The 47,136-nt window shown below is 66.0% G+C and carries 48 protein-coding genes; 23 read left to right on the forward strand and 25 right to left on the reverse strand.

What is annotated here, in order from left to right:
• The first annotated feature begins 117 nt into the window (after positions 1–117).
• Positions 118–1,860: an alpha/beta hydrolase domain-containing protein gene (locus ON40_RS29015; protein ID WP_040828066.1), complete on the forward strand. Its 1,743-nt coding sequence runs from the start codon at positions 118–120 to the stop codon at positions 1,858–1,860.
• Positions 1,861–2,087: 227 nt separating this feature from the next.
• On the opposite strand, the gene ON40_RS29020 is transcribed toward ON40_RS29015, so the two are convergent.
• The gene (locus ON40_RS29020; RefSeq protein ID WP_040828067.1) at positions 2,088–2,660 is read right to left on the reverse strand and encodes a TetR/AcrR family transcriptional regulator; all 573 of its coding nucleotides are present in this window, start codon (positions 2,658–2,660) and stop codon (positions 2,088–2,090) included.
• A 155-nt stretch (positions 2,661–2,815) separates the two neighbouring features.
• Between ON40_RS29020 and ON40_RS48420 the strand changes: the two genes are divergently transcribed.
• The 4 genes from ON40_RS48420 to ON40_RS29040 all read left to right on the forward strand — a co-directional run bounded on the left by ON40_RS48420 (position 2,816) and on the right by ON40_RS29040 (position 7,092).
• On the forward strand, positions 2,816–5,308 hold the full coding sequence (locus ON40_RS48420) for a 2Fe-2S iron-sulfur cluster-binding protein (RefSeq protein ID WP_051193703.1): 2,493 nt from the start codon (positions 2,816–2,818) through the stop codon (positions 5,306–5,308).
• Positions 5,309–5,447: 139 nt separating this feature from the next.
• On the forward strand, positions 5,448–5,636 hold the full coding sequence (locus ON40_RS29030; RefSeq protein ID WP_040828068.1) for a hypothetical protein: 189 nt from the start codon (positions 5,448–5,450) through the stop codon (positions 5,634–5,636).
• 252 nt (positions 5,637–5,888) lie between these two features.
• Entirely contained in the window at positions 5,889–6,098 is a 210-nt protein-coding gene (locus tag ON40_RS29035) for a hypothetical protein (RefSeq protein ID WP_040828069.1), read from the forward strand.
• Positions 6,099–6,279: 181 nt separating this feature from the next.
• Entirely contained in the window at positions 6,280–7,092 is an 813-nt protein-coding gene (locus tag ON40_RS29040; protein ID WP_083896022.1) for an SAM-dependent methyltransferase, read from the forward strand.
• 13 nt (positions 7,093–7,105) lie between these two features.
• Here the strand turns inward: ON40_RS29040 and ON40_RS29045 are convergent, their stop codons facing one another.
• Complete coding sequence (locus tag ON40_RS29045; protein ID WP_040828071.1) at positions 7,106–7,897, reverse strand: hypothetical protein; 792 nt, start codon at positions 7,895–7,897, stop codon at positions 7,106–7,108.
• Between the two features lie 493 nt (positions 7,898–8,390).
• Here ON40_RS29045 and ON40_RS29050 point away from each other — a divergent pair, with 493 nt between their 5' ends.
• Together ON40_RS29050 and ON40_RS29055 are read left to right on the forward strand one after the other, a co-directional pair.
• Entirely contained in the window at positions 8,391–9,278 is an 888-nt protein-coding gene (locus ON40_RS29050) for an alpha/beta hydrolase (RefSeq protein WP_051193705.1), read from the forward strand.
• Positions 9,279–9,638: 360 nt separating this feature from the next.
• Entirely contained in the window at positions 9,639–10,529 is an 891-nt protein-coding gene (locus ON40_RS29055) for a Sco1979 family transcriptional regulator (protein ID WP_040828073.1), read from the forward strand.
• Between the two features lie 54 nt (positions 10,530–10,583).
• On the opposite strand, the gene fadD11 is transcribed toward ON40_RS29055, so the two are convergent.
• The 6 genes from fadD11 to ON40_RS29085 all read right to left on the reverse strand — a co-directional run bounded on the left by fadD11 (position 10,584) and on the right by ON40_RS29085 (position 17,429).
• Entirely contained in the window at positions 10,584–12,407 is a 1,824-nt protein-coding gene (fadD11, locus tag ON40_RS29060) for a fatty acid--CoA ligase FadD11 (RefSeq protein ID WP_040828074.1), read from the reverse strand.
• 218 nt (positions 12,408–12,625) lie between these two features.
• The gene (locus ON40_RS29065; RefSeq protein WP_040828075.1) at positions 12,626–13,513 is read right to left on the reverse strand and encodes a short-chain dehydrogenase/reductase; all 888 of its coding nucleotides are present in this window, start codon (positions 13,511–13,513) and stop codon (positions 12,626–12,628) included.
• Positions 13,513–14,967: a flavin-containing monooxygenase gene (locus ON40_RS29070; protein ID WP_040828076.1), complete on the reverse strand. Its 1,455-nt coding sequence runs from the start codon at positions 14,965–14,967 to the stop codon at positions 13,513–13,515. The genes ON40_RS29065 and ON40_RS29070 overlap by 1 nt, the downstream gene beginning before the upstream one ends.
• Entirely contained in the window at positions 14,964–15,464 is a 501-nt protein-coding gene (locus ON40_RS29075) for an SRPBCC family protein (protein ID WP_040828077.1), read from the reverse strand. The genes ON40_RS29070 and ON40_RS29075 overlap by 4 nt, the downstream gene beginning before the upstream one ends.
• Before the next feature lie 22 nt (positions 15,465–15,486).
• A complete protein-coding gene (locus ON40_RS29080; RefSeq protein ID WP_040828078.1) occupies positions 15,487–16,551 on the reverse strand; it encodes a PDR/VanB family oxidoreductase in 1,065 nt (354 codons plus the stop codon).
• Positions 16,548–17,429 (reverse strand): metal-dependent hydrolase, encoded by an 882-nt coding sequence (locus ON40_RS29085; RefSeq protein ID WP_040828101.1) that lies wholly within the window; start codon positions 17,427–17,429, stop codon positions 16,548–16,550. The genes ON40_RS29080 and ON40_RS29085 overlap by 4 nt, the downstream gene beginning before the upstream one ends.
• A gap of 97 nt (positions 17,430–17,526) precedes the next feature.
• Between ON40_RS29085 and ON40_RS29090 the strand changes: the two genes are divergently transcribed.
• Positions 17,527–18,138 (forward strand): TetR/AcrR family transcriptional regulator, encoded by a 612-nt coding sequence (locus ON40_RS29090; protein WP_040828079.1) that lies wholly within the window; start codon positions 17,527–17,529, stop codon positions 18,136–18,138.
• A gap of 34 nt (positions 18,139–18,172) precedes the next feature.
• On the opposite strand, the gene ON40_RS29095 is transcribed toward ON40_RS29090, so the two are convergent.
• On the reverse strand, positions 18,173–19,036 hold the full coding sequence (locus tag ON40_RS29095; protein WP_040828080.1) for a P1 family peptidase: 864 nt from the start codon (positions 19,034–19,036) through the stop codon (positions 18,173–18,175).
• A gap of 123 nt (positions 19,037–19,159) precedes the next feature.
• On the opposite strand from ON40_RS29095, the gene ON40_RS29100 reads away from it, so the two are divergent.
• Entirely contained in the window at positions 19,160–20,092 is a 933-nt protein-coding gene (locus ON40_RS29100) for an aldo/keto reductase (RefSeq protein ID WP_040828081.1), read from the forward strand.
• Between the two features lie 29 nt (positions 20,093–20,121).
• On the opposite strand, the gene ON40_RS29105 is transcribed toward ON40_RS29100, so the two are convergent.
• From ON40_RS29105 to ON40_RS29120, 4 genes are all read right to left on the reverse strand, one after another.
• Positions 20,122–22,029 (reverse strand): glycosyltransferase family 39 protein, encoded by a 1,908-nt coding sequence (locus ON40_RS29105; RefSeq protein WP_083896020.1) that lies wholly within the window; start codon positions 22,027–22,029, stop codon positions 20,122–20,124.
• A gap of 219 nt (positions 22,030–22,248) precedes the next feature.
• Positions 22,249–23,130: an IclR family transcriptional regulator gene (locus ON40_RS29110; RefSeq protein ID WP_063713110.1), complete on the reverse strand. Its 882-nt coding sequence runs from the start codon at positions 23,128–23,130 to the stop codon at positions 22,249–22,251.
• A gap of 239 nt (positions 23,131–23,369) precedes the next feature.
• Positions 23,370–24,065: an MspA family porin gene (locus ON40_RS29115; protein WP_040828082.1), complete on the reverse strand. Its 696-nt coding sequence runs from the start codon at positions 24,063–24,065 to the stop codon at positions 23,370–23,372.
• Positions 24,066–24,122: 57 nt separating this feature from the next.
• On the reverse strand, positions 24,123–24,782 hold the full coding sequence (locus ON40_RS29120) for an MspA family porin (protein ID WP_040828083.1): 660 nt from the start codon (positions 24,780–24,782) through the stop codon (positions 24,123–24,125).
• Positions 24,783–25,236: 454 nt separating this feature from the next.
• On the opposite strand from ON40_RS29120, the gene ON40_RS29125 reads away from it, so the two are divergent.
• The 3 genes from ON40_RS29125 (at position 25,237) to ON40_RS29130 (ending at position 26,796) form a co-directional block, all read left to right on the forward strand.
• Positions 25,237–25,737 carry a hypothetical protein gene (locus ON40_RS29125; protein ID WP_040828084.1) on the forward strand — a complete coding sequence of 167 codons (501 nt, stop codon included), beginning with the start codon at positions 25,237–25,239 and terminating at the stop codon, positions 25,735–25,737.
• 52 nt (positions 25,738–25,789) lie between these two features.
• Positions 25,790–25,948, forward strand: a complete 159-nt coding sequence (locus tag ON40_RS52160; protein ID WP_157186456.1) for a hypothetical protein — start codon at positions 25,790–25,792, stop codon at positions 25,946–25,948.
• Between the two features lie 95 nt (positions 25,949–26,043).
• Positions 26,044–26,796, forward strand: a complete 753-nt coding sequence (locus ON40_RS29130) for an isocitrate lyase/PEP mutase family protein (RefSeq protein ID WP_372460091.1) — start codon at positions 26,044–26,046, stop codon at positions 26,794–26,796.
• Positions 26,797–26,833: 37 nt separating this feature from the next.
• Here ON40_RS29130 and ON40_RS29135 read toward each other — a convergent pair whose 3' ends face one another.
• Positions 26,834–27,262 (reverse strand): DUF4254 domain-containing protein, encoded by a 429-nt coding sequence (locus tag ON40_RS29135; protein WP_040828086.1) that lies wholly within the window; start codon positions 27,260–27,262, stop codon positions 26,834–26,836.
• A gap of 791 nt (positions 27,263–28,053) precedes the next feature.
• Here ON40_RS29135 and ON40_RS29140 point away from each other — a divergent pair.
• Entirely contained in the window at positions 28,054–28,938 is an 885-nt protein-coding gene (locus ON40_RS29140; protein ID WP_040828087.1) for a helix-turn-helix domain-containing protein, read from the forward strand.
• Complete coding sequence (locus tag ON40_RS29145; RefSeq protein ID WP_040828088.1) at positions 28,935–29,141, forward strand: DUF397 domain-containing protein; 207 nt, start codon at positions 28,935–28,937, stop codon at positions 29,139–29,141. The genes ON40_RS29140 and ON40_RS29145 overlap by 4 nt, the downstream gene beginning before the upstream one ends.
• A 202-nt stretch (positions 29,142–29,343) precedes the next feature.
• Here ON40_RS29145 and ON40_RS29150 read toward each other — a convergent pair whose 3' ends face one another.
• The gene (locus ON40_RS29150) at positions 29,344–29,535 is read right to left on the reverse strand and encodes a hypothetical protein (RefSeq protein WP_040828104.1); all 192 of its coding nucleotides are present in this window, start codon (positions 29,533–29,535) and stop codon (positions 29,344–29,346) included.
• A 351-nt stretch (positions 29,536–29,886) separates the two neighbouring features.
• Here ON40_RS29150 and ON40_RS29155 point away from each other — a divergent pair, with 351 nt between their 5' ends.
• A complete protein-coding gene (locus ON40_RS29155; protein WP_040828105.1) occupies positions 29,887–30,150 on the forward strand; it encodes an RpnC/YadD family protein in 264 nt (87 codons plus the stop codon).
• Positions 30,151–30,231: 81 nt separating this feature from the next.
• Here the strand turns inward: ON40_RS29155 and zapE are convergent, their stop codons facing one another.
• Entirely contained in the window at positions 30,232–31,281 is a 1,050-nt protein-coding gene (gene zapE / locus ON40_RS29160) for a cell division protein ZapE (protein ID WP_051193707.1), read from the reverse strand.
• A 41-nt stretch (positions 31,282–31,322) separates the two neighbouring features.
• On the opposite strand from zapE, the gene ON40_RS29165 reads away from it, so the two are divergent.
• Positions 31,323–31,910: a TetR/AcrR family transcriptional regulator gene (locus ON40_RS29165; RefSeq protein WP_040828090.1), complete on the forward strand. Its 588-nt coding sequence runs from the start codon at positions 31,323–31,325 to the stop codon at positions 31,908–31,910.
• A 27-nt stretch (positions 31,911–31,937) separates the two neighbouring features.
• On the opposite strand, the gene ON40_RS29170 is transcribed toward ON40_RS29165, so the two are convergent.
• The 3 genes from ON40_RS29170 to ON40_RS29180 form a co-directional block, all read right to left on the reverse strand.
• Entirely contained in the window at positions 31,938–32,267 is a 330-nt protein-coding gene (locus ON40_RS29170; protein ID WP_040828091.1) for an NIPSNAP family protein, read from the reverse strand.
• Positions 32,268–32,397: 130 nt separating this feature from the next.
• Positions 32,398–33,744: an LpqN/LpqT family lipoprotein gene (locus tag ON40_RS48425; protein ID WP_051193708.1), complete on the reverse strand. Its 1,347-nt coding sequence runs from the start codon at positions 33,742–33,744 to the stop codon at positions 32,398–32,400.
• 81 nt (positions 33,745–33,825) lie between these two features.
• Entirely contained in the window at positions 33,826–34,260 is a 435-nt protein-coding gene (locus ON40_RS29180; protein WP_040828092.1) for a hypothetical protein, read from the reverse strand.
• 159 nt (positions 34,261–34,419) lie between these two features.
• Between ON40_RS29180 and ON40_RS29185 the strand changes: the two genes are divergently transcribed.
• Together ON40_RS29185 and ON40_RS29190 are read left to right on the forward strand one after the other, a co-directional pair.
• Positions 34,420–34,725 carry a hypothetical protein gene (locus tag ON40_RS29185; RefSeq protein ID WP_040828093.1) on the forward strand — a complete coding sequence of 102 codons (306 nt, stop codon included), beginning with the start codon at positions 34,420–34,422 and terminating at the stop codon, positions 34,723–34,725.
• 10 nt (positions 34,726–34,735) lie between these two features.
• Complete coding sequence (locus ON40_RS29190) at positions 34,736–35,479, forward strand: MBL fold metallo-hydrolase (protein WP_051193709.1); 744 nt, start codon at positions 34,736–34,738, stop codon at positions 35,477–35,479.
• Positions 35,480–35,494: 15 nt separating this feature from the next.
• Here the strand turns inward: ON40_RS29190 and ON40_RS29195 are convergent, their stop codons facing one another.
• Complete coding sequence (locus ON40_RS29195) at positions 35,495–36,280, reverse strand: dioxygenase family protein (RefSeq protein WP_051193710.1); 786 nt, start codon at positions 36,278–36,280, stop codon at positions 35,495–35,497.
• 10 nt (positions 36,281–36,290) lie between these two features.
• Complete coding sequence (locus tag ON40_RS29200) at positions 36,291–36,920, reverse strand: GTP cyclohydrolase II (RefSeq protein ID WP_040828094.1); 630 nt, start codon at positions 36,918–36,920, stop codon at positions 36,291–36,293.
• Between the two features lie 95 nt (positions 36,921–37,015).
• On the opposite strand from ON40_RS29200, the gene ON40_RS29205 reads away from it, so the two are divergent.
• Genes ON40_RS29205 through ON40_RS29220 form a run of 4 tightly spaced genes read left to right on the forward strand, consistent with a single transcriptional unit; the run spans position 37,016 to position 39,266 of the window.
• A complete protein-coding gene (locus ON40_RS29205) occupies positions 37,016–37,477 on the forward strand; it encodes a MarR family winged helix-turn-helix transcriptional regulator (protein ID WP_040828095.1) in 462 nt (153 codons plus the stop codon).
• Between the two features lie 29 nt (positions 37,478–37,506).
• Positions 37,507–37,983, forward strand: coding sequence for a carboxymuconolactone decarboxylase family protein (locus ON40_RS53325; protein ID WP_040828096.1), 477 nt, complete (start codon positions 37,507–37,509; stop codon positions 37,981–37,983).
• Complete coding sequence (locus ON40_RS53330; RefSeq protein ID WP_040828097.1) at positions 37,984–38,295, forward strand: GNAT family N-acetyltransferase; 312 nt, start codon at positions 37,984–37,986, stop codon at positions 38,293–38,295. It begins immediately after the preceding gene.
• On the forward strand, positions 38,292–39,266 hold the full coding sequence (locus tag ON40_RS29220; RefSeq protein WP_040828098.1) for a pirin family protein: 975 nt from the start codon (positions 38,292–38,294) through the stop codon (positions 39,264–39,266). The genes ON40_RS53330 and ON40_RS29220 overlap by 4 nt, the downstream gene beginning before the upstream one ends.
• 12 nt (positions 39,267–39,278) lie before the next feature.
• Here the strand turns inward: ON40_RS29220 and ON40_RS29225 are convergent, their stop codons facing one another.
• Positions 39,279–40,154, reverse strand: a complete 876-nt coding sequence (locus ON40_RS29225) for a helix-turn-helix transcriptional regulator (RefSeq protein WP_040828109.1) — start codon at positions 40,152–40,154, stop codon at positions 39,279–39,281.
• 102 nt (positions 40,155–40,256) lie between these two features.
• Between ON40_RS29225 and ON40_RS29230 the strand changes: the two genes are divergently transcribed.
• Positions 40,257–41,261, forward strand: coding sequence for an aldo/keto reductase (locus tag ON40_RS29230; RefSeq protein WP_040828110.1), 1,005 nt, complete (start codon positions 40,257–40,259; stop codon positions 41,259–41,261).
• A gap of 61 nt (positions 41,262–41,322) precedes the next feature.
• Here the strand turns inward: ON40_RS29230 and ON40_RS29235 are convergent, their stop codons facing one another.
• From ON40_RS29235 to ON40_RS29245, 3 genes are all read right to left on the reverse strand, one after another.
• Positions 41,323–41,790: a PaaI family thioesterase gene (locus ON40_RS29235; protein WP_040828111.1), complete on the reverse strand. Its 468-nt coding sequence runs from the start codon at positions 41,788–41,790 to the stop codon at positions 41,323–41,325.
• 104 nt (positions 41,791–41,894) lie between these two features.
• Positions 41,895–42,671: a Uma2 family endonuclease gene (locus tag ON40_RS29240; RefSeq protein ID WP_169541916.1), complete on the reverse strand. Its 777-nt coding sequence runs from the start codon at positions 42,669–42,671 to the stop codon at positions 41,895–41,897.
• A 224-nt stretch (positions 42,672–42,895) separates the two neighbouring features.
• Positions 42,896–46,858 carry a DNA-directed RNA polymerase subunit beta' gene (locus ON40_RS29245; RefSeq protein ID WP_040828099.1) on the reverse strand — a complete coding sequence of 1,321 codons (3,963 nt, stop codon included), beginning with the start codon at positions 46,856–46,858 and terminating at the stop codon, positions 42,896–42,898.
• Positions 46,859–47,136: the final 278 nt, after the last annotated feature.

Here is a 47,136-nt window from a genome sequence, read left to right on the forward strand (position 1 = left end):
AGCCTGCGAGCGCGACCGAGGTCGACAGGTTCCCCCGCCCGTGCCGAACTCGCGGTTGTCACGCCGAAACCGGCCCACCCGAGCGGATGCCACGACGACAGCCAACGAGGGAGCAGCGTGCTCGAAACCCTGACCGTCCACACGTCCGAGCCGTACGGGGACTTCCCGTACGAATGGGTAACGGCCACTGCGGAATTCGCCGTCGATCCGGCAGCGGCAGCCAACGCCCGGATCGTCGACCTCGACCGGGCCCCACGCGCCGACGACGGCCGCGTCCGGTTCGACGCGGACGTCCGGATACTGCGCCCGAAGACCGGCGGCAACGGCCGCGCCCTGCTCGCGGTGCCGAATCGCGGTATGGCCCTGGGGCTTCCGTGCAATGCACAACCCGCCCCGCTGTCCTTCGATCCGACCGCCGCACCGGCCGCGGGCGATGCTTTCCTGCTCCGGCGTGGCTGGACCATCGCGTGGTGTGGCTGGCAGTGGGACATCCGCCGGGAATGGGGTGCGGTGGGGCTGAACGCACCGGTCGCCGAGGTCGAGCCCGGCCGGCTGCGAGTCGAGTTCCGGCCCGATGCCGACCAGGCCGAACATCCCCTGAGCGACAACGTGGCGCTGCTGAGCTTCACCGAATATCCGACCGTCGACGTGCACGATCCGGACGCCGTGCTGACCGTCCGCACCTCGCCCATGGCCGCTCCGCAGACCGTGCCCCGGTCGGCATGGCGGTTCACCGGACCGACCACCTTCGCGGTCGACGGCGGTTTCCGCGCCTTCCACATCTACCGGCTGATCTACCGATCGGCGTTCGCGCCCGTCGCCGGGAGCGGACTGCTGGCCCTGCGCGACTTCGGCGCTCATCTGCACGGCGAGCACGAATTCGTTTTCGCGCACGGCGTTTCGCAATGTGGACGCCTGCTGCGCCAGATGCTGTTCGACGGTCTCAACGTCGACGAATCCGGTGCGCGGGTTTTCGACGGCATGTTCAGTCAGATCGCCAGCGCGCGGCGCGGCGAATTCAATCAGCGATTCGCACAACCGAGCCTGACCACACCCCTGACCCCCGCCTACGGCGCGCCCCTGGACACCGCGGCGCTGCTGACACGCCAACGCGCCATCGGCGGCACTCCGAAGATCATGTTCGTCAACAGCGCCTGGGAGTACTGGCGCGGGGATGCCGCACTGCTGCACCAGAACCCCGAAACCGGCGAGGACCTGCCCGAGGACCCCGACGCCCGCGCCCACCTGATCTCCGGCACCGACCACATCGGCCCGGCTCCCGAGATCAAAAAGTTCATGCCCCTTGCCAATCCGGCACACGCACTGGACCCCGCACTCGTCCTGCGCGCATTGTTCATCCAGCTCGAACAGTGGGTCTGCCAGGGCCGCGAGCCCGAACCGAGCCAGGTTCCCCGCCGTGCGGACGGCACCGCCACCACCCGCGAACGGGTCCTCGAGCAGATCCGCGCGAGGTTCCCCGCCGCCGCTCTCCCCGATCCGCAACACCTCCCCTGGACCCCGGTCATCGACTCCGACAGCACGGATCTACCTCTCGCACTGGGTGATCCACTCATCGCCCTCGTCTCGACTGTCGACGAGAACGGCAACGAGCTGGCCGGTATCCGCCTCCCCGACCTCTCCGCCGGAACAACCGCCTACACCGGCTGGAACCCCCGCGCCCACGTCGACGGCCTACCCGACGTCCTCTACGAAATGCTCGGCAGCCGCCTCACTTCCGAGCCTCCCGCCACCCCCGACATCGCCGCGATCCGAGCCGCCGCCCGATCCCTGATCGACCACCGCTTCCTGCTCCCGGAAGACCTCGACCAGGCCGTCGCCCAGGCGACCGACCTCACCTGACTCACACCGGAATCGCCCGCACCCCTTGACTATTACGGATTACAACGTGCGGTGTGTTCCCTACCATCACCCACCGCGCATCCCGACCGGAATACGCTTCGGTCGGCACGAGGTCCGGCCGCGATGGGCGCAACCTTGCTCGAGCCATATCTCCGACGCTGCGCCCGGCGACACTTTTCGGAGCCCGTTGGTGAAACGAAATAGTTGATCCGTATCAGTCGATACGGTCACTCCTCGACAGCGAGAACAACCGCCCGAGTGGCGGTGTCGGCGACCTGTTCGTCGGTCAGGTTGCTGTGCGCGAGCAGGACGTGGGACAGGACGATGCGGACCACGACCTCGGCGGCCTGGACGGGGGTCAGGGCCAGGGCGGCGTCGGCGCGGGCGGCGATCAAGGGGGCGGCCAGGGCGGCGACGGTCTCGACCAGATTGAGTTCGGATCTGCCGTGCGCGATGGCGACGTTGATCAGCCAGTCCGGCTCGTGATTGCGGATGTACCCGAACGCGGCGTGCTTGCGCAGGTAGCCGAGCGCGAAAAGCGTGACGGCGTGGACGATTCGGCCGGGCGGGGCGAACAGGTCCAGTTCGGTGTAGGCGGCGGTGATCATCTTGACCACCTCGCCGCGACCGATGGCAGCGATCAGGCCGTCTTTGTCGCCGAACTCGCGGTAGGCCGTGGCACGGGAAACTCCCGCGCGTTCCGCGACGCCGCCGATGGTCAGAGCGCCCAGACCGCTCTCGGCGATCAACTCGAGCGCCGCGTCGTGCAGCGCCTCCGAGGATCGAGTCGGTGAGGTCATGCCTATTTTTCTACCTGCACGCCGTGCCCGGCCGTGCGCGAACCGGCAGACAATGGTTGCGACAACCAACTAACTGAGACTATTCTCCGATTCAGTATCAGTAACCGGAGGTCTCGCACACTCCGGCTGCGCCACGACGACGCCGGAGGACACCGATGACCGCACGCGGACAGGCCGATCCGGCGAATACGCGACGCGGACATGCCGTGGTGCTGGGCGCGAGCATGGCCGGACTGCTCACCGCGCGGGTGTTGAGCGAGAGCTTCGCCTCGGTGACCGTGCTCGAGCGCGACGATCTCGCCGGGCCCGGCGACCGCCGTGGAGTGCCGCAGGGCCGGCATGTGCACGCCCTGCTCGCGCGCGGCGAACGCATTCTGGCCGAACTGTTTCCGGGCATCACCGCCGAGCTTCTCGCCGACGGCGCGGTGCAATGCCGCTCGCTGACCGAGATGCGGATGAGCATCGCCGGATACACGCTCTCGCAATCCGACGCCGGATACTCCCTGTTGCAGGCCAGCCGCCCGCTCTTGGAATGGCGTGTGCGACAACGTGTCCGAGCCCTACCCAATGTCGAGGTCCAGGACCGCTGCACCGCACTGAACCTGCTGACCGACCCCGCGCGAACCCGCGTCACCGGAGTTCTGGCGCAATCGGAGAACAGCGACGACCCGAACGAGATATTCGCCGATCTGGTGGTGGGCTGCCTGGGCAGACACGGCCCGATCATCGACTGGCTCACCGCAATCGACTATCCGCGGCCCGCCGAGGAGGGCGTACGCATCGACATGATGTACGCCAGCCGCTACATCCGGCTGCCGGATCATGCGGCCGCACACCTGCGCGGCGACAAGGAGATCGTCGTCGCGAACCAGGATCCCGCACGCGGCCTGGCCCTGTTCGCCGTCGAGGATGGTCGGCACATCCTGACCCTGATCGGCTATGGCGCGGACCATCCCCCGACCGACCAGGACGGGTTCTGGCGATTCGCCTCCTCGGTCGCACCGCCGGACGTCGCCCAGGCACTGCTGTCGGCCGAATCGCTGACCGGCATCAGCACCTACCGCTATCCGGCCAATCAGCGCCGTCGCTACGAACGCCTCTCCCGCTTCCCGGACGGACTGCTCGTGCTCGGTGACGCGGTGTGCAGCTTCAGTCCGGCGTTCGGACAAGGCATGTCGGTCTCGGCACTCCAGGCGATGCAGCTGCGCAATGTGCTCGCCGATGGCGATCACGATCTGGCACGCAGGTTCTTCCGCGCCGCGGCCCGGGTCATCGATGATCCCTGGCTGATCACCCGCCTGTTCGACCTCGCGATGCCGCACGTCGACGCCAAGGGCCAGATCCCGATCCAACTGCTGGGCCTGGGCGCGCGCACGGCGATGGCCATCGGCGCACGAGATGCGACTGTGGGACAACAGATCTCACGCATCGCGGGCCTGCTCGACCGTCCACTGGCGGTGGCCCAGCCTCCCCTGCTGACCCGGATCGCCGCGAACGCAGGCGTGGTCGGCCTGAATCTGCTGCGCGAGGTCGCGACATCCGGACGTCCGGTGCGCGCCACGGGATTCGGCCCGATCCCGCTGACTCCCGCACACGGATTCCACCCGCTCCCGGTCCGCGCGGTCGAACGCGACACCGGCGACAGCGTGCTGATCGAATTCGAGGTTCCCGATCGGCTCGCGGACCGGTTCGGGTACATCGCCGGACAGCACGTCGTCATTCGCGGCACCGCTGACGGGCAGCCGATCCGGCGCAGCTACTCGCTGTGCGACGCACCCGATGCGGGCCGGTTGCGCATCGCGGTGAAGCGGCAGGACGGCGGCCTGTTCTCCGAATACGCACTCGAACGCCTCACCGCGGGAACGGTTCTGCACGTCGGCGAACCGGGGGGCGCATTCACCGCGCACACCGCCCCGGCCGCGGCCGAGCACCATGCCGCCGTCGCGGCGGGCAGCGGGATCACCCCGATCGCCGCGATCGCCGCCGCCGTCCTGGCGAACGATCCACACAGCCGCTTCACCCTGTACTACGCCAGCCGCGACAGCACCGCGATCATGCTCGGCGACCTGCTCAGCACACTGACCGCCCGGTTTCCCGGACGATTACGGATCGTCCACCACCTGTCCCGCCAAACCGGTACACCGCTTCCGCCGACCACCCCCGGCATCGATTACCGCCACGGCCGCATGGACATTCGCGAACTGCCCGGCCTCGACGCGGACCACTGGTACCTGTGCGGACCCGACTCCCTGCTCTCGGCCGCTCGTACGGAACTCCTGGGAAGCGATATCGCTGCGTCGCGCATATATACGGAGCGTTTCCGGACCCGCGAGCCCGAACCGACCGCCCCGCAGCCGAATCGGCCGCCGTGCACGGTCACCCTCACCGGCCACGGCGAGGATCTGGTGTTCACCATGCCCCAGGGCGACCACATCCTCGACGCCGCGCTCACGCATCGCGAGGACCTGCCCTACTCCTGTCTCGGCGGATCGTGCGGAACCTGCATCGCCACAGTGCGATCCGGCACGGTACGGATGGACGAGGACCCGGATACGGCGCTCACCGCGGCCGAACTCGCCGACGGAGCGGTGCTGACCTGCCGAAGCGTGCCCGAATCCGCCGCGGTCACGCTGCGATTCGGTCGTTGAGCCCGGAGTGACCCGGACCGCATTCGGCCGCCTTTTGCGCGGGAGGTCTTGCATATGTACTTGCATCCGCTGTTACACTGTGGATCTTCAGTAAGTACGTGTCAGGTTGCGCCCCAAGGGATTCAGCGGTACCGGCGATATGGCGAAAAAGGTTCATCTGCAGTTGCGATTCCCACTCGGGGGAGCGGTGCTGGACTACCGTGCCGAGAGATCGGTGGCACACCGGGTGGCCGCCGAGTTGAGCCGACACGGCGTCGACGTATCCATCGACGACAATCTCCGCACCGGTCTGGCCGACCTGCCACACGAGGAACTCTGGGCGGTGTAACCCCCGGTCAGCAGGCTTTTCCCAGGGTCGGCAATATTCCGGCGCCACAATGGTTGTGCAGATGCGTTTTCGAATGTTCTTGCACGGGTACAATTTTCGCAAACCTCGCGGGAATGTGACACCATACCCAACAGCACGCTCATCGCCGGTGTTGACGCGAGCGTGCTCCGCGCCTCAACCGCACCCCGCGCATCTCTCCAGCCAGGAGTCACCTGCCACATGCAGCACGCCGCACCCGCCCCAGGCTCCCGAATGCCGAATACACAGCGCCTCGCCGATCTACTGTCCGTGATTCGCGCGGAGGAGAAACTCCTGCGTGAGCTCGGTAGCGAGGTAGCCGCCATCGCGATCGGCACCGCGCCGAATCTGCCCGGCGCCCGCCCGGCGTACCGCGGCTCGCGCCCCGATCTGCTCATCGGCCGACCCGACGATTTCCTCTGGGAATGGTACGGATTCCCCTGAGCATCCGTCGAGATCCGGTGCGCGCTCGACAGCGCCGAATTCTTGGGTTCTGCTGGAATTCGGCCGATTTCGTGCACTTTCAGGCGCTGGCCGGAACCCCATGACGACACAGACAGGTCTCTCGGTCCGGCAATGCTGGGGTAGACATATCGTTGATCTGGTCACGATGTCAGGAGGTGTGGTGTCAGGCGACAGGCCAGCACCCGAGGGGATCGACCCGGCGAAACCCAATGCCGCCCGTGTGTACGACTATCTGCTGGGGGGCAAGGACAACTACAGCGCGGACCGCGCCGTTGCGAAGCGGATGTTGGAGGTCGCTCCGGAGAATCGGACGCTGGCCTGGTTCAGCCGCAAATTCCTCACCGGCGCAGCGCGATTGGCAGCCGAGGGCGGTGTGCGGCAGTTCATCGATATCGGTGCGGGCATCCCGACCTCGCCCAGTGTGTACGAAACAGTCGCCGAGATCGACCCCGCAGTGCGCGTGGCCTCCGTCGATTATGATCCGGTCGTCTGTGTGCACGCCAACGCCATAACGGCGGGCCAGACCGGCGTGACGCCGATGCACGCGGACTTCCGCGAACCCTCGGATCTCATTGCGCGCCTGCGCACCGAGGCCGGCATCGATTTCGATCAGCCGGTTGCCCTGCTGATCGTCGGAGTCCTGCACTTCATCATGGACCATGAACGCCCGGCCGAAATCCTCGCGCGATTCTCCGAGGTGATGGCGCCGGGTAGTTACGTGGCCTTCACCCATGGATCCACCGAGACCGACGACACGTTCGTCAACCAGACTGCGAGCGATACCAAGGGCAGCACCGCGCAGTTCGTCTTCCGATCGAAATCCGAGGTGGCGAAGCTGTTCGACGGCTTCGACATACTCGATCCGGGGATCGTGACGGTACAGGAGTGGCTGGCCGACAACCTGCCGCCCACGCGGCTGGTAATTCTGGCCGGTGTCGGGCACAAGCCCGAGGGGCCGGGCGACCACGGGTAATTCGGAATCCGGATCACTCCGCTACGGCCAGCGCACAAGCACGCGCCATGTGCACCTCGGCCAGTTCGCGAGAATCGCGGCCCGAACCGCACGGGCTCGCTACTGCGTTCACCGGCCGTCCCAACGCCTGCTCGATCATGTGCAGCGTCCGCATCTGCTGGTCCTCGTCCGGACTCTCGTGCACGAACCCCGCGTAGAACGCGGTTCCCACGGGAAGGGCCAGATCGGCCAGAGGCGCATAGAATCCGGGATCATCCGAGGGTGGATGGCTCACCCCGGACAGCGGTCCGTGCACGAATTCCAGCGTGCGCCCTGAAGGCCAGTGCCGGGCGACGGCATTGGCGAGATCAACAAGCGGTCGGGCGCTGCGCGGGACCGCGCGGGTCCGATTTCCCTTGCTGCCCAGGCACAGATGCACACCGAAGCGAGTTCCCTCCGGCGCGGCCGCGGCCAGCGCGGCGATTCCGCGACTCGGCCGAACCGCACAACTCCCCGAAGATCGGCAGCGCCTCCTCGGCCTCCCGTAGGTACCCAGATCCATTGTGCTACTGGGTGACTCGACATCACGCGCAAGTCGGTGAACGGTCCGGTGACCTGCGCCGGACAGCATCGGCCGCTTGGCCTCGAGCACGCCCTGATTCACCAGGTCCTCGATGATGGGCAGAATGTACAACTCGTGCCGCCGAACCTCGCCGGTCGGCAACGTACGCAGGCGTCCACCGGTCCCCGCCAGCATTGCGCGCATCGCTTCTTCGGTGCTCTCGGCCGGGAAACTACCAACCAGGTGCACGGCTCTGTCAGCCATGTCCGCATCCTGACGGCAATCGTGTCCAATTCGCCCGTTCGGACGTCTGTCCAGCAGCGACGCAAGGCTATCCACCACTCAGGGCCGAATCATGCGCTCGCAGCGAATCGAATCGCCTGATCCGTCGTGCACAACGACCTCTCAGCGACTCGCCGATTCCGGCAGACATTCCGACATGTAGGGCGAAACATACTGCCGGACAGGATTTTCCATTTCGGTCGAGCTGGTTGCCGATAGTTCTCCGGAATTGTTGCGCGTCGTTGCGCGGCGCTATAGCCTCCCTGATCAATCCACTCGAACCGATCAATTCACGAGGACGCTCCCTCGCGCTCCTCGTATTTCACGACAGGGAGCGCGTCGCGTGCGAGCCTCGGTGCGGACACTGGCATTATTCGCTGCAATCCTCTTGTCCTGCTTGACAGCAGGTCTGGCCCACGCCGAGTCCGGATCGGGAGCCTGTCGATCCTTTCCTGTCCCGGTAACCAAGGGCCACTTGGCCGCGACTCTCTGCACCCCCGCAGGCAAGCCCGCGAGTACCGTCATGGTGCTGATGTCGGGCTCCAATTACAACGGCACCTACTGGGATTTCGCTTATCAGCCGCAGATCTACAACTTCCGCGAAGCGATGAACCGGGCCGGCTACGCAACACTCGTGGTCGACCGACTCGGCAACGGCGCGAGCACTCACCCGCCCGCGCTGTCGCTCACCGCCAACGACACCGCACAGGCGCTGCACGGCATCGTTCAGGGCCTGCGGCACGGCCTGGCCGGGGCCGCCCCCTACGCCAAGGTGGTCACCGTCGGCCATTCACTGACCTCGGGCACATCAGTAATGGAAGCCAGCTCCTATCACGACGTGGATGGCGTGGTACTGACCGGATATTCGCACGCGCTGAACATCCCCGAGACCCTCGGCGTGATCGCGACCTACCACCGCGCCGTGAACGACCCGATATTCGCCGGCCGCGGCTTGGACAGCGGATACCTGACCAGTCGCCCCGGCACCCGCATGCACGACTTCTTCGCCCCGGGCGACGCCGACCCCGCCGTGGTGGCGCAGGACGAGAAGACCAAGGAGATCTTCTCACTCACGGAGTACCCGGACGGCCTGATGTCGACGCTGCCCGGCATGTCCGGCCTGATCGACGTCCCGGTGCTCATCGTCGACGGCAGCCTGGACCGATTGTCCTGCGGCGCGGGCTATTCCGTGTGCGCGTCCGCCGCGACGCTGCATGCCGAGGAGGCGCCGTACTTCGCTCCCGCGGCGAAGTTGCAGACCTTCGTGCTGCCCGGCAGCGGTCATTCGGTGAACCTCGCGCGCAACACCGGGGCATACCACGCCGCGGTCCTGAACTGGCTGAATTCGACCGTTGGACACTGATATTCGGGAATCCACCCACCGCTGAGAAGTCGAAAATCAACGCCCCCACGAGTATTGGGCAATACTCCAGCAGATCCGCTGCGACGGAGCGCCGTCCGCCGGGCGGGCACGCCGTCGGTCCTGCGGCATTGGCGCCGACCTGGGCCGGGCCGGTATGGTCGTCGACGCAAGGGGAATGCCGAGGGGATTCGATGCAACAGTTACTCAGGGTCACAGCAAAACGTCGGATATTCTCCTCGTCGCACTCGGTTTTTCGCCCGTTTCGGCGTTACCATGAGCGGGTGCGGTGATGACGGCACGCACTTGCGCATGTACCGATGCGGTGTGTGCCAGTGATCGGAGAACAGCGGAGACAGCCTCATGACGGCAGAGCAGGCCCGGATCGACCTCGTCACCACTCCTTTGGAGCAGCGCGGCCCCACAGCATTGCGCATCATGGTCGGCGGTCAGTTGCGCAAGCTACGCGAGGCCCGCAAGATCACCCCGCAGGCCGCCGGTGAGCACATCCGTGGTTCGCACGCCAAGATCAGCCGACTCGAACTCGGCCGCACGGGTTACAAGATCCGCGACGTCAACGATCTGCTGAGCCTCTACGGCGTCACCGATCCGACCCAGCGGGAATCCTTCCTGCGCCTGGTCGCCATGGCCAACGAGCAGGGCTGGTGGCACGGTTACAGCGATCTGCTGCCGTCCTGGTTCGAGAACTATCTCGGCCTCGAGGGCGATGCGAAATCGATCAGAACCTATGAGGGACAACTGGTTCCGGGTCTGCTGCAGACCGACGCCTACGCCCGCGCGGTCGTCTCGCTCGCGCACGGCGAACGGGAGGTCGACCGTCGGGTGGAGCTGCGGCGCCGACGTCAGCAGATCCTGGACCTGCACGACGGCCCGACGCTGTGGGCGGTCCTGGACGAATCGGTGCTGCATCGTCCGGTCGGCGGCCGCGAGGTGCTGCGCGAGCAGCTCATCTATCTCGAGCAGATGTCGCACCGCACCAACGTCACCATTCAGGTCCTGCCCTACCGCGCCGGTGGTCACGCCGCGGTCGGCGGCTCGTTCACCATCCTGCGGTTCAACGAGCAGGAGATCCCGGACGTCGTCTACCTCGAGCAGATGGCCAGCGCCCTCTATCTCGACCGTCCCGACGACCTCGAGCTCTACCGCGAGGTGATGGACCGCCTCAGCATCCAGGCCGACCCACCCGGGCAGTCCCAGGAACTCCTGCGCGCCGCCGCGGCAGACCTCGCCTGAACTCATCTCGGGCGAATACCCCTGCACGCAAACCGATCTCGATGACATGGCAAGTCAGCTCGGTGCGAGGGCGGGCGCTGCGGCGGGCTCGTGCACATTCGGAGACAGGGTCGCGGTGTAGAGCGCTTCGATGTCGGTGGCGTACTTCTCGGTGACCACTCGGCGCTCGAGTTTCATGGTGAGGGTGATTTCCTCGCCACCTGCTTCCCAGAAGACGGGCAGGATGCGGAAGCGTTTGATCTGTTCCACCCGGGACAGGCGGTCGTTGCCCGCGGCGACCGCGGTGCGGATCGCGTGCGCGACGGACGGGTCGGTAGCCAGGGCGGCAGCGGAGGCGTCGGGCAGGTCATGTTGGCGCGCATAGGATTCGGCGGCCTCGGCGTCCAGGACGATGAGCGCGGTGTTGTACGGGCGGCCCTCGCCGATGGTGGCGATCGCGCCGATCAGGGGAGCACCGGCCTTGATGGTGTTCTCGATGACCGCCGGTGACATGTTCTTGCCCGCAGCGTTGATGATCAATTCCTTCTTGCGGTCCACCACGGCGAGATAGCCGTCCGCATCGATGCTGACGATATCGCCGGTGGACAGCCAGCCCTCGGCATCGATGGCCTCGGCCGTCTGCTGTTCGAGGCCGCGATAGCCCTTCATGACCAGCGGTCCGCGCACCTGCAACTCGCCGTCGGCGGACTGACGCGCCTGCATTCCGGGCAGCAGCCGGCCGACCGTACCGAGCCGGGCGTCGCGCGGATGGCTCACACTGCAGATGCAGGACAGCTCCGACATACCCCAGATCTCGGTCACCGGAATGCCGAGACCGGCGAAGAAACCCAACGTGCCGGGCGGAATCGGCGCGGCGCCCGACATCGCCCAGCGCACCCGGTCCAGCCCGAGCGCCGCACGCAGTCCGCGCAACACCAACTCGTCCGCGCGCGCCCATTCGGCGGCGACGTCATCGGGTACCGGCTCACCGGCCAGCTGAAACGCGCTGCGCCGCTGCGCGACCGACAACGCCCACTCCATCGCCGCGCGACGCTGCTCGTCCGGCTCGCCCGCGACCTTGAATTCGATTGCCGCCTTCAGCTTTTCCCACACCCGCGGCACCGCACCCCAGATGGTCGGATGCAGATCCGCCAGCGCGGGAGCGATCAGTTTGGGGTCGGACACGCAGGTGACCTGGGTACCCAGCACCTCCTGCACGTACAGACCGGTGAGCCGATCGGCGATGTGCGCACTGGGCATGAACGAGGTGATGGTGTCGCCGAATTCGATGCCGAGCACCTCGGCGATCCCGTAGACCTGGAACAGGATGTTCGCGTGCGTGGTCTCCACGCCCTTGGGGTTGCCGGTGGTACCGGAGGTGTAGATCAGCGTCGCCACATCCTCGGCGCGCACCGCCCGCCAGGCCGCCTCGAAATCGAAACCGGCTGCGCCCGAGGCGATCAACTCGTCGATCGACAGCGTCCCCTCGACGACCTGGTCCAGGCACACGATGTGTTCGAGCCCGACCTCGGCGTCCCGCAACCGATCCACGTACTGCGGCTCGCAGATCACCACGCGCACACCGGCATTCCCCAGCACGTGCGCCGACTGCGCCGGCGGGAGCGTGTTGTACACCGAGAACGACGTCGCCCCCAGATGCTGCGCGGCGACCTCCAGCGGATAGAACTCCAGCCGATTCGACATCATCAACGCGACGGTGTCCCCCGGCCGGACTCCGATCCCGGCCAGCCCGGCAGCCAACACCCGAACCCGCCGGGCATATTCACCCCAGGTCAGCATCTGCCCGTCCCCGGGCGTGCGCAACGCCACCGCCTCCGGCGCGCGGGCGGCGGTGTACTGGAACGCCTCGGGAAGCGTGTCGAAGCGAGATGCGCTCACGCGAATACCTTTCGGAGACAGACGATCGGGCGCACCGGCCCCATCCCGCGAGCAGCTGTACGGCGAGCACCAACGGAAGCGTTCGGAACCGGATTCACTCGTACGGAAAACCTTTCAGGAATGGACAGCCGAACTCACCAGCGTGGTCGGTCACCTCGGCGACCGTGTACCCGGTCGATACGCCCGCGCAACCCAGTGAAATACCCTGCGCACGCAGCTCATTCAGCTGCCGTCGGCGATTGCCGCCGCTGCTCGATCTCGCGGATGAGTTGGTGCACGGTCGAATCGGCCGCGAGTTTGGCATCCAGGACGACGTTGATCGCGCCGCGGAACAGAGCGTAGGGCTCCCAACTCGCTGGAGCCACGGTGCGAGCGGCGCGACGGGCGATGCCGTCGGCGATGGTGCGGGCGGCCTGGGTGGCGGTGATGCGGATGTTCAGCGGCCAGGGCAGCAGGCCGTCGATGCGGCGGCCCAGGTCGTCGGCGTCGAGCATGTCGTGCGTCATGGCCGTTTCGACGATGCCGAAGTACGCGACCCCGGCGCTGGCTCCCGAAGCCGACAGCTCCACCCGCAACGCCCGGCCCATCTGCTCGACCGCTGCCTTGCTGATCATGTACGGCGACCCGCCCATTCCCGGCGCGAACGCCGCACAGGAGGAGACCACCACCACGTGCCCGCGCGAACGCACGATGTGATCCAGCGCCGGATGCACGGTGTTGAACGCCCCGGTGAGGTTGATGCTCATCACCCGGTCGAAATCCGCCGGATCCATCGCGCGCACGGTCGAGGGCACCGGGGTCACACCGGCGTTCGCCACGACCACGTCGAGGCGGCCGTACTGTTCGATCACCTGCTCGACGGCCGCCGCCATCTGTGCCCGTTCCGCGACATCCGCGCCGATCGACAGTGCGCGCGTGCGCAATTCACGCACGACCCGCAACGCCGCGTCGGCATCGATGTCGACCACGACGACGATCGCCCCGCGCGCGTGCAGAATCCGCGCGAGCTCCAGGCCGATCCCCTGGCCCGCACCGGTGACCAGCGCGACCTTGCCCGCCACGTCGTAACCGGTCGAGCCGAAACCGAGGGTTCGCAGCAGTCCCATCAGGCCACCTCATAGGCATCGGCGTCGAACTTACTTGTGCGACGGCGGTATTCGAAGCTCCAGCTCGGGTACAGGCCCGCGTTCTGCCCGTCGGGGGTGGTGTAGTATCCCTGGCAGCCGCCGGTGAGCCACACCGTGGCCGCACTGCGCTCACGCATCTCTTCCACGAACGCCTCCTGCACCTCGGCGCGCACCTCGACCCGCGAGGCACCGCGCTCGCGCACGGTCGACAGCGCATCCACGATGTAGGCGATCTGCGATTCGATCATGAAGATCGCGGACTGATTACCCGCCGCCCCGAACGGCCCCAGCGTGCAGAAGAAATTCGGGAATCCGGCGACGCTCGTGCCCAGATAGGTCTGCGGCCGTTTGTGATACAGATCCGCGATGGAGACGTCCTCACGACCGATGATCCGTCCGAACGCGGTCGGGATCGGTGTGAATCCGGTGCCGAAGATGATGGTGTCCACCGGAATCTCGTCGCCGGCGCGAGTCACGATGGAGTGCGCGCGCACCTCGGCGATGCCGTCGGTGACCACCTCGACGTTGTCGCGATCCAGCGCGGGCAGATAGGCGTCGGAGAAGATCGCCCGCTTGCAGCCGATGATGTAGTCCGGTGTCACCTTGCGCCGCAACGCGATATCGCGGATCTGCCGCCGCAGCTGATACCGGCCCATCAGTTCGAACGGATGCCGGAACCGGTTGTCCACGAAACCGACCAGCCCGAAGCTCTCGATCAGGGTGTACCAGGTGCCGCGAACGGTCTTCTGCGCCAGCGGAAGCCGCTTCAGCAGGAAGCGTTCGAAACCCAGCGTGGCGCGATCCATCCGCGGCACGATCCACGGCGCGGAACGCTGGAAGACCGTCAGCTCGGCCACTTTCGGCGCGATCTCCGGCACGAACTGCACCGCGGAGGCCCCGGTGCCGATCACCGCGACGCGCTCACCCGACAGATCGTGATCGTGATCCCAGTGCAGCGAGTGGAAGGTCTTGCCCTCGAAGTCGTCCAGGCCGGGCACCGACGGCAACTTCGCCTCGGCGAAAATTCCTGCGGCGGAGATGAAGTAGTCGGCGGTGAGATCACCGCGCGAGGTCTCGATGCGCCACAGCGACGCCTGCTCGTCCCAGCGCGCGCCGAGCAACTCGGTGCCGAGCCGGATATGCCGGACCACATCGTGTTCGGTTGCCACCGAACGGATGTAGTCGAGGATCTCGCGCTGCTGACCGTACGTGCGCGACCAGTTCGGATTCGGCGCGAACGAATAGCTGTACAGCTGCGAGGGCACATCGCAGGCGCAGCCGGGATAGGTGTTGGCCTGCCAGGTGCCGCCCAGATCGTCGGCGCGCTCGAGCAGGACCAGATCCTCGAATCCGGCCTCGCGCAACTTGACCGCCAGGCCGATCCCGCCGAAACCGGCGCCGAGGATGACGATCCGATGATGTTCGGTGCTCATCGCCGCGCCTCCTGTTGTGTCTTACCGGTGATGCCCTGCGCGATGGTCCGGGTCACGATGTTGTTCACCGGACTCGCCACACCCAGCAGCGGTTGCAGCAGCGGATTGCCTTCGAGGGCGAACGTCCAGGTCAGCCGGGTTCCGCCGGGTGTGGGTTGCAGCACCAGATCCTCGGCGAACCGCTTCAGGCCGGGAATCGAGGCGGCGTCGACGGTGAACGTCATGCGCTCGCCCTCCTCCCAGCGATAGAACCGCTCCTCGAGCCGGACGACGCCGCCGAGGGTGACCAGCCGGGTCGTGCCGACGCCGAAGGGCCGGGGCGAGAGCCACTTCGAGGCGGTGATCACCGCCGACCAGGACACCAACGCGTCGTCGGCGGTCAGCATGTCCCAGACGTCGTGCGGGTCGCGGGATATGTCGACGGTGTGCACGTAGCGCCGGACGGCGGTCGCCAGGAACGAATCGTCCGAGGCGGCCAGCGTGAAGCGTGGAGTCATTGTGACCGTGAGCCTTTCGGATCTACAGATCGAGTACGAGGGGGCCGTCGCAGCGGGAGACGCACACCAGCATGTGGTCCGCGCGGTCGGCGTCGGAGAGCAGGCGGTCGCGGTGATCGACCTCGCCGGAGAGCACACCGGACTTGCAGGTGCCGCAGAAGCCCTGGCGGCAGGAGTACAGCGCATCGGGTTTCACCCGCTGGATCGCCGCGAGTGTGGTCTCCTGCGCGCCCACCCGCACGGTGCGGCCCGAACGCGCCAGTGTCACATCGAATTCGCGGCCGTCGAGCACCGGCAGCGGCGAAAAGCGTTCGGTGTGCAGGGATGCCGAGGGATTCAGCTCGAACAGCCGCCGCTGCGCCGCTTCCAGCACCGGCGACGGACCGCAGACGTACACCGCCGCACCGGGTTCGGCCTCGGCCAGGATGGCGGCGATATCCGGGATGCCGTGCTCGTCGTCGGTGCGGATCTGCGCACCCTCGGGCAGTTCGTCCAGGAACGGCATACTCTCCCGGGACCGGCCCAGATACACCAGCCGCCCGCGTGATCCGGCCGCATGCGCCATCGGCAGGATCGGCGTGATCCCGATCCCCGCGGCCACGAACAGATAGGACGGCGCGGCCTGGACGAAGGTGAACGCGTTGCGCGGACCGCGCAGCCGCAGCCGCTCACCGGGCTGCAGCGTATGCACCTCCCGCGAGCCACCGTCGCCATCGGCGATGCGGCGCACCGCGATTCGATAGCGGAACCGATCGCGCGGACTCCCGCACAGCGAGTACTGCCGCTGCCGCCCCGAGGGCAGGAACAGGTCCACATGCGATCCGGGACGCCACGACGGCAGCGGTTCGCCGCCGGGCCGGATCAGTGTCAGACTCACCACGTCATCGGCTTCGTCGCATACCGACTCGACCAGAACGTCGAGGTCGAACCCACTGCGCCGCACCGGATTCGGCCGGGACACCGCGGGTGCGGTGACGACCTTCTTGTACACGTCCATCACCACGCCCAGCGCCCGCAGGGCGACCATGGACATGTCCACACTCCGGCCCGGACGCTCGGCTACCGCCTCGGCCCCTGACCCGCTCATCCGCGAGCCGCCGGGGAGTGCGCCAGATAACGCAGCGCACTGTCCATCGATCCCAGCTGCGAGGGATGGAAGCCGCGACTCAGATACCGCGGCATCTCGGTGAAGAACGTGGTGAAGCTCGGAATCACCCCTCGCGCAGTGGCGCTCGCGAATTGCCGGAGCCAGTACCGGCCCTTGGCCGGGCTCGGATCCCTGCGGTACAGGTACGCGGTCGAGAAGATGAACAGCGGCAGCAGCAGACCGCTGGCCAGCAGGCCGGTGCGGAACCGTCGCGCATATCCGCCGTCGACGTGCATATAGGCGTCGAACACCACGCTGCGGTGCTCGACCTCCTCCGCGCCGTGCCAGCGCACCAGATCCAGCATCGTGGGGTGCATGCCCAGTTCCTCGAGCACCTGGGATTCGAGCAGCCATTCGCCGATGACGGCGGTGAAATGCTCCATCCCGGCGAACAGGCCGAGCCGTTCGCGCAGCCACTGCTCCTTGGCCCGACCGCCCAGACCGTGATCGCCCAGGACCCGGTCGACCAGCCAGGCGACCTTCGACACATAGGACTCGACATCCAGGCCGATGGACTGCAGATGGTTGCGCGCGCCCTCGTGGCTGCTGGCGTGCATCGACTCCTGGCCGATGAATCCGGTGACCTCTTCGCGTAAACGCTCGTCCGTGATGTACGGCAGCGCCTCGCCCAGGCAGGCGGCCATCGCCCGCTCGCCCTCCGGCAGGACCAGATGCATCACATTCGTGACGTGGGTTGCCAGAACTTCTCCGGGAATGTAGTGCATCGGCACGGACGAGAAGTCGAAGTGGACATCCCGTGCGTGGATCGCGTGCGCTTCTTCCCGGTAGGGGTGCGACGTCGCACCGTCATCAGCCATGCCCCGACCGTACAAGACCACAAATCGCATTGCAATGTTGCAGCCACAAATCGAGGAAGATTGTTGCAATCGACGCGGGAGCTGCTAGCGTCGATGTATGCCCACCGCCTCCCGGACCTCGAAAGAAGCGCCCAAGACCGAGTCCATCGAGGGGCGCATCCTCGACGCCGCCCTCGTGCAGTTCCAACGTCTCGGCGTCAAGAAGACGACCATCGAGGACGTCGCCCGCCAGGCCGAGGTCGATCGGGTCACGGTCTATCGGCGTATCGGCTCCCGGGAGGATCTGGTGCGTTCGGTGACCGCACGGGAGGTGCAGAGCGTTCTGGCCGAACTGCGCGAACTGCCCGCACAGCACGACACCATCGAATCCGTGGTCGCCGCGGTCTTCGTCACGGTCGTCACGCGCTGGCGCACCCATCCACTGGTCGAGCGCATGATCGCACTCGAACCCGATCGTCTGCTACCCCAACTCACCACTGATGGGGCGTCCTTCTTCACCATGGCCTCCACGGCCAGCACCGCAATCCTGCGCCAGGCCCTGCGCGACCGCGGCCTCGCCGAGATCCCCGACCTGAGCACCCGCGTCGAAATCTCCTGCCGCATAGTGCATTCCCTCATCCTGCAACCCGTCGGCACGGTCACCCTGGACACCACCGACGACCTGGAGACCTTCGCGCGCCAGTACATCGTCCCCATCGTCGTCGGCTGATTTCAGAATTCACCGCTGTCGCGGGGAATCCGGTTCAGGTCGTAGCCAGTGAGCGAATCGCTTCGGCGACGGCCGCGACGGCCATCAGACGCACGGTGTCGATATGCGCCTCCACCGAACCCGTTGCCGCGGCGATGAATCCGTCGCCGTCGTAGCGAGTGTGCGGTGGGGTGAGCGCGCGGGCCAGGCCGTCGTGTGCGCCCTGCGCGGCGATCAGGCAGCCGGTCTTGTCCAGGCGCGCGTTGGTCAGGACCGCGCCGATGGTGGTATGCGTTCGGGCGGTGTCGAATTCGAACGGTTCGCCCATGATCTCGACGGCGTCGAGAGATATCTCCGCGCGGCCGTCGTCGATATCGCCGAACGCGTTCACCGCGCACAGCGCACCCACCACCAGCGGGCCCGAAGTCCGCTCGGCATAACCGATTCCGCCGGGACGTCGCTGCGCAGCGCGCCACTGCGAGGTGTACGCACCGGTTCCCGCGCCGACGCGGCCGTGCAGAATCTGCTCGCCGGCGGTGGCCTGCGCGGCGGCGTAACCGTGCTCGGGAGTGGGCCGCGCGGTCGGATCCCCCGCGGCGAGATCGAACAGCGCCATGGTCGGCACCAGGGGCACCGGTCCGACCGGGGTGGGCACGCCGCGGCCCCGCTCCTCGAGGTAACGCAGCACCCCGTCCGCGGCGGCCAGCCCGAAGGCCGAACCGCCGGTCAGCACGATCGCGTCGATCGTGACCGCGGCCTTGTCCACCGCCAGCGCGTCGAGCTCCCGGCTGGCCGGAGCCCCGCCGCGCACCTCACACGAGGCCGTGGTGTGCTCCGGCAACGTCAACACGGTACAGCCGGTCTGCGCCTCCGGATCGGACCAGTGCCCGACCCGGATACCCGGAATTCCGATCGTCATGTGCACCTTCCTTCGCTCGCGCCGTCCCGGCGATCATCGCACTACGGCGCACCCCGTGTTCGGCCGATTCACCCCGGTTCGCACATCCGGCGACGTCACCGCCGGCGGAGCTACCGTGGATTCATGACCGTTCCCGAGATCAACGACCCCGACACCCTTCCGCTCGTGCTCGGCGGCAACGTGTTCGGCTGGACCGCCGATCGCGACGAGTCGTTCGCCGTACTGGACGCCTTCGCCGAGGCGGGCGGCACCATGATCGATACCGCCGACGCCTACAGCGCCTGGGTGCCCGGACATTCCGGCGGCGAATCGGAGGCCATCCTGGGCGAATGGCTGGCCGCGCGCGGCAACCGCGACCGGATGCTCATCGCCACCAAGGTCGCCAAATCCCCGCAGCGCCCCGGCCTGCACGCGGACAACATCAGTGCGGCCGTGGAGGATTCGCTGCGTCGCCTGGGCACCGACCACCTCGACATCTACTACGCGCACACCGACGACACCGCCGTCCCGCTGGCCGAAACCCTCGGCGCATTCGACGAATTGGTCCGCGCGGGCAAGGTCCGTGCCCTGGGCGCCTCCCAGTACACCGCCCCGCGCCTGGCCGAGGCCCTGGCCGTCGCCGACCGCGCGGGCCTGACCCGGTACTCCGTCGTCCAGCCGCTGTACAACCTGCTCGAACGCGACGTCTACGAGGGCGAACTCGCCGAATTGTGCGTCCGCGAGAACCTCGCCGTGTTCCCGTACTACGGCCTGGCCATGGGGTTCCTGACCGGCAAATACCGCCCCGGCGACGACACCGCCGACAGCGCCCGGGCCCCGCGCGCCCGCGCCTACCTGAACGATCGCGGCCTGCGCGTCCTTGCCGCCCTGGACGAGATCGCCGCCACTCACGACGTCCCGGTGGCCTCGGTCGCCCTGGCCTGGCTCCGCGCCCGCCCAGGCGTCACCGCACCGATCGCCAGCGCCCGTACCCTGCCGCAGCTTCCGGCACTGCTGGCTTCGGCCCAACTCGCCCTCACCGCAGCGGAAGTCGCCACCCTGACCGCCGCCGGTTAGCGACGACCCGTCCCGCCGCGCGGCAACACCTATCCCTTCGACGCGGTGAGGTCGTAGACGCTCGTGCCGTCGACCGTCGTCGCCGTGTAGTGCTGCTCGATCCAGGCGGTGATCTTCGCCGACTCGGAGTCGCTGTCCCCGTGTGGGCCGCGATCGTCTCCGGCGATGAAGTAGTGGATACGGCCCTGAGCGACGTACTGCTGGAATTGGGCCAGGGTCGGGGCGGGGTCGCCGCCACTGAATCCGCCGATGGACATGACCGAGACGTCCGCAGCGAGCTGGTAACTGTTGGCGCCGTGCGAACTGACCGCCGCACCCGCCCAGGTGTACCGGCCCGCATCGGATTTCAGCATGGCGACGATCTGCGCCGACGGACCCGAATTCCAGCCCGGCCCGCCGTGACCGGCCTTCGCGGAGTCACCGGGCTGCGCGTTACCCCTCGGCCCACCAGGCCCCCTGTGCCCACCGCCAGGCCCCCATCCCGATCCGGGCACCTGCGGCCCCGCACTCGCCATACCCCCGTCACCCTGCGATTTCCCCAGTGAATCCACGGTATACGCGACCGGCCCGGCCAACCCGGCCAGCACCGCCACGATCAACGCGGCCACCGCAAACCTGCCACTCGACCACACGGCCAGCGCCACGGCCGCCACCAACCCGAGGACCAACACCGCCCACCGCAGCCACGGCACAAAATCCGGTGTGCGCGACAAGGTCAGCCAGGCCGTGGCCACCGTGAGCAGCACACTCACCGCGAGTACCGAACGCGCCCAGCTGTTTTCGCGTGCCCGCCAGATCAGCACACCGCCACCGCCGACGAGCGCGGCCACGGCCGGGGCCATCGTCATCGTGTAGTACTGGTGGAACGTCCCGTTCATGAAGCTGAACACCAGCCCCGACACGACCAGCCACGCACCCCACATCAACAGTGCACTGCGCACCTGATCGGTGCGGGAAGCTCTGCCGCGCAACACCATCCCGGCCACCAGCAGCGCCAGCGCCGCCGGGACCAGCCAGGTGATCTGACCGGCAAGTTCCGGTCCGAACAGTCGCGCGATCCCCGGCTCCCCGGCGCGCGGACCGAATCCCGAGGTGTCCAGCCGCTGGATCCCGTTGTAGCCGACGGTCAGATCCAGAATCGAATTGTTCTCCGAGCCACCGAAATACGGCCGCGAATCCGCGGGCCAGAGCTGCGCGATCAGTACCCACCATCCGGCGGCGACCAGCAGCGCCACCCCGGCGGCGCACAGCTGCCCGATCCGCTTGCCCAGCCGCGGCGGCCCGGCCACCAGATAGGCCACCGCCAGCCCCGGAACCACCAGCATGACCTGCAATTGCTTTGCCAGGAAACCCAATCCGACGAACGCGCCGCACAGTACGAGCCACCGCCAGCGGCCATCGCCCAGCGCCCGCGTCATCGCCCAGGCCGCGGCGATGATCAGGAAGGTCAGCATCGCATCGGGGTTGTTGAACCGGAACATCACCACGACCACCGGCGTCAGCGCCAGCACGAGCCCCGCAAGAAGCCCCGCGGCGGGCCCGAACACGCGACGCACCGTCGCCCACAGCAACGCCACCGAGCCGACCCCGAGCACCACCTCCGGCAGTAGCATGCTCGCACTGCTGAATCCGAAGATCCGCCCGGACAATTCCATCGGCCACAGCGACAACGGCGTCTTGTCGACCGTGACGATATTCCCGGGATCCAGCGAGCCGAAGAAGAATGCCTTCCACGACAACGTCCCCGATTGCACCGCGGCGGCATAGAACTCGTTCGCCCAGCCCCCTGCGGTGAGATTCCAGCAGTAGGCCGCGGCCGTTCCGATCAGCAGCACGGCCAGGATCACGCGTTCGCGTGGAATTCCGCGCCCGGACGAGGTGGGCACGGGCGTCGGCCGCGCGGCGGCCCCGGGTTCCGCGGTGGCAGTCTCGGTCATGATCAGCAATCCTGATCGATCGCTCTGCCAGGGATCTCGAGCGACACTGGGAGAACCCTGGGAGCCCTCCCGCCGTCGGATCACCCCGGAGAACGATGGACACCCACCGGACAAAAAATTTCCGAGGTTCCTTTTCCGGCGGGCGCCCGAAAAAGACTCTATTCACCCGATTTTCCGACACCAGAGTTGTTTCTTTGAAGAAATCGGATCATCCGGGAATCAGGGCATCGCGACCCGGCCGAGCGCGAACACCGACGCATTGGCCCGTAACGAACGCGCCGGTCCAGCACCATGTCGGGCCCCCTCCGATTCCTGCGGATCTTCCGAATCCGGCTGCCACGCCGGAGTATTCCGCGCGGCCAGCGAACGCGAAATCTGCGCGCCCGTGGTGCGCAACAACGGCACCATCGCCCGCGCGGCATCGGTATTGGGCACGATCGCCGACAACGCCGCCACCACCTCCCGCCCGGTCGAGCGCAACGGCACGGCGATCGCGGCGTTCGCGGGATCGATCAGCCCCGGACAGAACGCCGCACCGGTCCGGCGGATCTCGCTCAGCAACGCGCGCAATGCGTTCGGCTCGGTGACCGTGCGCGCCGAGAGCGCGGGCAGCGGGCCCGCCAGCACGGTCTCCTGCACCGCCGGGGGCCCGTAGGCCAGCAGCACCAACCCGGCCGCGCAAGCGTGCAGCGGCAGCCGCGATCCGGGCCCGCGCAGGACGGTCTGCACGGCATTGGGTGCGGACAACGTCTCGATGAACATCGCCTCCGAGCCCTGCCGCACGCTCAGATGTACGTTCTGCCCGATCCGGGCGCTGAGTTCGGTCATGAACGGCACGGAGGTCCGCACCAGATCCCGGGTGGGTGCGGCCCGGGAGACCAGCTCCCACATCCGCAATCCGATCCACACCCGCCGGTCGGCGTCGCGCTGCAACCAGCCGCGCTCGACCAGTTCGGACACCATCCGCGAAACCGTCGGTAACGAAAGGCCCGTCCGTTTCGACAACTCTGAGACGGTGATGACCGGACTGTCGTCCTCGAACGCCTCGAGCAGGCGGGCCAATCGAGAAAAGACGGACTCACCGTTGGAATATCTGGCCATCTACGACTTACCTTCCGGTATTTCCGGGACACGCAGCATCGGTCCGCGGCGTTGCGGACGCGACGGGTCTCGACTTTGTCGCATCGGCCTGGCTGTCCCCTGCTCGAATGCTTAGAGCTTTCTGTGCGTCGGCCTTCGTTGTAACCAAGGAAAGCTATAGTCCCACGGTTTTCATACAAAGAAACCTCCGCCGTGATCGAAAACACGATACGGCGGAGGTTTCGGTTTTTTTGTCCGAATTATCCGATGCTGAAGGGCTTGCCCCAGACCGTCACATATCCGATCGACGACGGCGTGTACACCTTCGCCTGAGCGAATGAACGGGCCTGGGCGTACCCGCCGCAACCGTCCACGGCGAAGGTCTCGTCGTGCCAGGTCAGACTCTGGTGCGGACCGGTCACCTGCTGAAAGGGGTTGTGCGTATCGGTGCCGAAGTCGTCCGGAGCCTCGACGTCGAGCAGATTGAGCACCTTGGCCTGCCCCGCCGCGAGAGTCAGGGTGGTCGAGGCCCCGCCAGTGCCCGAAACGGTCGCCGGATTCGTACTCAGGTCCGCGGTGCCGCTGGCGTCCACCCCGGGCACGATGCCGCCGCTCAGATCAACCTGGCAGCCGACGATGTAGCCGACGATCAGCCTGGTCGCGGTCTTGGGGTCCTTTGCCGCCCCGCCGGTCAGATTGACCTCGGCATGGCCACTGGTCCACGCGTTGCGGCTCAGCGGAGTCGCGTTCAGCGAGGGATTGATATTCGCCGATTCCCCCGTGATGTCGACGTTCACGACGGTCCCGTCACCCATGGTCTGGGTGATGTGCCCGCCCGGCAGCGGTACGAAGGTGTCGGCGTCGGCCGCACCCACGGAGAAGTAGCCGAATGCGGCGGTGGCGGCCAGCCCGATACCGGCCAACCGGGCCAATAGGCCCATGCGAACAGTATTCATGTGAGTATTCCTCGATTCAGATTCGCCGGAGCGAAATGCTGTGCGTAACAGGCGAACTCAGCCGAGGCTGAAGGGCTGGCCGTAAAGGGTGGTCTTGGCGTAGTCGGGCCCGACGATCTCCACCGTCACCACCTGGCGCGCCTGGGCATAGCCCCCGCACCCCTGGACCTCGACCTGCTGATCCTGCAGATCGAAGTGATACTGACCCGATTGGGTCATATCCCTCTCGTCGAAATTCACCCACTTCACCTGTCCGGGCGCGAGCGGCACCGACAGCGACCCGGACAGGGTCGGTGACGTGCTGATCGATCCCGACAGCGCCGCCGAGAAGCTCCCCAGCGACACCTGACAGCCCACGAGGTACCCGACGGCCATCGTCGAGGCGCCGTGCGTCGAGGAATTGTTCGTCCCGGCATCGTTGTTCGGCCCGTTCCAGGGGCCGACCGTGCCGGGCGGTGTGGTCACATTCGCGGTGATGTGCGAGGTCAGCCAGGCGACCCGGCCCGCCCCGTTCGCCGCCAGCGACGGCGAGATGTTCACACTGTTTCCGACACTGTCGATGGAAACACCCGGGTCCACGATGTGTCCGTCCGGCAACGGCACGAACGTGTCTGCGTTCGCGGCTCCCGTCGATAGGAAGCCGATCGCGGCGCTGACCGCCGCGGCTATGCCGGCGGCCCGGAAAATCCGGGCCCCGGCACGACGATATTCCCTCATCTGTTGTCCCTCACTACCTTCATCGGTATGCCCGCCGGAGCGCGGCAATCGTGTGGCACGTGGACGGTTACGCCTTCGAATTCGCAATCCGCCGAACACGCACCGAGCCGAACGGTAGCTCAAATCACTATTTACATCGGTCGAACTTTCTTTCATTGCAGAAAGCATGATAGAAATTCGTACACAGCTATTTCCATCAATGAAATTCTTCCTTCAAGGAAAACGCGGTGGCGAGGCCGATGAATTCGAGGCGAAGCTGGTAGCGGCCCGTACGGAGGGCAGGACAAGCACTCGCCGAGTACGCACCCGGTACTGCAGCCGGAACCTCGCGACCTGCCGCCGTGAGACCACCGGGCCTGCGCGCGTGCCCGCCGAAGTGTATGTCCCCTCATCATATTTCGGCGGGCACGCATCCTCCTCCCCCTTCTCTCTTCCCAGGTGAAAGCAGGCTGCCGTGCGACGCGTCCTCCCCATCCCCATCGCGACCGGGCTCGGGCTGCTACTCGGCGCCGGTATTCTCGGCTCCGGAATCGCCCATGCCACAACGACTTCCGCGCCCTGTCTGTGGGACGGATCACCACACCCCCAAGGATCGGCGATCACCTCCGGCGGCTGGAACTTCCGCTGCACCGACGACCAGGGCACCCCGACCTGGCGGTCGGCCGGGCGCACCGCCGCGCGCAGCACGGTGCCCGTGCCGGGCGCGGACACCAATCCGACCGGACTGTTCAGCGTCGGCGCGCGCCAGCCCGGCACTTCCTACGACGACTACTGCGTCGGCGATCAGCTCATTCCCGGCACCGACGACGTGTACGAGGCGTACTCCGGCGGCGACGGCCACCTCTACTGGCGCGCGGTCGCGCCGATCTCGCAGTGGTCCTTCGATCCCGGTGCGGCCCACCCGGCTCCGACGACGCGGACCGCAAGTCTGTGCCACGACGGCGATCTGACGTGACCAGTCGGCAGGAAATTCGCTTTTACCGCCCGCTGCGAGCAAACTTCATCGAATGGACCAGGAGAACGGGCCGAAACCCGAGTTGTTCAGTCACAGCACCGTCGCGGTGCCCACCCCCGCGAACGCCACCGCCGAGGCGAAGGCGCAGCGCCCCATCTTCAGCAGCGCACCCGCCGCACCGCCCACCACCCCGGCCGACCACGACCGCTGAGGCACACTCCGACGCAAAGTTCCGCCCGGTCCAGGCCGGGCACCGATTACGGTTGTCGGCGAGACCATCACCTCACCTCAGGAGAGCTGACAGCCGTGAACGCACTCGCCGACAAGGCCACGAAATTCCTCGCCCTGCACAAGCCCGGTGAACCCGCGATCCTGCCGACCGTCTGGGACGCCTGGTCGGCGAACCTGGTGCAGCAGGCCGGATTCGCGGCGCTGACCGTGGGCAGCCACCCGCTGGCCGATTCGCTGGGCAAGCAGGACAAGGAGGGGATGACCTTCCCCGAGTCCCTCGCCCGAGTCCGCGAGATCACCGCCGCCGTAGACATCCCCGTCTCGCTGGACATCGAGTCCGGATACGGCCGCAAGCCCGCCGAACTCATCGAGGGCCTGATCGAGACCGGCGTCGTCGGCCTCAACATCGAGGACACCGTGCACAGCGAGGGTGGCCGCCTGCGTGAGCCGCAGGAGCACGCCGATTTCGTCGCCGCACTGCGTCAGGCCGCCGACGCTTCCGGCGTGCACGTGGTGATCAACGCCCGCACCGACCTGTTCCTGCGCCAGGACGGCGACGAGTCCGACCGCACCGATCGCGCGATCGCCCGCCTGCGCCTGGCCGCCGAAGCCGGCGCCGACGTCCTCTACCCGGTAGGCCGCCACACCCCGGAAACCCTGCGCCGCTTGACCTCCGAACTCCCCCTCCCCGTCAACGCCATCTCCACCCCCGACCAGAACGACCGCGCATACTTCGCCGAGGCAGGCGTAGCCCGAGTCAGCTTCGGCCCGTTCCTGCAAGCCGCCCTCGCCACCGAAACGAACCGCCTCCTGCAACGCTGGAGCTGAGTAACACCCTGCCCGGCCGCAACGGACGCGGCCGGGCTCACGGTGCACCCGGCAGTCGGCGGCGGCCGGACTGGACTTCGCTGATCAGGTCCTCGTAGCCGATGGTGAGTTCGGCCAGGCGCTCCCAGGCGTCGCCGACGTACCAGTCGGTCGAATTCGCCAGTGCCGCAAGGGCTGCCGCGGTCAATTGAGCAAAGCGGTCGACCACTGCGCCGAGGGTTTCGGTGTGTACACGGGCCGCCACGTGCGCGGGCGGCAGCGATGCGGTGACCCAGCGGTCGATCTCCGCAACCCTGCGGGCGCGTTCACGACCCATCTCCGCGGTCACGGCGCAGCCCGCGCCCAGGCGTCTTTCGTGCAGTTCGGTCAGCGCGTGCGCGGCCCGCAGAATCGGGTGACGGTCGAACTCGACGCCCCGACAGGCGTACAGCACTTCATATTTCGTGGGCAACGGCTCACACAGCATCGTCGCGCATTCTCCGGATGGTTCTAGGCCGAGGTAGATCTGCTCGGGTCACCATCTCGCACGCGGAGCACTCACCCGGCGCATCGTCCGGATTCAACCGGCGGAGTTCGATCAGCCGCCCTCGGCAGTACCAGATCATGGCGCAGGTTTCCGGCGTGCAGTCCGCATGCCGAGGCATGTGCTGTTCGTGATGCATCCGCGCGACCGACAGCGGATTCGGCGGATAGTCGTGGAAAACCGGATTGCCTCGCAACGTTTTTCCTCCTTCATTTTTCGAGCGCATTGTTGGACAGGTGTGCGTTACATCGACAGAACTCGACCCGCCCGCCCTGACCAGCACGCATCCGATCTCAATCCACAATGGACACAACGAGATTGGACACCTTCCATTTCTCTGGACAAGCCACCCCCTTCGGAACTAACGATGTACGAACAGATTCCGTTCTACGCCAACTGATAGCGAAGCAGAACATCACGACCTACTATGTCGCCTGAGACGACACAGATATCCAGTGCAACCCTCACCGCGAATTCCATTCCAGCACGGAGTATTCCAAGAGGAATGGCCCCGATGGATCACCCTCCGTAGTTCGGGTTTCCAATCAGCGCATTCCAGAACGCGTCTTCCAGAAAGCTGCTGTACGGCGGTGATGCATTGGGACGCAGAGCATTCCAGAAAGCTGCTGTACGGCGGTGATGCATTGGGACGCAGAGCATTCCAGAACTGCGACTCCGGAATGGAATGCACCGGCAAGGGCAGCACGAACGACACAAGATAGCGAGGCAATGCCATGACAGGATCAACGCTCGCGCGACGGTCGCTGGGCCGCCGACTCCGGAAGCTCCGGGAAGCGGTCAAGCTGAGCCAATCCGCTGCCAGCAAGGCAGTCGAACTCTCGCCGCAGTCCATCGGCAGACTCGAAGACGGGCAGGCGACACGAGTGTCGAGCTTGCACATCAACGTACTGTGCAACCTGTACGGAGCCTCGGACGAAGATCGCCAAGTCCTATTGGGATTGGCGCAGGAGGCGCGTGAGTCGAGCAAGTCCGGCGGGAAGTGGTGGCGAGCATACGCCGACGAGATTCCGGCCGACTTCGACCACTACGTTGCGCTCGAGGAAGCCGCCAAGACACTGACCACCTTCCAGATCACCTTGTTGCCAGGGCTTCTCCAGACCGCCGACTACCGTCGTAACGGCATCCGGACGGTTCATCCACAGATGTCCACAGCGGAGGTTGAACGACGTGTCGAACTCTCGGCAAGGAGGCAGGAGCGTTTGCAGGACAATGCATTCGAGTTGAATGCATACCTGTCTTCGGCGGTACTTCAACACCGTGTCGGCGGCCCGGCGGTCATGGCCAGACAACTGCAACATCTGTTGAATATTCAGTCGTTGCCCAACAAGGCAATTCGCATCATCCCGCAGTCCGTGGGTAGTTACATCGGCTTGCACACCGGCACGTTCGTGTTGCTCGAGTTCCCGGACGTCCCCTCCACACGCATACAAGAGCCACCTGTGGTGTACGCAGAGGGATACACCGGCTGTCTCTATCTGGAGCGTGACACCGAGATCGAGCAGTTTCGCCGAGCTCTCGCCGACATTCGGCGCGTAGCATTGGATGTCGGCGAATCCACAGGCCTGATAGCCCGGTTGGCGAGGGAGTGCGAACAGTGACTCATGCTCTGTCCGAAGCACATTGGTTCAAGAGCAGCCGAAGCAGAGATGCCAACGCATGCGTGGAGATCGCCCACCTGGCCGATGGCTCGGTCGGCATCCGCGACTCCAAGAACCCCAGTGGGCCTGCGATCGTCTTCGCACCCGAAGAGTGGGACGTATTCAATGCGAGCGTTCAAAACGGCGGCTTCGACAACGCCTGACCGGACGCCATCTCGCGCCTGACCAGACGTGAGCGACGGGAGGATCGAGTACCGTCTCGATCCCCCACAACTCGCCACGGAGGGGGTATCCGAATGCCAGGAATCCGGCAGTCGAGATCGACACGCTCTACCGACTGGCCGTATCCACCGACCCACAGGGCCTCAGCCTGCTACTGACCGGATCGATGTTCTCCACAGTCGGCTACTTCAACTCGGACAGATCGAGGCCGAGCATGGCCAGCAGGTCCACACATTCGGCGGCGTCCTGCGCGTAGACGGCGACGGTCTTCGCAGCCAATGCGCTTCGCTCCAGGTGTGCCGCCCTTTCAGCGGCACGGATGTCCGCGAATGCGGTCGCCGGGTCGTCGATATGGCTGCTTTGGGCCGAGGTCATGAAGGCTCCTTGCGGATTGCCTCGACCGAAATGCCGGATGCCCGCGATCGAGGACCGATACTCGACCACCACCGCTGCTCCTGTGCGTCGGCCGAAAGTCGGGTTCGGTTGCAGCCGACGTTACCCGCTCTACCGCCACACCACGGGCCGATGCTCTAGTTCGGTTCGTCGAGCCGATTTCGAACCACCCCGTCGATAGCAAAAAACCATCACCGAGACCGAAAGCCTGAATCACCTGCAACCGTCGATGATCAACGACCCATCCGTACCGGGGCATTCCGTGCAGGAAGCACCGAACTCACCGAGCTGGGCTTGGGAAAGACAGCCGCCGCCAAGAAATGGAGCCAACTGATGAGCGCAAACCTCTCCTTCTTCAAATCGGAGACCTCGCAGCGACTCCGTGCCGAAGGTCGAGCCGAGGGCCGGGTCGAAGGACGGGCCGAAGGCGAGGTCAAGATGGCGGCAGAGAAGGTGCTGCGACTGCTGCAGGCTCGCGAGATCAGCGTCTCGGCAGACGCGGAACAACGAATCCGATCCTGCCGAGATCTCGCCATCCTCGACGAGTGGTTCGACCGCGCCATCACCGCAACCACGATCTCGGAAATCTTCGCCTGAAAACGACCCGGGCAGACAACTGCTCGACAACGACACAGGCGCTCGCCTTCAACCCGAGGTTGGAGGCGAGCGGCCCAGTTCCTACACCTCGACGACGCGACCCTCACCGGCGGAATCGAGTTCGTATCGGCCGAGTTGACCGAGCCGACTCATGATTCGTTCGATATCGAGCGGCAGCCGCGCATCGGCGGTGAGATCGGTCAGTGCGATGGCTGCCAGGAACACGGGAACGACGTCGCGGTCGTAGAGCACGTCTACGACGTTGGCGAATCGTTGCGCGGACTCTCGACCGACGTCGCGAAGGGTGGGTACACCACCGATCACCCACATCGGGAAGTCATGGGTCAGCGCGAGGTAATCGACTGGCGCGGTGGCATTCTCACACAGATCGGCGAAGTCGATCCACAGCTGCGCGGCCGTTGCACGGCGGACACGGATCGGATGTGCGGCCGGTGCGAGCGTCCGGAATTCGTCGGGGCTCGGCGGATGCAGGCCGAGGCGCTCGAGCTGTTCGGGTGCGCCGGGGCTGACCCACCATCCGGCGGCGAATCCGGTCTCGTGGTCGGCGGTGGTGCGGTAGTCGACGGGACCGTCGACGGCGATGATCGTCAGGGACTGCTCGATCAATTCGATGGTGGGCAGGAAGTCGTCGTGGAACAGCGGGTTGGGGAGCAGGGAGTGCGGCGGGTAGTTCGAGGTCACGATCACTCGAATGTCGCGGTCGAGGATCTCGGCCAGCAGGCGGGAGATGAATTTGCCGTCCGCGACATCGTGGACGTGGAACTCGTCGAAACACAGGACATCTCGTTCGCCGAGGAGATCGTCCAACGCCGCCGACAGGTCGCTGCCGTGCCGTCGGATGGCCCGATGCAGGTCGCGGAAGAATTCGTGGAAATGGATCCGCAGCTTCCGCTCGGTCGGCAACGCGGCGAAGTACGTCGCCATCAACCAACTCTTGCCTCGCCCTACCGGACCCCACAGGTACAGATTCCGATCGGAGGCGAACGCGGTGGCGGCCCGACGTTGCGCATCATCGAGGGCGAACCCGAGTTCTGCTGCCGCCCTGTCGAATACGACGGTATGCACACGCCGGGATCGACGTGAGCGCACAGTTCGGCGGGTCCAACACATGCCAAAACTCTAGCATCGTAGAGTATTGAGATGATCGAGAGATGCCTCACCGCACCTCACGTCGTGATCTCATCTGCGAGGCCGCGCTGGATCTCGCGGCCGAGGGCGGCAATCACGCGCTCACACACCAGGGGATCGACGCGCGCCTCGGCCTGGCCAAGGGGTCGACCTCGTACTACTACCGCACCCGGCACGCCCTGGTCTCGGCTGTCATCGAGCATCTGACGCTCCGGTCCCGCGAGTATTTCCGCGATGCCGTCCCGGCGCACCCACCGGCGACGGCGTCGGAAGCAGCTGCCGCGATCAGCGATCAGCTGGAAACCCTTCTGACAGAACGACATAGAGATGTAGTGGCCCGATACGCGCTGATGACGGACGCCGCAGCCGACGACGAGCTACGAAACGGCCTGGCATCGTGCCTGTTCTCCCTACCATCGGCGATCGAACTGATGAATTCCCTAGGCGCACAATCACCTTCGTCCGCCGCACGCGACCTTGTCGCGCTACTCGAGGGCCTGGTGTTCACTCACTCCGCCGGCGCACGACCGCTCGACGCAATGACCGCAGGCGAATCCGAGTCCCTGCGGGCGACCGTCCACTTGTGGGTCGCGGCACTCACCGGGAAGTAACGATCCAACCGCTCCTGCACGGCAGACTCACACCGCCGAATCACCCAATGCTTCCGCAGCGGACGCGGAACGCATGAACACCTCGTCCCGCTCGGTGAAGAACGGCGGCAGCTCGCGCCGCAACTCCTCCGCCCACCGAGTAGCCGGATCGGCGGCGACCTCGGCCTGAATATGCTCGTACGATTCGCGATCGTCGTACTCCCACACCGCGACCACGCGACCGTCGTCGGTCTCCCACCGCCCCACCAGCCGGGCCCCGTGCCGCACCTCCACCGGCAGCAGATGTATCCGGAAGTAGTCGTGGAAGATCGCCAGATTCTCCCCCACCGCCTGATAGATCTGCATCCGATAGATCACAACTCCCCCTCCAATCAGTCTCGCCGCGGACAATCGGCCCCATACTCCCACACCGCAGCCGATCCCATTGCCGGACAACCTGATCGGTTTACTTCGTCACACCCGGCGAATGTATCTGTGCCCCAGCGACTCAGATACGAAAATCCATATTTCCCGTACTCGGAGCCTCCGGCTCGCGACGGTGCGGCCCACGGGGATCGCTGTCGACCGGCGGCGGATCGATACCCATGATGGCCGAATAGGCAGCGGGATCCGACGATTCTTCCTCGCGCACAAGCGAATCCCGATGTCCGCCATAGGATTCGTAACCCGTTGCGGGAGTATCGAATCCGACACTCGGTTCCTGCTCGAAAACCACCGAATCGAATTCCTGCACCACCGAATGCGAACCGGTACGTGCCGAATTCGATCCGATGACCGATGAATCGTCCCAGCCGCCCGACGACTCCGAGGCAGGTTCGAATTCGTAGGCGTCGGACCGCACCGGGAAATCCGATTCCACGGCATATGATTCCGGTTCATACGGTCGTGTATCCGCCAGCGGAAGAGGCGGCTCCGACTCGTACCCGAAATCATCTCGCCGCGTGGAAGATTCGAACTCCGACTCGAACGACTCAGGAGTAATACCGAAATCGGCTGCCCGAGCATTCGACTCGATCCGCTGATCGTACGCATCCGACCAAAATCCGGAATTACCCTGCCGCGCGAATTCATCCGGCTCGAACGACTCGGCCGAAACACCGGAATCTGCTTGCCGCCACCGCGATTCGGAGTCCGGCTCGTACATCCCGGACCGGAACCCGGAGTTCTCCTCCGCGACCACCGGCTGCGGACCGGTCTGCGGCTCGGGCCGCTGCTCGTGCGCACCGAGCCCGGGACGCGCGGGAGGCACCTGCACACTGAAGGATTCGGCGATGAACACCCCCTCGTCGATCTCGTCGGCGAAGGTCGTCACGGTCAATTGCAGCAGGTACTGACCGGTGGGAGTACTCGCGATGAGGTAGCGCGTGGACATCCACAGGCTCAGTCCCGCATAGGTATACGTGCCGGAGATCTCCGCGGAGGGGAACCCGTCGTAATCCTCGACATCACCACCGAGTTCCACCCAATCCGGCAGGCGGCGCGAATCGGTGTAGGCACAACGCATCACCGCACGCGGATCGACCGGCAGCGACAGACGCCAGGCCATCAAGACCGCGTTCTCGACCCATCCGGACTCCTGCGAGACGCTCCCCTCCTCGGCCGGTAACGCCCAGGCCCCGAAGGCATTCGGCAGCACCTCGCGAACGACCTCGTGCCAATCTCCCGGAATATCCAGCAGCACAACCGGAACTCCGGGATACTCGGGATGCACCACCACAGGTGTCGCGCCGACGGCAGCCAGAAATTCGCCGATCGTGGGCAATGTCTGCTCGAGCAGTGTCTGTTCGTCCGCGTCCTGCGCCTGCGGGACCTGGTCTTGTGAAGCCGCATTCATCGCGCCGAATCCCCTCCTTCTCGTGCGAACCTGACCGTACCGCACATATCCGGCGGGTCCATCCCCCGGCGGACGGATATCTCAGGAACGCGCCTTCTCCGCGGACAGCAGCGCGGTCACGACGCCGAAAACCGCACCGGCGAAACCGAAGAACGCGGTCGCGGAGGTCGGATGATGAATGTCATCGGACCAGAAACCCATCGCCGCGAGCACCACGAACAGCACGATCGCCAAGGTCGCGCGTCCGGAGAAGAACTGTGACGGCGGCGCGGTCGCGAACGTCGCGGCGACCGCACGCGCCTGGTCGTCGGCATCGGATTCGGACGGCGGCGCGATCTGCAGCGCGGTGGTGATCGCCGATTCCAGCCGCGGATCCTGAACCCCGAGCATTCCCATGCGCTGCGCCGCCGTCGCGGCCGCATCGCCCTTCCCGGAATCCAGCAGCGCACGCCGGATCTCGGCACGGACCACGTCCGTCGGAACCTGCTGCACCGGATGGTTGAAGAACAACCCCATACCCCGTCGCCTCCCTCAACGACTTGTCCTCGCGCACAGCGTAACTGGTCCCCTGGATGCGCGCGCGGCGGGCGCGGGAAACCCGATCGCACCCCGCGACGACGAATGCTATGGTTTCGCACCAGCCGGAACGACCGGATACACACTCGGGGGATTCTCATGTTCAACTGGTATGTCGGCCTGCTCGCGATCAGCGGCATCGTCATGCTCGCGCTGGCCGCGCTGAAGCAGGGCCAGAGCACCGTGTCACGCTCGATCAACGGCATCTTCGGCGCGGTCTACCTCGGCTACGCGATCTATCTCGCCTTCTTCTTCGACGGCGGGTCGTACCTCATCTTCTTCCAGGCGTTCCTGCTGCCGGTGCTGATGGTGGTGAACTTCTTCCGCAACCGCACCCCGCGCACGAAGCTGACCGATACGCAGAAGGCGTGGCGCGAGTTCCAGCGCACCGATCAGGCGCGCTAGCGTTGCGCGGGTGAAGATCGAGCAGGTTTCCGACTCCGTCCACGTCGTCGCCGGGACGAATGTCAACTGGGCGCTGGTCAGTGATGGTTCGGGCGTCACCGTCATCGACGCCGGATACGCCGGCGACACCGACGACGTGCTGAAATCGGTGCAGCAGATCGGTCATCAGCTCACCGATATCGCCGCGGTCCTGCTCACCCACGCCCATCTCGATCACATCGGGGCCATCCCGACCCTGGTCGAACGTCTCGGGGTGCCGGTGTACACCGGCGCGGAGGAAGTCCGGCACGCGAAACGCGAATACCTGCAGCAGATTTCACCCGCACAGATGGCAGCGCAGTTGCTCAGCGGCCGGGGCCGCCGCTGGGTCGCCCAGACCGTCCGAGCGGTCTACGGCCACATCAACACCTCGATCCCGTCGGCCACCGCCGCCGACGAGACCACCCTCGCGGCCCTGCCGGGCGGCATCGTCGCGGTGCCCACCCCCGGCCACACCGATGGCCACACCGCCTATCTGCTGCCCTCGGAGGGTGTGCTGTTCTCCGGCGACACTCTGGTCACCGGCCATCCCCTCTCCCAGCGCACCGGCCTGCAACTCCTGCCGACCTTCTTCAACCACGACGAATCCGGCACCCGGGCCAGCGCCGCCGCCCTCGCCGCACAACCGGCCCACATCCTGGTCCCCGGGCACGGCGCCGCCTCCGAGTACGACCCGGCCGACCTCACCCGCCTGTTCGGGGCGACGGCCGAATAATCGAATCCCCCGCGATCAGCCGAGCTGAATCGACCGCTTCGCCAGGCCGAGCCAGAAGCCCTCGATCGGGGTCTGCCGGTTCTCGAGGTCCGCTTCACCCGCGCCGAGGGTGACGAACAGCGGGGCGAAGTGCTCGATCCGGGGATGGGCGAGACGAGCGGCGGGTGCGGTGTGCCGGAAGTCCAGCAGGGCGTCGATATCCCCGGCGGCCAAGGTTTCCCGGCCCCAGGCGTCGAATTCGCGCGACCACGCGGGGGCCTCGTCGTCGGCGGCGCCGGGAGTCATCTCGCGCAGGTTGTGCGTGAAGAATCCGCTGCCGATGATCAGCACGCCCTCGTCCCGCAGCGGGGCCAGCCGTCGCCCCAGGTCGAACAGGCCGACCGGATCCAGTGTCGGCATGGACAGCTGCAGCACCGGGATATCGGCCTCGGGGAACATCTCCACCAACGGCACGTACGCTCCGTGATCCAAGCCTCGGTCGGGCGCCTCGTGCACCGAATCCCCCAGTAGCGCACGCACTTTAGCGGCCAGCTCGGGCGCTCCGGGCGCGGGGTACAACACCGAGTAGTAGTGCTCCGGAAAGCCCCAGAAGTCGTAGACCAGCGGGACTGTCGTGGTCGAACCGAGCGTCACCGGCGCGTCCTCCCAGTGCGCTGACACCACGAGAATGGCTGTGGGCCTGGGCAATTCGGCGGACCAGGCGGCCAGTTGACCGGGCCACAGCGGATCGTCGGCCAGCGGTGGAGCGCCGTGGCTCAGATATAACGCGGGCATGCGCCCGGCGGTCTCGGCGGTGGACATGGTGAACCTTTCAGCCGATCAATCGAATGGTATGCCCGGTGTGCTGGGCCTTGGCGCGCAGATAGCGCAGGTTGTGCGTGGTCGCGTGCACGCCCGTCGGCACCGTGACGCGCACGTCCAACCCCAGCGCGCGCAACTGTCGCGGCTTGTCCGGGTTGTTGGTGAGCAACTCGATCGTCCCGATACCCATCGCCTCCAGCATCTGCGCGGCGGCGGTGTAGTCGCGAGCGTCCTCGGGTAGGCCCAGGGCGGTATTGGCCTGGTAGGTGTCCAGTCCCTGGTCCTGCAGCGCATAGGCGTCGAGCTTGTTGTACAGCCCGATGTCGCGGCCCTCCTGCCGCAGGTAGAGCAGATATCCACCGGCCTCGGCGATCAGTTCCACGGCCTCGCGCAGTTGCGGTCCGCAATCGCAGCGGGCCGAGCCGAACACATCGCCGGTCAGACATTCCGAATGCAGTCGCACCAGCGGCGTCGGTCCGGGATCGCCCAGGGCCAGCGCCAGATGTTCGCGGCCGTCGGCGAGCCCGTCGAAGGTGACCGCCTCGGCGGTGACCGTGTACCCGTCGCCGAATGCGAGCGGGATGCGCACCCGGGTCCGCACCGTGGCCGCGGCGTTCCCGCCTGCGAGGATGGATGTCATAGCTGCTCCGGGGTCCGGTAACTGTTCCGTTCAAATTTGAACAGAGGGGATCCCGAGATTATTCCAATTCGAATGACGGGCGGTAACCTGGGACGATGAATGGTCCGCGCTGGCTCGACGAGCAGGAGCAGAGCGCCTGGCTGGCCTTCCTCACCACTGCGGCGCTGCTCAACCGCCGCCTCGATCAGCAACTCGAACGCGATTCCGGGCTCTCACATCTGCAATACGAAATCCTGGTGCGCCTGTCCGCCGCCCCCGACCACGAACTGCGGATGAGCGAACTCGCCGGTGCGCTGCTGGACTCCAAGAGCAAACTCACCTATCAGATCGACCGGCTCGAACAGGCCGGACTCGTCCGCCGACGCTCCTGCCCGAGCGATATGCGCGCGGTCTACGCCGTACTCACCGAGGCCGGGCAACGCACCCTGGAACGGGCCGCACCCGGACATGTCGCCGCAGTCCGTGAGATGTTTCTCGATCCGCTGACCCCGGAGCAGCTCACCGCCATCGCCGAGGGACTCGGCGAGGTCGGCAGCAGACTCCGCGGCGAGCGCTGAACGCCGGGCACGGTTACGATTCGACCGCTATGCAACCTCCACCCGACGCCCGTATCTGGATCGACAAGCAGACCCCCGAGCCGTTCCACGCGCTCGGCGCGGTGGCCGTCGCCGTGCAGCACGCCGCGGAGGCCGCGGGCCTGGATCGGGACGTGATGGAACTGGTGAACGTCCGCGTCTCACAGATCAACGGCTGCCCGTTCTGCCTGAACCTGCACTCCCGCGCCGCGATCGCCGCCGGAGTAACCCAGCAGCAACTCGACGTGCTGCCCGCATGGCGGCGCAGCGACCTGTTCACCCCACTGCAACGAGCTGCCCTCGTCCTGGCCGAGACGACCACGACTCTTCCGGATGAGGAAAACCTGACGCGTGAGTATGCTCTTGCGCGACAACATATGTCGGACGACCAAGTGTCCGTCGTCATCTGGGCCGCAACGACCATCGGTGCCTTCAATCGCGTCTCGATCATGAGTAGGCATCCGGTGCGAGTGCGGAAGGAGAACTGAGTGAGCGAGCAGACGACACCGTCATCGGTTGTCCGCAACGATGCGCAGTTGCGCTACGAGATCTGGTACCAGGACAGGCTGGCCGGATTCGCCGAATACCGCGAGCGGGAGAACGACACGGTCTTCATCCACACCGAGGTCGACACCGAATACGCAGGTAAGGGACTCGGTGGCATCCTGGCCAAGGCCGCGATCGAGGATGTCGTGGAGCGCGGGCGGACCATCGTGCCACGTTGCCCGTTCATCAAGAGCTGGCTGGACAAGCACCCCGAATATGATGATCACGTGGTAGGAAAAGGCATCCAGCGGTGAGTGACCTCGAGGCACGGCCCGAGGCAGCGATCTGTGAGGCCACCCCCGGCCCCGGACCGCGAACCGACAGCTATCCGTCGCGGGAGGTACCGCTGGGCGGCGTGCGCGGAGTGACCGTGCATCGCGTGCTGCCCCAGCGGGATCTGCCGACCGTCGGCGCCTGGTGCTTCCTCGACCATTTCGGCTCCACCGCGCCGAGCCCGGACCTGCCGCCGGATATCGATCCGCATCCGCATATCGGACTGCAGACCGTGACCTGGCCATTCGAGGGCCGGATCCGGCATCGGGACAGTATCGGCTCCGATGTCGAGATCGAGCCCGGCCAACTGAATCTGATGACGTCCGGACACGGCATCGCCCACTCGGAGTACACGGTGCCGGGTGCGCCGGCCGGGCACGGCATCCAGTTCTGGATCGCGCTGCCCGAGAGCGATCGCGACATCGCGCCGCATTTCGATCAGCATCGCGAACTGCCCGTCGTCGACCTGCCGGGGTTGCGGGCGACCGTGCTGATCGGCTCGCTCGCCGGAGCGAGTTCCCCGGCGACGGTCTACACCCCGATCGTCGGCGCGGATCTGCGCATCGACCCCGGCAGCGAGGTGATCCTGCCGCTGGCAACCGAATTCGAGCACGCACTGTTGGTGATCGACGGCGATCTGACCGCCGCGGGCGTCCCCGCGCCCGCCGGACCGCTGCTGTATCTGGGTAGTGACCGTGCGGAACTGTCGCTCACCAGTAGCACCGGTGCGCATGCGATCCTGATCGGCGGTGAGCCGTTCGGCGAGGATCTGGTGATGTGGTGGAATTTCGTGGCCCGCAGTCACGATGAGATCCAGCACGCCCGGAATGACTGGGAGAAACGCGATCTCGCCCGTTTCGCGGATATCGCGGGACATCCTCCCGAGCAACGTATTCCGGCGCCGCCGCTGCCCAACCTCCGGCTGAAGCCGCGCAAGCGCCGGGCCGGTTGAGTCTCCGGCTTCTCAAGGGGCGCCGAATATCGTTGTGCCGATATCCGATTCGGCTGCCATGGACTGAACCCCGATGACGCGCAGAAGGTCCCGTTTCTCCTGTGCGTCGGTGCCGGGGCGCGGGTAGTAGACCAGCAGTTTCTGTGCGACGTTCGGGGTGACCAGCGTCTCGCACACCATGTCCATCAACCCGACCCGGGGATGGATTATCCGCTTGGAGTCCGAGAGCCGCACCGCCACTTCATGTTCGGTCCACATTCTCTCGAATTCCGGACTCACCGAACGCAATCGGGTGATCAGCTCGACGACGTCCGCGTCACCGGCTCGACGCGCGGCCGTGGCCCGCAGATCGGCGACATGCTTGCGGATCAGGCGATCTCGATCCTCCTCGGGGAATCTGCGCCCGGCATCCGGATCGGTGCACCAGCGCCACAGCACATACCGCGACAGACCCGTGAATCCGGTCTGATCGCCCACCAGCAGGACGTGCATCCGGTTCTGCGCCAGCACCTCACCGAGATCCGAACACACCGCGGCGGGGGTGTCCTCGAGTTTGGACAGCAGATACAGCAGGCCCGGACCGACGTGCCGATCACCGCCGTCGCGATGCGGCGCGGTATGCCCGCACAGGTGGAACAGGTAGTCGCGCTCGTCGTCGGTGAATCGCAGCGCGCGGGCCAACGCACCGAGCACCTGCACCGACGGACGCGGACCGCGAGCTTGTTCCAACCGGGTGTAGTAATCGGTGGACATACCGGCAAGCAGAGCGACCTCGTCGCGGCGCAGACCCGGCGTGCGTCGCCGGAGACCGGGCAGCAAACCCACCTCGGCGGGCTGCAACTGCTCGCGACGGCGTCGCAGGAAATCGGCCAGTTCGTCGCGGTCCATGCGATCCACTGTCCTCCGTCGCCTCGCGCGCAGCCAGGGATCGCCGATCCCACGATGTGTCGTCCCTCCCTGGTCCCTGGATCCGCGCGCACGATGAACGGCATGACCACCATCGAAGAAGTTCAGCTCGGCGCGGCCGGGCCGGCCGTCGGGCGCATCGGTCTCGGCGGTATGGGAATGTCCGGCTCGTACGGCCATGCCGACGAACAGGAATCCATCGCCACCATCCACGCCGCCCTGGACGTGGGCGTCAACGTGATCGACACCGGCGACTTCTACGCCATGGGCCACAACGAGATGCTGATCGGGCGGGCCCTCGCCGATCGCAAACGCGAGGACTATCTGCTCAGCGTGAAGTTCGGCGCGTTGCGGGGGCCGGACAACAACTGGGGCGGCACCGATGCGCGGCCCGAGGCGGTCCGCAACTTTCTGGGATACTCCCTGCAACGACTCGGCGTCGACCACATCGACGTCTACCGGCCCGCGCGGCTGGATCCGAACGTGCCGATCGAGGACACCATCGGGGCGATCGCGGAGATGGTGCAGGCCGGATTCGTGCGACACATCGGGTTGTCGGAGGTCGGAGCCGATACGTTGCGCCGCGCGGCAGCCGTACATCCGATCGCGGACCTGCAGATCGAATATTCGCTGATCTCCCGGGGTATCGAGGCATCGATCCTGCCGACCGCCCGCGAACTCGGCACCTCGATCACCGCCTACGGTGTGCTCTCGCGCGGACTGCTGAGCGATTCGCTGCGCGGGAACCGGCCTTTCGCCGCGGGCGATTTCCGCGCGTTCAGCCCGCGGTTCCAGGGCGAGAATCTCGCGACGAATCTGCGGCTGGTCGATGCACTGGCCGCCATAGCGGACAGCCGCGGGAAGAGCGTCGCACAACTCGCCATCGCCTGGGTCCTGGCGCAGGGCCGCGACATCGTCCCCGTGATCGGCGCACGCCGTCGCGACCGCCTCACCGAGGCGATCGGCGCACTCGACATCACCCTGTCGCCCGACGAACTCGCCGCGATCGAAGCGGCCGTACCCGCTGATCAGGTCGCGGGTGAACGGTATGCGCCCGCGCAGATGGCGATGCTGGACAGCGAGAGCTGAGCTTTCGGCGCCGCACAGCTCGGTCCTCGTCCGAACGTTCGGACGAGGACCGAGCGACGTTCTACTTGCGACGAGGGCGGATGACGGCCGTGAAAGTTGCCGCGGCGACGGACTTTCCGGTGTTGTCGGTGATGTCCACCGGCACGGAGAGTTCGACCGGGTTGCCCGCCAGAATGTCCTCGCGCATCTGCTTCAACCCCTCGGCGCTCAACTCCGAGGTAGCGCGGATCGGACCCGCCTCCCCCTTGGCCCGCGCCAGATATTCGATGCGCCCGTCCCGCGCGACGATGAACGCATCCCCCATCAGATCCACGATCCCGGAGATCGACGTACCCATGGCCGCGGTCTCGGCCAGCCCGAACAACATCGCCGCATGCAGATCACCGTTGTGATTCAGATGCTCGGGCTTGGGCGCCATCTGCACGACGTTGCACCCCTCCCGATACTCGACGTTCTCCATCCCCGCGTACTGGATGAACCCCAACTTCTGAAACCCGCCCCACACCAGATCGCCCACGGCGCTGTCCACAGCTACTCCCATCCCAAGTGAAACACGTTCTACTTTTCATACAGCGAATGCAGAACGTTGTCCATGGGTGAGGCTGCTCCTTCCACTCGCCGAGCAGCCTTTGGTCACCAGGTGATTTCCGGTAGTTCAACGTCGATCGGGAACGGGCGATCGAGGCGCAGTTGCTTGCGGAAGACACCACTGGGCGTGTACTGACCACCCTCGGGAAGCAATTCGAAGGCGTAGACGACCATTTCGTCGTCCTCGTTCTCCACCCGCCAGAAGCATTTGATGCCCGCTTCGGCGTATTGCACGGGCCGCAGTTTGCGGTCCTTGGTCTTCGTACCGGGTGAGACGATCTCGACGGCGAGGTGCACATCGTCGGGCCGGTAGACCCATGTATGCGGGCCGAAGGCCGAGCGAGACACCACGAGACAATCTGGTTCGGGTGCAGATGCCCCCAATTCGATGGCCTTTTCCGACAGCACCACGACATCCTGTGGCGCAATCTGCCGCAAGGCGGCCTTCAAGGCATCCCTGACCTCGTCATGCCATGGATCGGCAGGGGCCATCATCACGACTTGTCCATCCTCCAACTCGAAGCTGCCGTCGACCACTTCTATCAGGCGAGGCAGGTCAGCGGCGGTAAACCCTTCGGGCGGAGGCACTGGCAGCGACACCAACCGCGAGCGAATCGGTTCCTCGGGTTGATCGTGCGCAGCGACGGCCATAGCAGCAGGGTACCGGTCGAAAAAAACCTCCCGCAACAACTCTTCACGGGTATAGATGCGCGATGAATCAGGATTCGCAGCCAACTTGGCCAACCCCTCACGCAGCTGCTCGACGATCTCACGGCGGTCCATCTCAGGTTCCCGAGGCGATCGCATCATGTCGGCAAGCATGCCCGAAGCATACAGCCACATCAGCGATGGTCCACACCATTGAATGCGAATGCTGTTGCGGTACAATAGATTACATTGCCAAGGTATCAAAATATGCAGGGGCGCAATGAAACTGGTCCAATCTGACAACTATGCAACCGCACACCCCTACGAGCCCCACGCATACGACAACCGCCCCGCCTCGGATAACCGAGGCGGGGCGGATTGTGTTGTCTCCTACCGGATTACCGGTAGTCGCTGAAACCGTAGTCGTCCAGCGGGACCGCTGCACCCGTGGTCTGGCCGAAGCCCTCCGGGGTGTAGTAGGTGTCGTCGTAGGACGGCACCGCGTAGGCGGCCGCGCGGGCCTCCTCGGTCGGCTGCACCTGGATGTTGCGGTAACGGTTGATGCCGGTACCGGCCGGGATCAACTTACCGATGATCACGTTCTCCTTCAGGCCGATCAGCTTGTCGGAGCGGCAGTTGATCGCGGCGTCCGTGAGCACGCGGGTGGTCTCCTGGAAGGAGGCCGCCGACAGCCACGAATCGGTCGCGAGCGACGCCTTGGTGATACCCATCAGCACCGGACGACCCGACGCGGTCGACGCGGCATCGCCGTGCTCGGCCATGACGCGGCGGTTGACCGCCTCGAACTCCGAACGCTCCACCAGTGAACCGGGCAGGAACTCCGTCGCGCCCGAATCGATGATCGTGACGCGCCGCAGCATCTGCCGGACGATGACCTCGATGTGCTTGTCGTGGATGGACACACCCTGCGACCGGTAGACCTCCTGGACCTCGTGGACCAGGTGGACCTGTACCTGACGCGGACCCATCACGCGCAGCACCTCGTGCGGATCGGCCGAACCCTCCAGCAGCTGCTGGCCGACCTCGACGTGATCGCCGTCGGCGAGCAGACGCTCGGAGCCGTCGTCGTGCTTGAACACCCGCAGACGCTGACGCTTCGACAGCTTGTCGTAGACCACTTCGTCCGAACCGTCGTCCGGAATGATGGTGATCTTGTAGAAGCGGTCGTCGTCCTCGAGCCGGATCCGGCCCGAGACCTCCGCGATCGGCGCCTTGCCCTTGGGCACACGAGCCTCGAAGAGCTCCTGCACACGGGGCAGACCGCCGGTGATGTCGTCACCCGCGACACCACCCTGGTGGAAGGTACGCATGGTCAGCTGGGTACCGGGCTCACCGATGGACTGCGCGGCGACGATACCGACGGCCTCACCGATGTCGACCAGCTTGCCGGTCGCCATCGAGCGGCCGTAGCAGGTCGCGCACACGCCGGTGCCGGTGGTGCAGGTCAGCACCGAGCGGACCTTCACCTCGGTGACACCTGCCTCGAGCAGCGCCTCGATGGCCGGGTCGCCGAGATCGTGACCCTTCTCCACCACGACGTTGCCCTTGGCGTCGAGCGCGTCGGCGGCCAGCGTCCGGGCGTAGGTGCTGGTCTCGACGTGCGCGTCGCGGATGATCGAGCCGTCGGCCTGCTTCTCCGCGATCGCGACGAGGATGCCGCGCTCGGTGCCACAGTCGGTCTCGCGGACGATGACGTCCTGCGACACGTCCACCAGACGACGGGTCAGGTAACCCGAGTCGGCGGTACGAAGCGCGGTGTCGGCCAGACCCTTTCGCGCACCGTGGGTGTTGATGAAGTACTCCAGAACCGTCAGGCCCTCACGGAAGGAGGACTTGATCGGCCGCGGGATGAACTCACCCTTCGGGTTCGTCACCAGGCCCTTCATACCGGCGAGGGTACGGGTCTGGGTGAAGTTACCCGTGGCGCCCGAATCGACGATCGTGATGATCGGGTTGTCGGCCGGGTAGTGGCGGCGCAGCGCGGCACCGACCTCTTCGGTGGCCTCCTGCCAGATCTTGACCAGCGCGTTGTTCCGCTCCTGGTGATCGAGCGCACCACGCTGGTACTTCTTCTCGATCCCGTCGGCCAGACCCTCGTACCGCTCCATGATGTCGGCCTTCTCCGGCGGCACCAGCACGTCGGACATCGAGACCGTCACACCCGAACGCGTGGCCCAGTAGAAGCCGGCGTCCTTGAGCTTGTCGACGGTCTGCGCGACCACGATCATCGGGTAACGCTCGGCGAGATCGTTGATGATCGTCGCCTGACGCTTCTTGGGCATCGGCTCGTTGATGAACGCGTAGTCCGCCGGGAGCAGATCGTTGAACAGCACACGGCCCAGGGTGGTCTCGGCGGTCCACGCGTCACCGGGCTGCCAGCCCTGCGGGAACAGCTCCGCCTCGATCGCCCGCGGCGGACGCTGATCGTTCAGCCGCACCTTGATCTGCGACCGGACGGTCAGCTCACCGCGGTCCACGGCCATCTGCGCCTCGGCCGGCGAGGAGTACACGCCCTGCTCGGGCGCGTCCTTGGTGGCCGCCTGGTACTCGCCCTTCGCGCCCTCCTGCAGGCGGGTCAGGTAGTACAGGCCGGTCACCATGTCCAGACGGGGCATGGCGAGCGGACGACCCGAGGCCGGGGACAGGATGTTGTTCGAGGACAGCATCAGGATGCGGGCCTCGGCCTGCGCCTCCGCGGACAGCGGCAGGTGCACGGCCATCTGGTCACCGTCGAAGTCGGCGTTGAACGCCTCACACACCAGCGGGTGCAGCTGGATCGCCTTGCCTTCCACCAGAAGTGGCTCGAAGGCCTGGATACCCAGACGGTGCAGGGTGGGCGCGCGGTTCAGCAGCACGGGGTGCTCGGCGATGACCTCTTCCAGGACATCCCACACCTGCGGCCGCTGCCGCTCGACCATCCGCTTGGCGGACTTGATGTTCTGCGCGTGGTTCAGGTCGACCAGACGCTTCATCACGAACGGCTTGAACAGCTCCAGCGCCATCAGCTTGGGCAGACCGCACTGGTGCAGCTTGAGCTGCGGGCCGACGACGATGACCGAACGGCCGGAGTAGTCGACGCGCTTACCGAGCAGGTTCTGCCGGAAACGACCCTGCTTACCCTTGAGCAGATCGCTCAGGGACTTCAGCGGGCGGTTACCGGGACCGGTGACCGGGCGGCCGCGACGGCCGTTGTCGAACAGCGCGTCCACGGACTCCTGCAGCATCCGCTTCTCGTTGTTGACGATGATCTCGGGCGCACCCAGATCGATCAGTCGCTTGAGGCGGTTGTTGCGGTTGATCACGCGGCGGTACAGGTCGTTCAGGTCGGAGGTGGCGAAACGGCCACCGTCGAGCTGAACCATCGGGCGCAGCTCCGGCGGGATCACCGGAACAGCGTCCAGAACCATGCCCATCGGCGAGTTGCCGTTGGTCTGGAACGCGGCGACGACCTTCAGTCGCTTGAGCGCACGCAGCTTCTTCTGGCCCTTACCCGTGCGAATGGTCTCGCGCAGGTTCTCGGCCTCGGCCGCGATGTCGAAGGTCTCCATCAGCTTCTGGATCGCCTCGGCGCCCATCGCACCGGTGAAGTACTCGCCATAGCGGTCCTGCAGCTCGCGGTACAGCACCTCGTCCACGATCAGCTGCTTGGGAGCCAGCTTGGTGAACGTGGTCCAGATCTCGTCCAGCCGGTCCAGCTCGCGCTGGGCGCGGTCGCGCAGCTGACGCATCTCCCGCTCGCCGCCGTCCTTGACCTTGCGGCGCACGTCGGACTTGGCGCCCTCGGCCTCGAGCTCGGCGATATCGCCCTCGAGCTTCTGGGCGCGGGCCTCGAGATCGGCGTCGCGCTGATCGGCGACGGCCTTCTTCTCGACCTCCATCTCCGCCTCGAGCGTGGACAGCTCGTTGTGGCGCAGATCGTTGTCGACGGCGGTGATGACGTAGGCGGCGAAGTAGATGATCTTCTCGAGATCCTTCGGCGCCAGGTCCAGCAGGTAGCCCAGACGCGAGGGCACACCCTTGAAGTACCAGATGTGGGTGACCGGGGCGGCCAGCTCGATGTGGCCCATCCGCTCACGACGCACCTTGGCGCGGGTCACCTCGACGCCACAGCGCTCACAGATGATGCCCTTGAAGCGCACGCGCTTGTACTTACCGCAGTAGCACTCCCAGTCCCGGGTGGGACCGAAGATCTTCTCGCAGAACAAGCCGTCCTTCTCCGGCTTGAGCGTGCGATAGTTGATGGTCTCCGGCTTCTTGACCTCGCCGAAAGACCAGTTGCGAATGTCTTCGGCGGTAGCCAGGCCGATCCGGAGTTCATCGAAGAAGTTGACGTCTAGCACGTAACTTCCTTTCCCCTGTCGGGATTGATTTCGAGCAAGTTCTCAATCGTCGTGAACAGGTGCCCCGACCGCCCTGCTCGCCCGGCGCGCGGCCGGGTGAGCAGGGGGAACGGGACCAAAATCACTGCGCCAGATCGTCTACCGTGGCGGCTTCGTTGCGGGACAGGTTGATGCCCAGGTTCGCGGCGGCCCGCTCCAGGTCCTCGTCGTCGCCGTCGCGCATCTCGATGGCCGCGCCGTCCGAGGACAGCACCTCCACGTTCAGGCACAGGGACTGG

It is taken from the genome of Nocardia jiangxiensis NBRC 101359 (genome assembly GCF_000308615.1).
Classification (GTDB): domain Bacteria; phylum Actinomycetota; class Actinomycetes; order Mycobacteriales; family Mycobacteriaceae; genus Nocardia; species Nocardia jiangxiensis.

What these genes read in the sequence shown, in the direction of transcription:
- ON40_RS29020 (WP_040828067.1), bottom strand. Translation starts at nt 2,660, where the DNA reads ATGACCTCACCGACTCGATCCTCGGAGGCGCTGCACGACGCGGCGCTC.
- ON40_RS48420 (WP_051193703.1), top strand. Translation starts at nt 2,816, where the DNA reads ATGACCGCACGCGGACAGGCCGATCCGGCGAATACGCGACGCGGACAT.
- ON40_RS29030 (WP_040828068.1), top strand. Translation starts at nt 5,448, where the DNA reads ATGGCGAAAAAGGTTCATCTGCAGTTGCGATTCCCACTCGGGGGAGCG.
- ON40_RS29035 (WP_040828069.1), top strand. Translation starts at nt 5,889, where the DNA reads ATGCCGAATACACAGCGCCTCGCCGATCTACTGTCCGTGATTCGCGCG.
- ON40_RS29045 (WP_040828071.1), bottom strand. Translation starts at nt 7,897, where the DNA reads ATGGCTGACAGAGCCGTGCACCTGGTTGGTAGTTTCCCGGCCGAGAGC.
- ON40_RS29055 (WP_040828073.1), top strand. Translation starts at nt 9,639, where the DNA reads ATGACGGCAGAGCAGGCCCGGATCGACCTCGTCACCACTCCTTTGGAG.
- ON40_RS29065 (WP_040828075.1), bottom strand. Translation starts at nt 13,513, where the DNA reads ATGGGACTGCTGCGAACCCTCGGTTTCGGCTCGACCGGTTACGACGTG.
- ON40_RS29070 (WP_040828076.1), bottom strand. Translation starts at nt 14,967, where the DNA reads ATGAGCACCGAACATCATCGGATCGTCATCCTCGGCGCCGGTTTCGGC.
- ON40_RS29075 (WP_040828077.1), bottom strand. Translation starts at nt 15,464, where the DNA reads ATGACTCCACGCTTCACGCTGGCCGCCTCGGACGATTCGTTCCTGGCG.
- ON40_RS29080 (WP_040828078.1), bottom strand. Translation starts at nt 16,551, where the DNA reads ATGAGCGGGTCAGGGGCCGAGGCGGTAGCCGAGCGTCCGGGCCGGAGT.
- ON40_RS29085 (WP_040828101.1), bottom strand. Translation starts at nt 17,429, where the DNA reads ATGGCTGATGACGGTGCGACGTCGCACCCCTACCGGGAAGAAGCGCAC.
- ON40_RS29090 (WP_040828079.1), top strand. Translation starts at nt 17,527, where the DNA reads ATGCCCACCGCCTCCCGGACCTCGAAAGAAGCGCCCAAGACCGAGTCC.
- ON40_RS29095 (WP_040828080.1), bottom strand. Translation starts at nt 19,036, where the DNA reads ATGACGATCGGAATTCCGGGTATCCGGGTCGGGCACTGGTCCGATCCG.
- ON40_RS29100 (WP_040828081.1), top strand. Translation starts at nt 19,160, where the DNA reads ATGACCGTTCCCGAGATCAACGACCCCGACACCCTTCCGCTCGTGCTC.
- ON40_RS29105 (WP_083896020.1), bottom strand. Translation starts at nt 22,029, where the DNA reads ATGACCGAGACTGCCACCGCGGAACCCGGGGCCGCCGCGCGGCCGACG.
- ON40_RS29110 (WP_063713110.1), bottom strand. Translation starts at nt 23,130, where the DNA reads ATGGCCAGATATTCCAACGGTGAGTCCGTCTTTTCTCGATTGGCCCGC.
- ON40_RS29115 (WP_040828082.1), bottom strand. Translation starts at nt 24,065, where the DNA reads ATGAATACTGTTCGCATGGGCCTATTGGCCCGGTTGGCCGGTATCGGG.
- ON40_RS29120 (WP_040828083.1), bottom strand. Translation starts at nt 24,782, where the DNA reads ATGAGGGAATATCGTCGTGCCGGGGCCCGGATTTTCCGGGCCGCCGGC.
- ON40_RS52160 (WP_157186456.1), top strand. Translation starts at nt 25,790, where the DNA reads ATGGACCAGGAGAACGGGCCGAAACCCGAGTTGTTCAGTCACAGCACC.
- ON40_RS29135 (WP_040828086.1), bottom strand. Translation starts at nt 27,262, where the DNA reads ATGCTGTGTGAGCCGTTGCCCACGAAATATGAAGTGCTGTACGCCTGT.
- ON40_RS29140 (WP_040828087.1), top strand. Translation starts at nt 28,054, where the DNA reads ATGACAGGATCAACGCTCGCGCGACGGTCGCTGGGCCGCCGACTCCGG.
- ON40_RS29150 (WP_040828104.1), bottom strand. Translation starts at nt 29,535, where the DNA reads ATGACCTCGGCCCAAAGCAGCCATATCGACGACCCGGCGACCGCATTC.
- ON40_RS29155 (WP_040828105.1), top strand. Translation starts at nt 29,887, where the DNA reads ATGAGCGCAAACCTCTCCTTCTTCAAATCGGAGACCTCGCAGCGACTC.
- zapE (WP_051193707.1), bottom strand. Translation starts at nt 31,281, where the DNA reads ATGTGTTGGACCCGCCGAACTGTGCGCTCACGTCGATCCCGGCGTGTG.
- ON40_RS29165 (WP_040828090.1), top strand. Translation starts at nt 31,323, where the DNA reads ATGCCTCACCGCACCTCACGTCGTGATCTCATCTGCGAGGCCGCGCTG.
- ON40_RS48425 (WP_051193708.1), bottom strand. Translation starts at nt 33,744, where the DNA reads ATGAATGCGGCTTCACAAGACCAGGTCCCGCAGGCGCAGGACGCGGAC.
- ON40_RS29180 (WP_040828092.1), bottom strand. Translation starts at nt 34,260, where the DNA reads ATGGGGTTGTTCTTCAACCATCCGGTGCAGCAGGTTCCGACGGACGTG.
- ON40_RS29185 (WP_040828093.1), top strand. Translation starts at nt 34,420, where the DNA reads ATGTTCAACTGGTATGTCGGCCTGCTCGCGATCAGCGGCATCGTCATG.
- ON40_RS29195 (WP_051193710.1), bottom strand. Translation starts at nt 36,280, where the DNA reads ATGTCCACCGCCGAGACCGCCGGGCGCATGCCCGCGTTATATCTGAGC.
- ON40_RS29200 (WP_040828094.1), bottom strand. Translation starts at nt 36,920, where the DNA reads ATGACATCCATCCTCGCAGGCGGGAACGCCGCGGCCACGGTGCGGACC.
- ON40_RS29205 (WP_040828095.1), top strand. Translation starts at nt 37,016, where the DNA reads ATGAATGGTCCGCGCTGGCTCGACGAGCAGGAGCAGAGCGCCTGGCTG.
- ON40_RS53325 (WP_040828096.1), top strand. Translation starts at nt 37,507, where the DNA reads ATGCAACCTCCACCCGACGCCCGTATCTGGATCGACAAGCAGACCCCC.
- ON40_RS29225 (WP_040828109.1), bottom strand. Translation starts at nt 40,154, where the DNA reads ATGGACCGCGACGAACTGGCCGATTTCCTGCGACGCCGTCGCGAGCAG.
- ON40_RS29230 (WP_040828110.1), top strand. Translation starts at nt 40,257, where the DNA reads ATGACCACCATCGAAGAAGTTCAGCTCGGCGCGGCCGGGCCGGCCGTC.
- ON40_RS29240 (WP_169541916.1), bottom strand. Translation starts at nt 42,671, where the DNA reads ATGCTTGCCGACATGATGCGATCGCCTCGGGAACCTGAGATGGACCGC.